We start from the raw sequence: 57,671 nt of genomic DNA on the forward strand, positions 1-57,671 counted from the left end.
GGAGAAAATTGTATTGAAAAATACACGCAAGTGTGAGGACTGTAGACAAAATTCTTACTTCCCCCTCTTCCCCCTCTTCCCCCTCTTCCCCCTCTTCCCCCTCTTCCCCCTCTTCCCCCTCTTCCCCACCTTCCTACAAGGGTTTCAGGAGTTCCTTATAAGGGATAGGTGTTTTAACCGGGGAATGAAAACAAGGGAGTCGTTTAGACTAGACAACTTTAGTTGTGCTGTGCTATTTTTTTTAACAAAAAGTAAGCAGAACGCTAGGCATTAGCCTTCGCCGACTGTGTAGGGGCACCGCGGAAATTGTCCCCAAAGAATATATCTTTGGTCAGCTAAGAATAGACGAAGCAACAAGGATTTATCGGTGTTGCGTAGTATCAACTTAGAATCCCCTCGGCTTCAGCCAGGGGAGTAGTCAACCAACGCCATATCTGCCAATAAAATAGAAGTTCTATATCATCAGAAAATTTCTTGGGGTTGGCCTTAATTAATTTCTGGACACGGAGAACTCCATCAGGATTAAGGTCTGGATGTTCTGGGTTTACCATAGCAATGACTTGATTTATGAATTTGCTACGGTTAAAAAATTGATGATGAAGTGGTACTTTCAAAAGTCGCAGTAAACCACGTCCCAATTTTACTTTGGCAACGGAAGACTGAAGTTTGTAGGCTGTATTAAAAAAATCATACCAGGGGGAAAATGCTTGAGGAGGTACTAATTTTCCCCCAGAAACAAATGGAACTGTGAGTAGTTCAGGAAAATGATTCTGGAATATTTGAAGATATAACCGATAGTTACCTTTTACTTCAAATGGAAGGGAGGCAACTATATTACAAAAATCTTTACTAAGTCCAGGTGTGAAATTAGGTAATACATTGGTATAAACTTGGAGAGGATTAGGCGCAATTCTGTGACGTATTCGATTACGCATGATAAATTCGGCTACACCATAGGTATTGTTTTCATAGAGGGATTTTTCATTTTCTAGAGTATCAATAAAATTATCGTATATATTTTGAGCCAGTCTTAGGGGAAAAATACGTTTAATGGCAAGCCATTTTGAGGACTCAGGAGGTTTGATCCAATTGTTTAGATATTCACTGAAACCACCTAATGGTTGACTACTTTTTAAGTTTGTTCCAAAATAACATCCCTCCCACACAGCACCCATACTAGGCTCCAAATGTTGCAATACCTGAGAAATAAATAAAAACAAACTGGGTGTCGCCACCTCATTCATCACCAGATAATCCAAATAAGCCTGAGATGAGAAAAAATCTGGGTCAGAAGACATCCTTTTTACCGACACCCCTACCTTCTTAGCCACCCACTCCCCATAAATACCATCAGCGCCAAAAAATTCATCCTCATGGGTCAGAATAACTGCCTGAGCATCAATACCCATTTTATAAAGCAAGGCCAACAATAACCTAGAATCAAATCCACCACTTAATAATATTGTTCCTGGTTGGTGATAAGCCAGATAACCTTTGATATTCTGTTCCAATAGCTCAATTATCTGTCCCGTATCTACATCGGCCAAACTTTTTTCAGGTTGAGGTTCGGGCCAATGCCAATAATGCTTTTCTTCCAGGCGATCGCTACGATGGTCATAAATCAAAATCGCACCGGGAGGTACACGCTTAACTTGATCAAGAGTAGTATCATTGCCCAAGGTATGACCAAAGGTTACAAAAGCACCCCAAGCACCAGGGTTCATTTCTAAATCTATTAATCCACTAGCAGCGATCGCTTTAATTTCACTGGCCACCAACAATTTGCCGGATACCCTGGCCATATACAGAGGCTGCATCCCCAGAATATCGGTAACGATCGCTAATTTATTTGCTTTTTGGTCCCAATATAAAGCTGCAAAAGCTCCATCAAATTCTGTTAATGCTTCAGCAGCGGTCAGATAATCTAATTCGACAATTTGATTTAATTTTTGTTCTAAATTCCCATTAGTAAAAATAGGTATTCCGGCAATAATTAACTGATTATTAGTAGTACCTGTTCGGTGTAGAGAGATATTACCAGTAGTTCCTGTAGCGGTGGTAATTTTTGCTAAAAAACCACCAGAAATTTTGAATATTTCTGACTTGTTTAACTGCGCTCTAATTTGAGCATTAGTCATTGATGTTATTGTCTGTTGCTGACAATTCTCTCCAAATATTCCTGCTAGTTTCATTGTTCAAATTTCCACTAAACTACGAGTATAAAGAAGCTTACCTTGGGGTGTTCTGGGTACTTCTTCTACTTGATGCCATTTTATCTCACATTTTTCACCCATAGCCTGTTTAATTTTATCGCAAATTTCTGCCATTTCATCCTCCACAGGTTGACCGATAGGCACATAATAAATATCTATTTTTTCAAATTCTGTTTGTAATACTTGAAATTCATCTATCCAATTTCTGAAATAAAATTGACGAGTAAAATATCCCCCATCTACTAGGGTTCCTTCTCTGGTAAGAAAATGGTCTTTGACTCTACCAGTAATTTTTTCTAAAGTCGGTAATTTACTACCACAATTACAAGGTTTACCTAAAATTCCTGTATCACCAATTTCATAACGAATTAAAGGCATAGAATAATTATGTAAAGTTGTGATTAAAATTCTGCCTTCTTCTCCAGGCTGTACGGGTTTATTATTTTTATCCACAACTTCTAAGTAATTATTAAAATTAAAAATGTGGATTTTTCCTTTTGCACATTCACCAGCGATCGCTCCTACTTCTCTAGAACCATAAAAGTCGTAAATTTTGCAGTTAAAAACATCTTCTATTAGTTCTCGCATGAATTGTCGTAAAGTTTCAGCAGAAGTATATATTTTTTTTGGGCTGTGAATTGATAAATTATTTTCTTTAACAAATTTGGCTAACTGATATAGAGAACCTGCATAAGATTTAATTAATTTTGGTTTTTTATGATTAATTACCTCTACATATCTATGCAAATCCTTATTTGTCATTTTGAAAGAATTTAAGAAGGTTTTCTGAGGCTGAATTATACTTAATAACTTTTGTCTATTTGTCAAATTCTTTTTCTTAGTTTGCTGCTGAATGTCTGTTTGAGAACCCCACAAAATAACTTGAGAAGTAGCCACTGGTTCAATATCTAAAAATTGGCGATAAAAAAATAATTCTGTAGCCTCTCGCCATTCTTCATATTCAGCATCTTGAATTACTTGTAATGGTTTTCCTGTGGAACCACCAGAACTATTAAAATAATAACCACGACTTGCCAAATCATCTGACTTGAGATTGTCAAAATTTTCCCGAATAATTGATTTAGTTAAAATCGGCAATTCAGAAAAGTTAGAACTATTGTAGCTGTGACTAGAGATTAAATTTTTGTAGTAGGGAATATGTGCTGTGGCATATTCTAGTAATGCAGATAAATAACTATTTGTTCTTGCTGGAGAATCATTAATTATTTGCTCATACAAAACCTCCCTTAAACCTAGCTTTTTAGAGGTTAATTTTCTATAAATTTTGCGTGCCGAAACATAGACTTGACTAGGAATATCCATCATAAAAAAAGAATATTTAAAAAACAGAAAAATTTCCGCAAAATATAGTGTTTCTCAAGTCAGAGATTGAATGTATTAGTCGAAGGAAAGGTTAAGACAGATCGACAGCTTAAAACTCAGACAACGTAAGATTTTTCCTTCTTCCTTCTTCCTTCTTTCTTCTTCCTTCTGCTATATAGCCTAAGTTAAGCCTAAAAATTCGAGATATTGTTGAGCAACATTTTCTACTTTAAATTGTTCCAGCCAAGCTGAATCGACTTGCCGAGAATTACCTGATAATATATCTAAAATTTCCTTTGCTATAGCCTCATAATCTCCCACTGGTACAAGGGAACCATATTTACCACCATCGAGAATTTCTTCAGGGCCACAAAGACAATTCGTAGAAATTACAGGAGTTCCTAAAGCTAATGCTTCTATCAATACATTTGGTAAGCCTTCCCAGAGAGAAGATAGTACAAATACTGCTGCTTTTTTGAGGTAGGGATAAGGGTTATCAGCAAATCCTGGTAAAGCTACATCATTTTCTATATCTAATTCCTTAATTAAGGCTTGAAGTTGTACTTTTTCACGCCCCTTACCCAAAATCATCAAGCGACATGGCTTTGTCTGACGCACTTTAGCAAAAGCTTTGATTAGAGTTGAAAAGTTTTTTTGTGGATCTAATCTCCCGACCCCAAGCACTACAGGTGGTTGTCCTAGCTGAAACCAAGGATGGTCTAAAGTTTGTTGCGATTTTTCAAATATGTCAGGAGTAATAGTGGGGTTGTAAATAACTTTGATGCGCTTTGGAGAAATACCAGTAATATTAGCTAAATCTTGAGCTACGCCGTTAGAATTTGCGAGAATGCCATCTGCCAGAGGGTATAAAAGTTTTGTACTAATAGTTGACCACTTCTCGCTACTGGGTTCATTTCCAGCGTGCATTGATAAAGCATTACGTTCTGAAACTATTACTCGCGTATTTACAAAGGCCAAAAGCTTTGCCAAAATAGCTATTTCATTAGGATAATGCAAAAAGGAAAGCAAAACTTTTGGGCGTTCCTGCCGTAGATAACGCACTAACTTGGGAAGACCTGCTAAAGTTTTCTTAGTCTTAAGGTCAATAATTCTAACTTCTGGTGGTACTTCTAATAAATATGGTCCTTCTGCCATATTCATCACTAAATCTACTTTTACCCCTTGTTGAATAAAAGCTGGCATTAAATTTACGAGTACACGCTCTGCACCACCACCATATAAGAAGCGGATATGTATAGCTAGATGGGTTTGAGTTGTGGACATACTTTAGCCTCTACTGCTGAGAGAACGATTTGTATTTTTTCATCATAACTTGCTTGCTTCCTGTCACCATTTTTTTTAAATAATAAAAAGGACTAAGCAAACTTCCCCATAAAAATTCAAATTTGAATGCTGCAATTAAGTTTTTTTTCACCTGAAACCTGTTCTTAATTAAAAGTAATAAAATTCGTTTAATATTTCCTAGTATAGTCTTCAGAAAAATCAAGGGTTTCTGCCAATTTTTAGCATTAATCATTAGTAGTTGAAAAGTTGCTAAACCTATACCTTTTGCTAAAGGAATTAGATATTCTTTTTCTAAGCGGTGCTTGGGAATTTTATGGTGAATACACATAGTTGGATTGTACCAAATTTTCCACCCTCCTTTATGTAAATAGAGTAAAGCCTCATAGTCTTCACCCGCAACGATTGAATTTCCAACTCTTCCCACCAAAGCTAACCGAGTAGGAACATTTTCAGACCATGCTTGCTTTCTAACTACTAATCCAGCACCAGGAGGAAGCCTTAATTTTTCTGGTTCAAATAAGCAGGTTTCAGAACCATGTTTTCTAATAGCTAAAAAAGCTTGAATCGTATCAAATTTTTCTGGAGGATCGGCTTCAAAATAGCCCATTATTTTACCACTATATGCACCTGCTGTTTGATGTTCTTGACCAAATTTAACAGCTTCAATCACCCAATCTGGTTCTGGTAAGTTATCATCGTCAAGAAAACCGATAAAATTACCATTAGCTTCTTCAATTGCTTTTTGTCTAGCAAATGCTAACCCTTGTTCTGCTTCAAAACAATATCTCAGTGGTATGTGATCTGGCCACTCATGTTGAAAACTATTAACAACTTGAGTAAGATTATCACTGCTATTATTGTCAACTACAATTACTTCCCAAGAAATATTCTCTGTATTAATTTGCGAACGTAGTTTCTCTAATACTATGGGTAATCTAGTAGCTCCATTATAGGTTGGTATCGCAACGGTGAAGTCTAACATTATTTTTCACTATGATATTTTTCTGTACAACCAAAATTAAAAACTCTATATAGTGTTTTCAAATGAGATGTAAATATAGATTGAGTTTTTTTCTAATAAAAAAACGCTGTTTTAAGTCCATTATATTCTTGTTTTTATTACTATTTAATGCTGTTTTACCCTCTTTAATATTCCCTATTCCCTTTTGCATAGCACTTGGTTTCCACATCCCATTCAGAAACGCTATATAATAGAGTAGTTTCATTCAATCAAAGTAAGCTGGCTCAAGTTTGAAAATCAAATGTTTCAAGATAACGTTTCTCCTGTCAATCTAATTTATATCCTGAGTTCTGGTCATAGTGGCAGTACCTTAACCGATCTGCTTCTAGGATCTCATAGTTGTGTTGAAAGTGTCGGGGAAATCTTCAAACTTTCTAGTTATCTTTCTGATAGTTCTAATATTCCTAATAAAAATAGGATTTGTACTTGTGGTACTTTAATCGACCATTGTCAGTATTGGCAGAGTGTAAAAACAAAACTAAGTCCATCAGTTATTAAAAAAATTAATGTTTTTGGAGATAACTTTACTAAACACAATTATCAGCTAATTAAAACAATCCTTGATATATCAGGAAAATCTATTTTTGTGGATAGTTCTAAAAGTATTCCTAGACTTGAAAATTTTCTTAGGTCTAACTTATTTGTAATTCAGATTATTCACTTAATTAGGGATGGTCGTGCAGTAGGTTTTAGTTCTAAGTCTAAATATCAAAGAATATTGTCTGAATTAGAAGAGGTTAATCAAAACCTATTCCTAAGAATCAAGTATAAACTTCTCGACCGAAAGTACAAAAAGTACAATTTTTATAGCACTATTCGAGATTGGAGTTATTTTAATCTTAAATGCCACAAGAAATTTGGTCATTTGCCAAATTATCATCTTTTAAGATATGAAGATTTGGTAAGTTCTCCTGAAAATACTATTAACGAAATCTTGCAAAAATGGAATCTAATTTTTGAACCAAGTCAGTTAGAATTTTATAAATTTAAGCATCATAACATCTCAGGAAATCGTATGCGAATGAAGCCAAACCAAACGATTAAGCAAGATATTAAATATCTTGAAAAACTGTCTTTTTGGGAATGGTGGATAGGTACAGTACTAGCAAAAAATGAATTAGAATATTTTGGTTATTCCCTCAAGCGCTATTAACAATCAAAGACAATTTTTCATAACTTTAGACTAATGCAAATAATACAAGGGTATTATATCGAATCCGGTAGCATTTGTATAATTAGGGTTTGCGCTTCACTAGTCTTTTAGTAGGAGGAGACAGGAGACAGGAGACAGGAGAAATGGCTTGGGAGCGAGGAGGTAGGAGTAAGAATTGTAAGAATGATTTTTCTGACCACAATCCGCTCCTAAATTGAACCATTACCACTTAAAACCTCGCACTTTTTGATACTCAAAAAGGCACTTACCTTTATCTATAAAGACTTTTAGATTTAATCAGCAAGCCCTAATTAGATAGTTAATTAGGAGTCACGAGTCAGGAGGTATTAGAGAATTTAGAAAGATTTGCGCTTTGGCCCTCAGATGAAACATTTTTTTATACCGAACCCGAGCAAATTTGATATTACCTAGTTTTTTTTCTTCTTGTTTTGAAAAATGGTATAATAGCTATACATTACAAAGTTTTAAATTGAGTGATTTATGGCTATTAACAAGTCACTAATAGAAGATCCTTTTTTGCTTGTGTACGATTCTAGATCCGGTTCCACTTTCCTATCAAATTTACTCGTTAAGTCTGCACCGATTGCTATAGCACCAGAAAGTGATTTTATCAGCGCTATTATTCAGAATTACCGTCAGAAAATAATTACAGATAAACAAGATTTAGAAAACATTTTAGAAATTACATTTAGCGATCAAAAATTTAGTGATTGGAATCTGGATTGTGATGAAATATATAAGTATATTCAGCTTAATTCTCCCACATCAATACGCGATTTTATTTTACTAATTTGTACCTTATATAAGGAGAAAAAATTTCCAGATTCCAAAGTATTTGGTATCAAAAAATCAACTTATTTAAAACTACATCGAACAATAAATAAACTCTTTCCCCAGTCTAAGTTTATTAGTATTGTTAGGGATGGTAGAGCTGTTTTTAACTCCAAAAAAAATAGTATTTACTCTGTAACTGGTAAACCTTTTGAAACCAACCCCTACTCAGCGGCATTAGAATGGTCGAAAATTCTCAAATTAATTCGAGAAGTCGATCAGAATTATCCTGGACGGATGGCTATTGTCCAATATGAGCAGATGATTCAGGAACCAGAAGCAACTGTAAAAACCTTATGTCAATTTCTAGGAATCAAAAGTTCTGAAACTAATAATCAATATTCTATTCCTGATCGCTATGGCAAAGATTTACATAAAAATATCCATAAAGAACCTTTGGTTGATCGTATTGAGGCATGGCAGCAGGATTTATCAGATAGAGAAATTTTGGCTTTTGAAGTAGTTTCTCATCAAGATTTACTTCTGGAAAGCTATGAGCTGCTCCATTCCAGAGTAGTTGTTACTATGTTAGGTTTGTTCTGGAAAATATTTCTATATGTAAAAGTTTGTCTCAAAGAGTTTTTAATTTGGACAGGCATTAAGCAATATTAATCATATTATACAACTTGGAGAAATTAATATGACTACCCTCGAGTCACTCATTTACATTTCTACAGGGAATTTACCCTCCTTGTGGGCACATACAGTACAGACAGCAAAAATGTCTCAAGCTTTTTCTCAAAAAATTAAGCATTTTGAACTGGTGACCAGTGGAGATATCTGTTCGGCTTTCAGAGGAATGGATAAAGATTTTAAAGCCTGGTATAGCTTGGAAAGACCTTATAATCTAGTCCGTCTGCCTATGCACATTCAAGTAAATTATCCTTTTTCTAAATCTTATAGAAACTACTCATATTTTAGACTTGCAGCTCTATATGCTTGTTGGAAGTTTCCCTCCTTGATTTATACTCGTAGCCCAGAGATTGTAGGCTTAATGACAAAATTTGGGATTCCTGTAATGTGGGAATGGCATGAACCAATACAGCCTAATTCTCCATTAGTACCACTCCTGACCTCTAACTATTTAATCGGCTTTGTCACCTTGTCACCCTATTTAATGGACTCTTTACTCCAGTCTAAAATAAATCCGAATAAAGTGTTTATTAGCCCTAGTGCTGCAGATATTAGCACTTTTTTACCTGCTCAAAGTAAGACAGCAGCTCGCCAGAAACTAGGCTTACCACAAGATGCAAAAATTGTTGTGTATTCTGGACATTTATACGATTATAAAGGAATTCCTACTATCCTAGAAATAGCTCAACTTTTACCCGAATGCCAGTTTCTTTTGGTGGGTGGCTGGCAAAAAGATGTTGAGAGAGTGCGTTTGTCTTGTCAACAGAGACATTTAACAAATATTCAATTAACAGGTCATGTCGCCCAATCTGAACTTGCAACATATTTATATGCCTCTGATATTTTTTTATTACCCACAAGTCAAACTTGGGCACTAGCTCAAACCACATCACCACTGAAGTTATTTGATTATATGGCCACAAACCGGCCAATTATTGCATCAGCTCTCCCAACGATTATGCAAACAGTAGAAGATCGAGAAACCGCACTTCTAGTTAAATCAGATGAACCCAAAGCCTGGAAAGAAGCGATCGCTCAATTGTTAAAAGATCGAACCTTGAGTAAACGTCTTGCTAAGAAGGCTTTTCAAAAGGTTCAAACTTTGACTTGGGACAGACGTGCCGATCAAATTTTAAAGTTTGCAACACATCAGTTACAAGGGATTGACTCGCAAAATTTACAACCTAGAATTAATCTGATTCGTCATACAATTAAGCTTGTATACGGGAAACTAACTACTAAGTTCAAAGTAAATCCTTAAATCTCTGGTATCATTGGCTCTCAAAGACACATACCATCTACCAGAGGTGTCAAGTTTAACTGTGATTGTAGTTGGTACAGAGCTTTCTGGTAGTTGCCTACTCCATCTAATAGGTAACGGTGATAAACATTTAGCGATCTGAGACTTGACCATCTTTCCACCCACTTAAATGCAGACTTTGTAAATTCAGAACTACCACCATTACGCTTTCTCTTAAAGTTGGGATATTTGGCACGTCCACTAAAAAAATTAGTAAAAGCTGTCTGTAGATGTCTGAGACCTTGCTGTAATGGTACACTGCTTACTTCAGTTAGGAAATCCAAATCATCTTGTTTTTTCCACAAGGTAAGCATAGTTGAGGTTTGTTTATAGCTCACTCTTTGCTTTTGTTCATACCAAGCTTGAGTTCTAGCAGCTAAAGCCTTGTTGTAGATTAGTCGTACACAGCCCAAAGTTCTCCGCAACAGATTTTCCTGTTCTGGAGTTGGGTAAAACCTAAATTTGTACGCTTTTTCAACCATCTACAACTTACTAAAAAATTTTTCTACTTTAACATATTGTGTGTGAAACCAGGAAAAGTTGACTCTGCTAATTCTTTACTTACTTGGCAATGACTAATACATCAATCCACCCGCTTGATGAAATCTGACTGAAACCGATTTGCCAACTTAGGATGCAAGAGGTTGTGAGGATATTGGTCGTGAATTGTCCAGATAACTTTTGTTCCTCTAGCTCTAACCCAGTCTATAGCAAGGAGCATATAAAGCCCGCAAACCTGCTACCACTAGGTTTGGATGACGGAGGATAGTTTCTGTAGGCCAGTGAAGGTGAAAAATATCATAGTATTGGTGTAGCAATTTGGTGACATACTCCCACACGCTCGCTGGCGGGCATTGTGTGGGCTTCTCGTTTCGCAGTCCTGCCATTGCATCGGACAAGCGCGTGCTTTAAGGACGTCTGGGCCTTGCCGACCTATTTTTGATATTTATCGCTGCATTTCCGTTTGTCATGCTACGCAAACAAGTCGCGGTCTATTACAATACCGCAGTGTGGGCAACAATGAGTTCGTATGTTTAATTCTTTATAATAATACAAGATAATAATACAAGTTTTTCAACTAGAGCGAAAGCTTCTGGTAGGATATTTGCAAATTTAATGGGCATCGAACCCATTCAATTGGCAGCCGATTCAGCTAAAAGAAAACTCTGTAACTGTTAGCCCTTGCTGCACCACCTGATAATATAACAGCCAGTTATAGGGTTTTTTATACTTAGTTTTAAACCCTGGCCAAGCAATAATTTTCATCAAAATTACCGACAATCAATCCCACCGAAACTTACTTGAGATTTTCCTACTGAAGTATAGTCTGTTTCAACTTTATTCAAATAGCCATTCTTCCACAAATAGAAAGGACTTTTCAAGCTATTGATATATAATTCCAATTCACAAGCTGCTACTACATCTGTTCGTAACTTTAGATTATATTTAAGTAAATGGCGGATAATTTTCCGAGTATCATTTGCCATATAAGCTAACAAAACCAATGGTTTTAACCATGGTTTTACATTTAACATTCGAGTTACATAGCGACTCAAACCAATACCACGGAAAAATTTAATTAGATAATCTTTTTGTGTTCGATATTGAGGAATTTTGTGAATTACTTCCATTGCAGGATTATACCAAATTTCCCAGCCTGCTTTTTGAATATAACTAATAGTTTCCGTATCTTCACCAGTCAACATTGAACCTGGTATTCTACCACTTAATATGCATTGTTCTGGAACACTTTCTAACCATGCTTCCCGACGAACTACTAATCCAGCGGAAGGAGGTATAACCTTAATTGCTGGTTGATATAATAATGGTTGCTCTCCTCTTTCAGTGATGGCAAAAAATGATTTAATTCGGTCAAAATTAGGTGGTAGTTCTCCGGCAAAATCTCCATGAATTTGACTAGCATAAGCTCCTGCTTTTGGATATTTTTGAGCAAATTCATAAGCTGCTGCCACCCAATTATGTGCAGGAATATTATCATCATCCAAGAAACCAATTAAAGGAGAATTTGCTAATTCTACTGCTTTTTTTCGGGCGAATCCTGCACCTTTTTTTGCTTCATAACAGTATCTTAATGTGATTTTTCGAGGCCAGTATTTTTGATATTCTCTAACAACTTTTTTCGTATTATCTGTGCTGTTATTGTCCACAACAATAATTTCCCAAGATAATCCTTCTACTCCAATTTGAGAACGTAGCTTGTTTAGAACTAATGGTAATCGTTCAGCTCCGTTATAAGTAGGAATTGCGATAGTAAAGTTAGTCATAATAATTTACTTTTTTTTCACCCTAGCTATATAAAATATACTCAATATTTTTGTCATTAGCCAACAGTATTTTTCCGTAACTTACTAATGTATTACCAAATTTTCCAGGAAAAAATAAGGATTTAGAGGTTGTTTATACAAATAAAGTAAACCAGTAAAAATTTCAGAGGCGTATAAGATAATAGACAAAGAAAAACTTCCCAAAACTATCCAGAAATTATATTTAGGGCTGCATCGCGAAAGTAAATTTTGATAGACTTGTATAGAAGCCATTTGGTATCTTTTGAAGAAAAGTTTAAAATTTCTGAGTAGTATCTTTGAACGTGGTATGTGCTTTTAGCGACTAGAGTCAGGAGAACCGAGTCATAACTCAAGAGATTCATTTAAACAATTAGGGAAAAAGGTAGATAAAGATGGGTAGTTCTCCTTGCGTAATGGTACAAAAGAACAAGGGATGCTTGGAATGGAAGCAAGATGGTCTAACTGCCATACGTCACAAAAATAATGACAATGCACGACTAATAAAAATACACCACCACTGAAAAATGCTCCGATCTAACCGACTCCCTATATTTTTATAGATCTCAAATGGGTTCTATAAACTTAATACTCTTGAAAGCTTTTTGCCAAGATCCAAAAATTGGAAATCCTGAGCAGTAATTACTCTTTAATTTTTTAGTTGACAAACAAACAATCATATAAATCCTATTTGAAAATTTTATGCTCAGACTCCTTAAATTCATAGGCTTAAACAAAGCTATTAAATTCAAGAATACAGCTCGATTAAAAAGAATCCGGAAAAAATCAGAAAAAAATAAATAAATAGCCCTATTCTACAGTTAATGAGAAGAGGGCTAAATAAGAGGAGTATAAAGAAAAATATATCAGCACTTATTCAAGTTAATGCCAGCGGCCTTAGCCATAGCTTGTATACCTTTGTTTTCTAAAGTTTTAATTGCTTTAGTCGATAGTCGTAGTTTGACCCAACGATTACCTTGAGGCCACCAAACTCTCTTCCATTGGAGATTTGCTTGCTGTAACTTGTGGGTGCGGATATGAGAGTGGGAAACTGCATAGCCATTATTAGCTTTCTTTCCAGTCAATTGACATTTACGACCCATGATTTGTCTACCTAGATTTTTTTTACCGAAAAATTGGGTTTAAAGCCTCGCCCTTGTAGGGCGATTTTTTATTTTAGCATACAAGTGAATTGAATATATGCTACGGTGTTATTAGTTGCCGGGGGGCACTCGGAAACTCGTGCGCGGATGTGGAGGGAAGCGTAACCCACCCCCATCCCCTCCCTGGAGGGGAGCAAGAGGGGTGGGTTCAGCACCCTGTGTTAGCGGATCTATGCCGAGCGCAAAGCGTCAACCTGCCGAGGAGCTACGGCTCAGTAGGAATCCCCGCGCCTAACAGCCGGGGAGGATGTCAAAACCTATTTATCTAATGTTGGCAGAAGACCCGCGCTCTCCCGAAGGGTATCATCGCATGGGAAAACCAATCAATAAGAGCGGTTCTTCCAAGGGTATACTATTCTAAATAGAATTAGGCTGCTGGGCTAGCAGTTTCAGTCTGTGGAGCGACTGTAAGACCAGAAAGAGGTTTGGCCTCGGAGGTAGGTGCGGAGCGAAGCAGAAAGTCCTAGGCCGCGAGGTTTAGGAATCCCGCGTTGTCGCGCCATGCGGAACGTCGGGAGGATGTCAATATATAGCTAAGTATCTGTACAAAATTAATTCAAATTTGAAACAGCTTATCCAAACCTAAAATCAGACATTTTTAGGTGAGGATAAGCTGTCAATTTTGTTAAAGCAAGGAATTAAGAAGGAATAAGGTAAAAAAAGTTAATCAACCTTCTTCCTTCAAGTTAATTCGATCAAATTACTTTTTCAGTTAACTGAGTCAAGACCTGATTAGACCTTTCGACAAATTCTTTCATACCCTCAGCATCAAAACCTTTTTGTGCCATTAAAGCTAAATCATAAACATGATGACAGATTTGTTTGGCCAATTCTGCCGATGGAGACTCCCCACTGCCTTGAATAATACTACCTTGACTGAGATTGGCCAGATTCTGAATCAGTGGGTGAGCTGTATTCACCACTAAAACATGGTCTTCTGGAAATTCTGATTTTTCCTGCTGCAACATAGCAGTCATATCCCTTAAGCGTCGCATAGCTTCTGGCAACAATACCATTGCTGGTGGGGTGGTTTTGGCATCTTCTGATTTTAATGCTTGAGCTTTAACGTTTATTTTGGGTTTATTCAGCGCTTTTTCAAATAGTTCTTTAATTTGTTCGCTGCGAGTTTTATTGGTAGCTGGATCGACTATTTCTGATTGATTTTCCTTGTCAATTAATGTTTCATCTAGATCGGAATCTACCCTAGAGAATTTAACATCTTGATATTCTCTTTCTAGAAAACTAATAAAGTGGGTATCGATAAAAGAGTCGAGAAATAAAACTTCTAAACCTTGATTTTTGTGCAGCTCTACATAAGTTGCTTGAGATGCAGGTTCAGTACAATAATAGACTCGGTTTTCATGGCGTTCTTTATTACGTTCTAAATATTCTTTGAGAGTGGTGTAATAAAAACCTTGTTCATCAGTGTTTTTAGCATCAGAAGTTTCTGGAGTTACTTCTTGCCAAACATCTTCTCCTTCTGCTTGTACTTCTACTGCTGGTTTTGCTTCAGTTTCAGTTGTTTCAGTTGGGTTAAGTTTGGCTGTAGTGCGGAAAATTATGATGTCTTCTACTTGCTTTTTAAACTTATCGTCATTCAATGCACCAAACTTAACAAATGTACCTACATCTTGCCAACAACTGATATATTTATCTTTTTCATCGCGATAAATTTCTTTCAGGCGATCGCCTACTTTTTTTGCTATATAATCAGCGATTCTTCTGACAGTTCGATTACTTAACAGGGAACTACGAGAGACGTTGAGAGGAATATCTGTACTATCAATTACTCCTCGTAAAGGCATTAAAAATTTAGGAATAATTTCTTCACAATGGTCGGTAACAAATACTTGATTACAGAATAGTTTGATATTACCTTGGGTAACATCTACATCTGGTTTTAATTTAGGAAAATAAAGAATTCCATTAACAATAAAAGGATAGTCAGTATTTAGATGCACCCATAATAGAGGTTCTTCCTGGAAAGGATAAAGATGACGATATAGTTCTAGGTAGTCTTCTTGAGTAACATTTTGAGTAGATTCTCGCCAGATTGCTTTGTGTTTATTAACTACTTCTTCTTCAAATTTTATTGCCACTGGCATAAAATCACAGTAGGTTTTAATCAACTGTTGAATTCGAGTAGTTTCAAGATATTCTTGTTCTTCATCTTGGAGAGTTAAGGTAATAGTTGTACCTCTTTCTGTACGGGGAGAATCTGATAATTCAAATTCTGGAGAACCGTCACAACTCCAATGAACAGCTTCAGCACCTTCTTGATAGGAAAGGGTATCAATTTCTACTTTTTTAGCAACCATGAAGGAGGAGTAAAAGCCCAAACCAAAATGACCAATAATTGCGTCCTCATCGCCACCTTTATACTTTTCTATAAACTCTTCTGCACTGGAGAAAGCAACTTGATTAATATATTTTTTGATTTCATCGGCGGTCATACCGATACCATTATCAGTAATCGAAAGAGTTTGATTTTCTTTGTCTATTTTAATTTCTATTTCTGGATTAGTAACATCACCACTATACTCTCCAGTTCGAGCCACCATTTTAAGTTTGGCAATAGCATCTACACCATTAGAAACTAATTCTCTTAAGAAAATTTCATGGTCAGTATAGAGAGATTTTTTAATAATTGGGAAGATATTTTCAGTATGGATACTGATCTTACCTTTTTCTAGGGTTGTACTCATAATGTTTATCTCTTTTATCTATGGGAATTAATTTTACTTGAGCATTAAGGTAGTTATTCAGGTTTGTGTTCTCTTGATAGATATAAAATCAGAGAAATATTCTGGCCATTTACCCCGAGACTTATTGCTCAATACTATTTAATGATTGTGATTTATTGAGTCTTTTTTTTAAACAGGGATTGCACCAAACATCTGATTCGGATTTCACTACCTAAGCAGTTGTAATATTAATATCAAGGGCGATCAAGGCATACCACAATAGTGAGGGTAAAGAAGGAAGAAAAATCAATAAATCAATAAATAATCAAGATAAACAATTTATATTAATTACATATATTATAAAAAGTAGGCCTATTCAATTGTATTCTGATTAATCCAAAAATTTTCCTATTTGATATCTAAATGTAGAATATATCCATAAACTAGAAATTGATTTTGCTAACCTATATTTACAATTTAATAGTTATGGTTTTCTGTATCAAAAACAAATTGTGATTATATTTGATTGAGTGGTTTATAGAGAGCAGATTCTTTCAATAGTTTTTGAATTAACTTACTATATCTATATATATTATTCATTGTTGAACTACCTCCGATACAGGTTCATAAGCAATAAATTTAACTTTTGAGGGGGTTTGGGGGAGCTATAAGTCCCGCGCTATATTCGCGCATAATTAGCGCCGGGATACATGGACTCCCCCAAGCTAATTTTATCCGGTCAAACCCGGTAAAATTAGCAGTTACTACAATCTGTTTTTTGTGGTAAGATTCTTTTCATGCTGAATCTAAACTACACCTATCGCATTTACCCCGATCAAAAACAAGTCGAGTTGCTCAACGAATGGCTCGAAACTTGTCGAGTAGCTTACAACTACGCGCTCAGGGAACTGAAAGACTGGATTGCTTCTAGAAAGTGTCCAGTAGATAGGTGTAGCTTGGAGTCAGAGTATATAATGATCGCCGATTATCCATTCCCTGGGTATCAGCAACAGCAAAACAAACTCCCCAAAGCTAAAAAAGAGTTTCCTAGTTTAGCAGCAGTTCCCTCTCAGGTTCTGCAAACAACCATCAGGAGATTGCACGATGCTTGGGACTTTTTCCAGAATAGAGGTTACGGATTTCCTAGGTACAAAAAGTATGGACAAATGAAGTCGATACTTTTCCCTCAGTTTTCCACCAACCCAATTACAGGGTGGCAAATCAAGTTACCCAAATTAGGGAAAGTACAAATCAACTTGCATCGACCAATCCCTGACGGGTTTGTTGTCAAACAAGTCAGAATTCTCAAAAAGGCAATGGGGTGGTTTGCTGTTATTGCCATTCAATCTGATATTTCTATACCAGAACCAGAGCCTCATGGTCATTTCGTGGGAATAGATATCGGATTGAACAGTTATCTGGCAACCAGTGACGGCTTTACAGAACCAGGACGCAAATTCTTTGCAACAGAGCATCGTCGGCTGAAAGTGCTACAACGCAGATTGTCGAAGAAGAAAAAACGTTCTGCTAACTATGAAAAAGCCAGGATTAAAGTAGAAAAGCAGCACAATCATATCGGTTTCAAGCGCAAAGACTATCAGTTCAAGTTAGCTCACAAATTGTGTGACATGGCCGGAACAATCTTCGTTGAGGATATTGATTTCCGAGTTATGGCAAAAGGATTTCTTGGCAAACACACGATTGATGCGGCTTTTGGGCAGTTTCGGAGTATTCTTTCTTATGTGGGAAAAAAGCGAGGGGTATATGTCGCCGAAGTAGACCACAAGGGGACATCTCAAACCTGCCCAAACTGCCGAATTGAAACTCCGAAAGAACTGTCTGATAGATGGCATAGCTGCCCAGAATGTAAGTATGAGGTCGATCGCGACATAGCCTCAGCTCAGGAAATCTGTAACCGAGGCTACGAAGCACTTAGTACCCAGGGACTCTGGGGGAAAGAAATTGGCTGTCAAGTCGGGCTGTCGGGGGCTTTTTGCCTAGACAAGTGGCGTCGGGCAGCAATATCTAACAGTGATGTTGGAAGCCCGCGCTTTATCTATTGATTCAGCGCCGGGAGGATGTCACTCGCCCTAATATTGGCATCAATCAAAGAGAGGAAAATACCAATCTTGATGTGGTTTCTGCAAAACGGGGCAGCAAGAATTTAGCTACAGGTCACGAAATTGAGATTCACGGTCCTTGTCTAATTGTTTATCGGCCGGAAAAACCTCACACTTGTGGTGCTACGGTTTGGATTGAGACTTTGGCAACAGCGACAGTGTTTGATTTTGATGGCAAAGTCTGTAGAGTTGATAGTAGGTGGATGTGGGAAGAAGAGGATATGTGGAAGATTAATAAGATTAATATTGATGAGTTATGTAGCAATTCTATTTAAATTACATCTTAAAACTTTACTCAAGATTTGAGTATTGTAAGTAGTCGTGCAAAATAAATTTCCTAATTGAGGAAAGTACTGATGCAATAGAGGATTGCCAGAATGTGTAATTAATTTTGCAAACCCTACTTATACCAAGCATGACAAACAGTTGATATCTAATCCGGCTATGATGTCTCACGTTTTTCATAACCTTGCTTTTTCCGTTTTTATTATTTTTGATAATAGTCCTCAGAATACTCACTTTTTAAAGATTCAATATCCAGCTTATGAAATTGAATCCATTCTTGAATCTTAGAATCACTAATTTCATCAAGTTGATAATCTTTAAACTCTTTAAAAAAAGACTTTACGTTATCTCTCAAATGTTTGAGTTTTCCTTTTCTCATAATCTCAACATGATGAGTAAAGTTTCCTTTATGGGATACATCTTTAGTAGGAATAATTAATATTCTTTTTACTTGGTCTGTTTTGTATTCTTTGTCAAACCAACCGCAGTGGTTATTCATCTGACCTGTTTCAGATTTATATATTTCGCTCCGTGAGTCTTCAACTTCACTTTTACACTCAAATATAAAATAATAATCTTTAGAAACACACCAGAGATTATCAGGGCCTGTTTTATACTTTTTCTCTGGTCTTTCACTCAAAAAACCTATAGCACTGCCTAAATCTTGAAGTGCTTTCTCAAACTTTGGTGCTTCTATACCAAAACTCAAATTTCCTAGAATATCGTCTACAGTCAACATAAGTTCTTCGTAGGTTTTCTGTTTAGATATCCAATCCTTAATTCTTTTAATCCTATTTTCATTTATATAGCTCAATTTTGTATAATTAATCCCTTCTTTTGGTTTAAGAAGCCCCTCGTTCTTTTTCCAAGCACTCTTTTGAGTTAAATTAGATTCTGCTTTACTAATTTTGTACTTATAACGAGCCATAATTTGTAAATACCAACCTTTTTCTGTCTCGTCATTTCTATAGTAATCATCAATTATTTTCTGTAAATAATTTATTGCCTTCTCAGGCTCGTTATAATAAAAACTTTCTTCTGCTTTTCTTTCTAACTCTAAAATTTCTAATATATTTTATAGTTACATATCCAATGCCAAATTTCTCTGCTTCTAGAGCTGTTTGCTCTACTAAATATTTATTAGGACAGACATATAAACACGAACCTTTATTCTGATTTAATCTTGATTGAAGTATCAATAAACCGATTAATGTTTTTCCCTGTCCGGTGTGTAACTTCAAAATTAAGTCTTGGTCTTCTTTTCTATTAGACCACCACTCTTGCAATATTTCTATTTGTACTGGGCGAAGCGGACCTGTTTCACTTTTTCTATCCAACTGATCGTAAATTTCAATTGGATTTACCTTTTTTTGTATAGATTTAACTCCAAGTTTCTTTTTAAAATCAACCATGCTTTTAATGCTTATAAAACTAATACTTAGAAAATAATCGCTTAAGTTAGCAACTTTGTTTACCTTGTAACGATAAATTATTATTAATTATTAATTGCTGAATGGAGAACTAGAAGCTCGCACTCTTATCAAATTACCTTTTCACAAATTCCAATTCCTCTTTTTTCCCAAACACCAAACCACCATCTAAACAATTAATTACCACAATATCCCCACCAACAAACTTATTCTCTAAAATCAAATTTGCCAGAGGATTTTCTCCAGTTGCCAAGTTGGTTTACCTCATATAAAAAATTATCATATTTTTCTTCATTAACACTTTTGCCTATTGACATCCTCCCGGCATCAAATCAGAGTAACGCAATGCGGGATTCCCATCCATCAAAACAACCGAAGTTGCTTAAACTCAGGGCGGGTTGACACATCGTTGGAATCTGCTGATTTAGAACCAGCCTTACGTCTCCTCCGCGTCCGATAAATAATCGACCGTTGACCCTCGGCGACTACAGCCTCCTGCGGAGGAGCTTCGCTAACAAAAATTGAGAGTTGTATAGGTGTTTCCAATACTTCAGCCTTAATAGTTTCAACTTTGGTTATCCGTTGAGTTACTGTTTCAATTATTGGAGTATTCAGAATATTTACAGCAGCATTGATATCACGGTCGTGGAATGTTCCACAATTAAGACAAGTCCACTCACGTTTGCGCAGCATTCCGCAGGAAACATTTAGTTCCTTCTTACCACCTTTAAACCCACAATGAGAACATTTTCTAGTAGTAGGTTCCCAACGATTAATTACTCTAAACTCTTTACCATATTTATCACATTTAGATTCAGTTAATGTTCTGAATTGTCTCCAACCTAGATCGTTAATAGCTTTAGCTAATTTATGATTACGTTTGCGAAGCATTCCGTAGGAAACCATGCCAGAAACATTCAAATCTTCTAACACAATAGTGTCGTATTTACTGACTAAATTAGTTGAGAGTTTATGAAGAAAATCAGTTCTAATTTCTTGGATTTTTGCATGAAGTTTAGCTACTCTAACCCGTGCCTTTTCTCGACGTTTACTACCTACTTCAGTACGAGCAAACTTACGTTGAAACTTAGCTAACTTTTTGAATTTTTTCTGGAGTGGTTTTGGTGCATTAATCTTGTCTCCATTGCTCAAAGTTGCAAATGTAGAAATGCCTAAATCAATGCCAATTGAATTATTAGTTTTAGGCAGAAATTCCGAATTAGTTTCCACTACAAAGCTAGCAAAATATCTATTAGCTGAATCTTTGATAATAGTTACAGAAGTAGGCTGACTAGCTAATGGCCTTGACCAAACTATTTTAATTTTACCTACTTTTGGTAGATAGATTTTATCTTGACAAACTTTGTAATTAGCCCCGACAAATCTTGCAGCTTGTCTAGATTTTCTAGATTTAAACTTAGGAGGCTTGGCCTTGATACTTTTACGTTTACCTTTACAACTATCAAAGAAATTCTTATATGCCTGGTCTAAATCTTTGAGAGACTGTTGTAGTGGAGTAGAAGCTACATCTTTTAACCAAATTAATTCTTTCTTGGCGCTTGTTATGAACTGTTTAGTTAGATCGGTATATGAAGGTTTTTTATCCCCTTTAGCGTACAATTGATTGCAGTGAGCTAATGACTGATTCCAAACATATCGGCAACACCCAAATAGTTGATTTAATTTGGTTGTTTGAATATGATTAGGGTAGATTCTGTATTTATATCTAGCTTTCAATGTTTTAGACTTATGACTAACACTAAACCAAGATCAATATTATTATAGCAGAGGTTGGCATTCATCCCGGCACCAAATTAAAATTATGGTGCGGGTCTTCTGCCAACATTAAGATAATTTTGACTGGCGAGCTAGAAGCTCGCACTCTGATAAAATTACCTTTTCACCAATTCCAATTCCTCTTTTTTCCCAAACACTAAACCACCATCTACACAATCAATTACTACAATATCTCCACCAATAAACTTATTCTCTAAAATCAAATTTGCTAGAGGATTTTCTAATTCTTTTTGAATTGCTCGTTTCAAAGGTCGCGCTCCATAAACCGGGTCATATCCCACTTCAGCAATGTGGTCTAAAGTCGCAGCAGTTAATTTCAAACTAATTTTTTGTTCGCCTAATAATCTTTCAATTCTCTTCACTTGAATCTCCACAATTTGCCGTAATTCATTCTTCCTTAAAGTGTGGAACAATATAATCTCATCCACCCTGTTTAAAAACTCCGGTCGGAAATGTTTTCGCAACCCCCCCATCACTCGTTTATACATCTCCTCATACTTAGAGTCATCCCCCGCCACATCCAAAATATACTCACCACCAATATTACTCGTCATTACAATTACAGTATTACTAAAATCTACCAGCCTTCCTTGAGAATCAGTAATCCTACCATCATCCAATACCTGCAACAATATATTAAATACATCCGGGTGAGCCTTCTCCACTTCATCAAACAGCAGCACAGAATAAGGATGTCGCCTCACTGCCTCCGATAACTGACCCCCTTGGTCATAACCAACATATCCAGGCGGTGCCCCTACTAACCGAGAAACCGCGTGTTTTTCCATATATTCCGACATATCAATCCGCACCAAAGCATCATCCCGGTCAAATAAAAACTGTGCCAAAGCTCGCGCCAATTCTGTTTTACCAACTCCAGTAGGACCGAGAAACATAAACGAACCAATAGGTCGCCCCGGGTCTTTCATCCCTGCCCTAGCACGTCTAATAGCTGCTGCCACAGCTTCCACCGCTTCCGACTGCCCAATTACCCGTTGATGTAAATGTTTTTCCAATTGTAGTAACTTCTGGCGTTCCGACTCCAATAAACGATTTACCGGAATACCCGTCCACTTAGCAACGATAGTGGCAATATCTGCATCCGTAACTTGTTCCCGGAGGAGAGACGAACCTTGAGCTTGAACCTTTAATAATTCTGCTTCCTTAGCTTCGCGATCGCGATGTACTGTTTCAAGTTGGCCATATTTTAATTGAGCTGCGGTATTCAGGTCATAAGCTCGTTCTGCTTGTTCTATTTGTACTTTTAATTTATCCTCTTCTGCTTTAAGGGAATTAATTGTATTTAATAATTCTTTTTCCCCCGACCATTTAGAAGAAAATCTTTCCTGCTTTTGCTTCAAGACATTAATTTCATTTGTAATGCTTTGCAATGCTGGAGAAACTTTCGCAGGTGGAGCAGGTTCAGAATTTTGATCTTTTTTGCTGCCTTGTAACTCTCCTTCTATAGAAAGTTTCTCCATTTCCAACTGCATAATGCGTCTGTCAATAGCTTCTAGTTCTTCAGGTTTAGAAGTAATTTCCATTTTGAGTTGAGCAGCAGCTTCATCTACCAAGTCGATCGCCTTATCTGGCAAAAAGCGGTCCGAAATATAACGGTTAGAAAGAGTTGCAGCAGCAACCAAAGCAGCATCAGTAATTTTTACACCGTGGTGAGTTTCGTAGCGGTCTTTCAACCCCCGTAAAATAGAAATAGTATCCTCTACACTTGGTTGACCAACCTCTACCTTTTGAAACCGACGTTCCAGGGCAGCATCTTTCTCTATATGTTTGCGATATTCATCAATAGTTGTCGCACCTATGCAACGCAATTCTCCACGAGCAAGCATTGGTTTGAGAAGGTTACCTGCATCTACACCAGAACCAGATCCGCCACTGGAACCTGCACCAACAACAGTATGTAGTTCGTCGATAAATAGAACAATTTGACCGTCAGAGTTGGTGACTTCTCGCAAAACCGATCTGAGCCTTTCCTCAAATTCCCCTCTAAATTTTGCTCCTGCGATGAGACTTCCCATGTCAAGACTAATGAGCTGTCGTTCTTTGAGAGACTCTGGAACGTCGCCGTTAACAATGCGTTGAGCTAAACCTTCAGCGATCGCTGTTTTTCCAACTCCTGGTTCTCCAATAAGTACGGGATTATTTTTTGTCCGACGGGATAAACAACTAACCACGCGCCGAATTTCTTCATCTCTACCAATAACAGGGTCAAGTTTGCCTGCTTTAGCTAACTCTGTCAGGTCGCGCCCATATTTTGCCAAAGCATCATAACTAGCTTCTGGGTTTTGGTCTTCGACTTTGGTACTACCACGAACTGCTTTAATTGCTACTTCTAGTTGTTCAAATTCAACTTTTGGAGTAGTTTGGGGGCGCTCAAAACCAGGACGAGTTGGTAGTTGGGGAGTACCTCCACCAAGGAGTTTATTACCAAGGCGTTTGTCTTGGTAAAAAGCTAGTAGAAGGTGTTCGACGGCAATAAATTTGTCTTCCCATTTTTCTTTTGCTTCATCAGCGAGGTCTAGAAAAACTTCTAGACTACGTCCTAGATAGAGATGTTCAATACTACCAACTTTAGGTTGGCGTTTGGTGAAAGAGTCTATTTGTTGGAGGAGATTTTCTGATTCTATACCAACGCGGTTTAAAATTTTGTTGGCTGTTCCCTGTTGTTCTAAAAGAGCAGTGATTAGGTGTTCTACTTCTAGTTGTTGGTTTTGGTAACGTCGGGCAACGTCCTGGGATTTGACTATGGCATCCCAGGCTTGTTCTGTAAATTTGCTTGGGTCAGTTGGCTGCATTTGGACTATTTTAAAATTTTTCCTATAAAACTATTTATAGGGTAGGTCGAACCTTGCTGTCTTTAAAATAAAAGAAGGAAGATAAATTTTGGGCTTAACTTCAAGCTGTTTTATCCGTTCTTAGAAACCTACGATTATCTATATAAATCTATGATTTTCTCTAAATAATCAGTTCTATTCTTGCTTCAATCTGGCAACGTCGGCGCCTGTCCAGTCCACAAGCTGTCACGGTCGTTCGCGTCAGCGGAGCGTAGCTCTCACTGACCGCCATAGCTAAATTCAACTTACTATTTATCTTTTCTGTAGCGGGTTTAATACCCCACCGTCATTTCACTTATCAGTTATCAGTACCTCTGGTTAAAGTCAGAGGCTTGAAATATTGAACTTGATTCTTTTTTCATCCCCTTGAAAGGGCAGGCTATTGACCTTATTTTTTGGTCACTTACAGTGCTGAAAATTGTTTAGGGTCATAAGGCCGATTGTTGACTATCCCCATACAATTTTCCCTTCTGCCTTCTGCTTTCTTCAATTATTGCTAGCTACAACTTCTTTTTCTGAATTGCTACTACGAGAGCTTAACTGAATTAGTTCTACTTTATAACCATTTGGGTCTTCAATGAAGGCAATAACTGTGGAGCCATGTTTCATTGGCCCTGGTTCCCTTGTCACTTTTCCTCCCTGTGCTTTTATTTGTTCGCAAGTGCCATAAATATCATCAACACCCAAAGCAATATGGCCATAAGCATCGCCCAAGTCGTATTGGTCTTTGCCCCAGTTATATGTTAATTCAATTACTGTGTGGTCTGACTCATCGCCATAACCAACAAAGGCTAGAGTAAATTCACCACCTGGATAGTCTTTTTGGCGTAATAGTTTCATACCGAGGACATCGCAGTAGAATTTGAGGGATTCTTCTAGATTGTTGACTCGCAGCATTGTGTGTAGTAGTCGCATGGTCTACTCCTTATTCCTTGACTATATGTACTTTTTATTTTGAAGCAATTTGGTCAATCTTGGGAGTCAATGTTGTCTTACTGGTAACTATTAGCACTCACAGGACTTACGCATTACTACCATATCTAGTAAGATATAACGGTCCTTAGCCCCTACAGATAGTGTACGATTTAATATTTTGCGTAAGTCCTGACTCAGTTATTAGTAGATTCCTCCCATAAGAATTACAGAGATTAACAACTTCTGACTTCTGACTTCCTTAACCTCTTGAGCTTAATTTTCTAGTTTGATCAAACAGGATTGGGTCGCGCAACCCCGCCTTTTAACGCGAAATGTTTTTGGAAGCTTGCTCAAATCCCCGTGACAAAAACAACTTCTGACTTCTGACTTTTGACTTCTGACTTCCTTGACCTCTTAAACTTAATTTTCTAGTTCTATTACTTCCATTTTATAGAATTTAATACTTGTGTGATCGCCATCTTACTTTGGTTACATTCACTCAAATAACAGTTAAGTCATACAACCAAATAAATACAATTTCTATATTACTAAAACTTGATAATAGTGAGATAGTAGTCAGTATTTAATCGTAGTTATTTTGACAAACTATGATAGACTACTTTTTCTAGTTTCGACTTTTCTTGAGTCAAAGCACGATCGATTTTCTTAACTCCTTCTAAAGATATTAATGACTTGCATTGCTTAACTAAATTTTCCCAACTATGTAATATTTGAATTGAATTAGATTTCTGAATTTTATCAACATAAAATTGTGCCCAAAATTTAGGGACATACTTTTGCTTTCTAGCCTTTATTCGCTTTCTCCACTTAGTAAAATCTGATTTTTTTGGTGGTTCTACCCCCAAAATTGGTGGCATATCGGCATAACTTACAAACCTACTTTTACCTTTTCCTACAACATGAATTACATACTTCCAACAGTTTATTTTGTAGATATTATCTGATTTAATTCCCAAATGAAATGCTAAGGCATCTCTAGTTACAAATCTACCCAATGGATGAGCAGAAGTAGATTGATTTTTGATGATTCTTTTCATAAAATCTACCTTAAGTTTATATATATTTTTTTGGGGGCCGTATTTGTTTATTTATGTGTCTGTAATTCTATATTAAATAATACTTGGCTATTTTGTCAACATATAATAGTAAGCTAATTTTTTACAAAAACAAATCAATTATAATTGCCCATTATTGGGATAAATTATGGACAATAATATTTTCAATATTAGATAATAGAAAAACTCAATAATAGAGCCTAATGAAGTATGTCTGGCAACCGTCAAATTCGCAACGTACAGTAGTCAGAATTCAAGAGGAATTTTGTCAGAAAAATTATTTTTTATACACCATTTGTTGCTATTTGTAAGTTATTTATGTCACTAACAAAATAGAGAACAGCGGTGCGACCCAGCGTCGGCGACAGACACAAGGGGTCGGAACCAGGCGTTTTGCGCACTGCAAAACATGATATTAGGTAAATTTTTGTCAAAAATTAGAATTTTTTTGAGGAAAATGTAAAAATAGATACAGAAATAAAAAAAAATTAACTGGGTCTGATGATATGAAACTAAATAATGACTATCAGCGTAATCGACAAGAGCTTCCTACTATTAATATGATGATGGGGGAAGCAGTGGAGGAATATAGTGGACAACATAGAGGCCAAGGATGGACTTATCCTTACGTTAAACATATTCCTATACCTCAGCATCTTTCTCAAAAGCTTTGTTGCGCTAGAGATGATGAGTTAGCTCAGGAAAAACAAACTATTAATGTTGCTCAAAGAGTAAAAAAGAAGCAGGTTGAACCAAAAAATATAGCTCAGGTATATAGAACAAATATATGCGATATATTACAGTGGCGACGTTCAATAGCTAAGGCCAAAGGAGATGAAAGGTTATTAAGTTTGTTAGAAGATGAGTGGCGAGATAAATCTTGTGGATAAAGTTATGATTTTTTATTTTTAGGATGTGCTTTTTGAAGAGAAATTAGTCGATTTTGAAAGCAGTGAGAATTATTTGAAAAGTGGAACTCAACATTAGGTATTTTCAACAATTAATAATTAATTATTAATTATTAATTATTACCTCTCCTTGAAAAGAAGAGGATTGACTAAAAGGAAAAATTGTTCTTCTCTTGGTCGATTGAATATGGCGAGGAGACCTCGCCATCCCACCCTTTTGCTAAGGAAAAGCCTGAAGACTACTGGATAATACCGAAATAGTAGCCCGCAACAACCAAGTTGATAGCCAATAATAATAAAGCCCAACTTGCACGAAAAGAATATTTCATCTAAATTTATTCTCCATATTTATAGTGACGTTCTCCTACATCAAATCAAAGATTATAATGTAGGCTTCCCAACCTTGCGGATAGGGCTTTCTGTTTTGCTGGCGCAACGCTGCGCGTTATATGTCGCGGAGCGAAACACAGGGAGTGCAACCACGCGAGCCCTCCGCAGACAGAGACGATAAGACCCACCGCCTTTTTTTGGGATCAAGAAAATCCTATCATAAAATTGATTCAATATCATACAAACATTTAAAGATTAGGAATTTATCTGTTCTATTTTCCCTTCTTGATTTAAACACTTTCTCCAGCATGATAAGAACTACGCACTAGAGGGCCAGAACGCACATGAGAAAAGCCCATTTGTTGAGCGATCGCTCCAAGCTCGTCAAATTCTTCTGGTGTCCAATATTTTTGTACGGGCAAATGGGCTAGAGAAGGACGCATATATTGGCCTAAAGTAATGCGATCGCATTCTACTTTTCTCAAATCTGCCATGGCCTCGACTATTTCAGTTTTCGTTTCTCCATGTCCCAACATTAGCCCTGACTTAGTAGGAATATTAGAGTTTAACTCCTTAACAATCCGTAATACATCAAGCGATCGCTCATATTTTGCTCCACGACGCACAGGGCCTTGTAATCGTCGTACTGTTTCAATATTATGGTTATAGCAAGCAGGTTCAGCATCTATAACTATCTTTATCCGTTGCTTTTGCCTTTCAGCTAGAGAAACAGATAACTTCTCAACCCCAAGTCCATCTTGACCACCCCAAAAATCAGCCGTTAATACCTCAATTTTCGTTTCTCGGTTCCGTTGTCTAATAGCTGTCATTGTTGCGACAAACCAACTAGCACCGCCATCTGACAAATCATCCCTAGCAACAGAAGTCAATACCACATACTCCAAACCCAACAATTCTACAGCTTCAGCTACTTTTTGTGGTTCCTCCGGGTCTAAAGGCATCGGAGCATGACCCTTATCCACTTGACAAAAAGCACAAGACCGTGTACAAGTAGGACCCATCAATAAAAAAGTAGCTGTCTTCTGGGCATAACATTCGCCTCGGTTAGGACAGCGGCCTTCCTCACAGATGGTATGGAGCTGACGCTGCTTTATAATTTTCTGTACAGTAGAAATATCACTAGCTTTTCCCAAAGAAGGACGCAGCCACTTTGGCATACTCTGAATTTGGGCTTTCATCTCAGCAGTATTTACCTGAGTTGATATTGATTGACCATTTTTTGTAGCCATAAAAAATTAAAAATAACAACTTCGTGCGCTTTTATATTAGCTGAATCGCCCTTGAGCCTCACGCCATAATCTTTCATTTGGCGGATGAATCGGCGGCCAATTGAATAGGTTCGATGCCCATTCAATTTGCAACCATCCCACCAGAAGCTTTCGCCCTAGTTGAAAAACTTGTATTATTATCTTGCTATCACCCCTGAAATTTTCCACCATGCGCACTGCCTACCAATATAAATTAAGGCCAAATAAAGAACAGTTAGCCACAATAGAATTGTGGTTGGAATTGTTGCGTCGGCAGTACAACTATAGGTTAGGCGAGCGGTTCTCGTGGTGGTCAGAAAACCGTTGTCCGGTTAACGCTTGCCCCTTGGTAATGCCAATTCCTCAACTAAGAGACCATCCAGATTATTACTCTCAAAAAAAAGATTTAGTCAATACCAAAGACAAATTTCCGGAATACAAGCTAATTCACTCTCAGATTTTACAGGATTGCATAAAACGAGTAAAACTTGCCTTCGATAGATGGTTGAAAACAGACAAAACTGGACAGAAATTAGGAAAACCAAGATTTAAAGGAAAAGGTCGTTATCGTAGTTTTACTTATCCTCAAATCAAGCAAGACTGCATAGAAGGAAACAAAATAAACTTGCCCAAAATTGGCAAAATCAAGTTGATTCAACATCGACCAATACCGGAAGGTTTTCAAATTAAAACAGTAACAATTAGTCGTAAAGCAGATGGTTATTATCTAACTTTATCCCTAGAAGACAAATCAGTTCCAGCTTTAACAACTCAAGTTGAACCAACATTAAAAAACACTCTGGGAATCGATATGGGGCTGAAAGAATTCTTAGTAACAAGTGAAGGAGAGTCTATCCCCATACCTCAATACTACCGAAAATCTCAGCAGCGATTAAAGACACTACAAAAACGTTTATCCCGTAAAAAGAAAGGAAGCAAAAGATGGTTAAAAGCTCTTTTAGCTGTTGCTAAACAACATAAAAAAGTAGCCGATCGACGTAAAGACTTTCATTTCAAAACAGCCAATGAATTGTTATCAAAAGCAGAAGTTATCGCCCATGAAAACTTAAACATTAAAGGGCTAACAAAGACCCGTTTGAGTAAATCAATTAACGATGCTGGATGGAGTCAATTTCTGTCTATTTTGACTGTCAAAGCTGGAAATGCTGGACAGAAAACTATAGGAGTGAACCCTAAAAATACCAGCCAAGATTGCTCAAATTGTGGGGAAAAAGTCCATAAAGAATTAAACATACGAACTCATTGTTGTCCGCATTGTGGTATTGTCATAGACCGCGACTGGAATGCAGCGATAAATATAAAAAATAGGGCGGTAGGACATTCCGTCCTTAAAGCTCGTGGAGCCCGACGGGATACCGGGGCTGCGAAACGAGAAGCCCACACAATGCGCGTCAGCGAGGGTGTGGGAGTATGTCACAACAAATAGATGTAGAAGCCTTGATTTAGCGATCTTTATGGCCGATCGCCAGAATATAGATAAGATTAATTTGAAAAAACTAACTGATAACTGGAGGAGCTAGTCGTGGCAGGACACAAAATTTTAGTTATTGATGATAGTAAAGTTATTAGGGTAAGAGTCAAAGAAATGCTTCCCCAAGGAAACTTTAATGTTATTGAGGCAAAGGACGGCCAAGAGGGACTGAAATTTATTAGTAAGGAACGCCCGAATTTAATTATGTTGGACTTTCTACTACCAAAAGTTACTGGTTGGGAAGTGTTCCAAAAAATTCAATCCCAGCCTCAACTAAAGAAGATTCCATTGGTATTAATGTCAGGCCGTAAAGAAGAGGTAACGGATAAAATTCCTGAACCTTTTGAGAAACATTTTTTTGCTTTTCTAGAAAAACCTTTTGAGAAAAAAGAACTAACTGCAGCCATTAAGTCTGCTTTTGATTTGGCCAAAAAACGCCCGAGCGAGCAAATCGAAGTTGCTGCTTCGGAGGGGAGTTCTGGTGATATTAAGGCGTTGCAAGCTCAAGTTAAGAAAATGCAAGCTGAAATTGCAGCATTGAAAAAACAAATGGCTCAACTTGTGACTATCATCAAACAAAAGTTGAAGTAGTGAAATCAGTGATTAAATAGGGTTTGCGCTTCACTAGTCTTATGGGTAAGGGTAGGAGACAGGAGACAGGAGACAGGAGACAGGAGACAGGAGACAGGAGAAATGGGAATTATAGAGCAGGTAGGAGGAAGAAGAATTAAGGAGTTATTCTGCGCAACTCTTACCTAAAATGCGCTCTTTTTTGAACCATTACAACCTAAGAGCTTGGACTTTTTTTAACTAAAAAATGCGCTAAACCTTTATATGTCAATACTTTTAGATTTAATCAGCAAGCCCTAAATAGGGTTTGCGTATGGAAAGTCTTTTTGCTGGGGTAGGAGACAGGAGACAGGAGGAACGGGGAATTATAGAGGAGGTAGGAGTAAGAATTGTCTCTCAATTTTTCTGCCATAATCATCCCAAAATACTAGCATACATGAGCTTTTTCCATTCCAAAGCTGGTACTTTTTTCAACTCTAAAATGCGCTCAACCTTTATATGTCAATATTTTTAGATTTAATCAGCAAGCCCTAAATATTAGAAATCTCTAGAAAAGAGGGAACAGGGAGAAATAATTGGCAATTTCTGGATCAGAATTGATTTGATTTTTAATTTCCGGAGATATCTATTGGTTATTGATTATGCGGTTACAAAAAAACTTTCTCCTTTTTCTCCTGCTCTTCTTTCTTCTCTCCTGACTCCTGACTCCTGAGGACTCCGTCGTTATTTATTTTATATAGCAATGAGCGCTGGTATATTTACAAATTGCAGGAGAGACCAAATAGCTAAAAGTCTTATATTATAGGCAATTTATTCCCCCTTCCGGAGCTGTTGCTTTCCGGAGCTGTTGCCTGCGCACAGCGCTATAACTGTTCAACCGGAGATGATATAACTCCTTGATTCAAAGAAAAACAAATTATGGTATTAAATTCAGAATTTCTTACTCAACTAAAAGCTGCTACACCTAGACTATTTGATTTACTTGCAGGTTTTTCTCAGGTTAAGGTTTTAGTAGTGGGAGATTTGACCCTGGATGAATTTATGACTGGTCAGGTGGAGCGCATTTCTCGTGAAGCACCTGTATTAATTCTGCGTCATGAAACTACGGAGCAAGTACCTGGTGGGGGAGCTAATGCGGTTTATAATTTTGCTAAGTTGGGCGCTCAAGTTAAGGTTGTAGGTTTGTTGGGAAAGGATGAGCAAGGTAAAGCACTGCGTCATATTTTTGAAACAGCTAGAGTTGATACTACTGGAATTTTGGTTGACTCAAACCGCCCGACGGTAACTAAGAGTAGAATTTCTGGTCATGCTCGTCAGTCTGTAACTCAACAAATTGTTAGGGTAGATCGAAAATCTGATGATCTGCCAGAAGTTGATTTGCAGTTACAATTGGCAGAGTATATTCAACGACGAGTTGCTACGGTGGATGCAGTAATTTGCTCGGACTATGGGGATGGTGTTTTGACTGCTCCTGTTATAGAGGCGGCTATATCTCATCCACAAAGAACTATAGTGGATACTCAGAAAAATTTACAACGTTACAAGGGTGCTACTCTGTTTACTCCTAATCTTCCTGAAGCGGAGAAAGCAGTGGGATATGCTATTACTAATTCTGAGACTCTATATCAGGCAGGGTTTGACCTCTTGAGGTTAACGGATGCAGAACAAATTTTGATTACTCGTGGTGAGGAGGGGATGAGTATGTTCGATCGCGTGAATAGTTCTAATTCTCCCTCACCTTCTTTTACTTTTTCTGGTACTGGCGATACTCCGATTTATTGTTGGCATATTCCAGCTTTTAACCGGACAGATGTTTTTGATGTTACTGGTGCTGGTGATACGGTTGTTGCTGCTTTGACTTTGGCTTTGAGTATGGGTGCTTCTAGTTGGGAGGCGGCTGTTTTAGGAAATTTGGCTGCTAGTCTGGTAGTGCGTATATTTGGTACTGCAACTACGACAGTGGAGGAACTGAGGGAGGCTTTGCAAGTATTGGTGAGTTAGTTAGGTTCAAGTGGGGGTAGGTTGATAAGATACAGCAGATTCCACTTATATAAACATTTTTATCAAGGCATAAACGTTTGATTTTAGACATTATTTTACTTTTAGGACTTACGCATGAGCGCTATTGGTAGGGTGTGTTAGCGGTAGCGTAACTGAGCAAGACCCCTTATGTAGTACCTTTGCGTAAGTCTTGATTTTATCTTTTTCCTGAAGCATTTCTAATTTAACTTTCTTGATTAGGTAGAGTATCTTTTCCTGAGAATCATATCCTTTTGCTTTTGCTATTTCCCGCATAATCTCAAATTCATCTGGCTCATTTTTGGCAACCCGAATAATGTCTATTTCGCCATTACTAAATTCTGGAGAAACAGTAATTTTTACTTCTCCATTTTTCACTGTTCCTGTTGTTTGTATAATTCTAATTTCATACCTCTTTTTGATTACTGATAATATTTTATCGTTACATATAGACATCCTATTTTATTCCTGTACAAAATCTTGCTACTTTTTGGGAATAGGGACTTAGGGGAGTAGAGGAGTGGGGAAGGGGTAAAAGTATCAGAATTTTTTGTAAGTTGGGTTGAATTAAGAAAGTTCTGTTGTTATGGCTTTTGTGGTGGTGAAAAATCTGGCACTCAAAACTATAACGTCTTAGTTTTTCTGTTGTGGCAGTGAAAAATCTGGCACTCAAAACTATAACGTCTTAGTTTTTCTGTTGTGGCAGTGAAAAATCTGGCACTCAAAACTATAACGTCTTAGTTTTTCTGTTGTGGCAGTGAAAAATCTGGCGCTAAAAACTATAACGTCTTAGTTTTTCTGTTGTGGCAGTGAAAAATCTGGCGCTAAAAACTATAACGTCTTAGTTTTTCTATTGTGGTGGTGAAAAATCTGGCACTGAAAACTATAACGTCTTAGTTTTTCTGTTGTGGTGGTGGAAAATCTGGCACTGAAAACTATAACGTCTTAGTTTTTCTGTTGTGGTGGTGGAAAATCTGGCACTGAAAACTATAACGTCTTAGTTTTTGAATTTAGTGGCATGAAACGCCTAAAATGTTGCAATAGCAATATTAGGGACGGGTTCTACTGGACGCTCCACAGCTAAAACTGTGCGGAGCAATTATTGGTGTCTCTAGAAATCAGGCACTGAAAACTACAACGTCTTAGTTTTTGAATATATTTACTATTATATGATTTTTACTAAAATGGTATTTTAGCACACTACTGAAATACTGAGAAAATTTCTAGCTAAAGGATGGGGTGGTTATCTATGAGAATTTTTTGTGGGTTGGGTTGAAGTAAGAAAGTTTTGATGGTTGCGGAGAATCAATTTTTGTCTTTGTAGGTATTATGGTGATTATAAAAATTATTTTATTGAGCTATGACTTCTCCTAAAACAAATAAGCAGAATCAGATACCACGACGTTTTCGAGAAAGAATACAAGCTGCTAAAGACAACAAACTTAAGGAATTAAACTCAAGTAATGATTATTGGAGAGAAGATGATGAAAAATTAACTGAAATTCCTACTGAAGTTTGGGAGTTAGAGCAGTTAGAAGTATTAAATTTAAGTGGTAATCAATTAACAAATCTGCCGGAATCTATCTCTCAACTTACCAATTTAACTCGGCTTAATTTAAGTGATAATCAATTAACAAATCTGCCGGAATCTATCTCTCAACTTACCAATTTAACTCGGCTTAATTTAAGTGATAATCAATTAACAAATCTGCCGGAATCTATCTCTCAACTTACCAATTTAACTCAGCTTGATTTAAGTGATAATCAATTAACAAATCTGCCAGAATCTATCTCTAAACTTATCAACTTAACTCAGCTTTATTTATATAGTAATCAATTAAAAAATCTGCCGGAATCTATCTCTAAACTTATCAACTTAACTCAGCTTTATTTATATAGTAATCAATTAAAAAATCTGCCGGAATCTATCTCTAAACTTATCAACTTAACTCATCTTAATTTAAGTGATAATCAATTAACAAATCTGCCGGAATCCATCTCTCAACTGACCCAATTAACTCAGCTTTATTTATATAGTAATCAATTAAAAAATCTGCCGGAATCTATCTCTCGACTTATCAACTTAACTCAGCTTAATTTAAGTGATAATCAATTAAAAAATCTGCCGGAATCCATCTCTCAACTGACCAAATTAACTCATCTTAATTTAAGTGATAATCCCCTGGAAACTCCACCAATAGAAATTGCTGGAAAAGGGATAGAAGCAATTAGAAGATTTTTCCGACAGGGAAAAGCAGAAGGAACAGATTATCTCTATGAAGCAAAATTACTAATTATTGGAGAAGGTGGCGCTGGTAAGACGACTCTAGCTAAGAAAATTAAAAACTCAAACTATAAACTAAAAGAAGAAGATTCAACTAAAGGAATTGAAGTTTATCAGTGTAAATTTAAAATAACAAATCAACATAATTTTCAGATTAATATTTGGGATTTTGGCGGACAAGAAATTTATCATGCTACTCACCAATTTTTTCTGACCAAACGCTCCCTATATATTCTTGTGGCTGATACTCGTAAAGAAGATACAGACTTTTATTATTGGCTGAATGTAGTCGAATTGTTGAGTGGTAATAGTCCTGTATTAATTATCAAAAATGAGAAACAAGAACGGAAGCGGGAAATTAATCAGAAAGCATTACAAGGTCAATTTTCTAATATCAAAGGAATCTTAGCAACTAATCTGGCTACTAACCGAGGATTAAAAAAAATTAGAGCATATATAAAACATTACATCAGTAATTTACCTCATATTGGTACTTCCCTTCCGAAGACTTGGAAAAAAGTCCGTGAAATATTAGAAACAGATAGCCACAACTATATTAGTCTAGAAGAATATTTATCCATTTGTGAAGAGAATGGCTTTAAGAAACGAGAGGATAAATTACAATTAAGTGGTTACTTACATGACTTAGGAGTTTGTCTGCATTTTCAAGATGACCCCTTGTTAAATAAAACAGTTATTCTCAAACCAGAATGGGGAACAGCAGCAGTTTATAAAGCTCTAGATAATCCGCAAGTTTATGATAATTTTGGCAAATTTACCAAAGATGATTTGACCAATATTTGGCATGAAGATAAATATGCTAATATGCACGACGAGTTACTGCAATTAATGATTAAATTTAAACTATGCTATAAAATTCCTGGTACTTCTCAAACCTATATTGCGCCTCAACTTCTAACAGAAAATCAACCAGAATATGATTGGGATGAAAATAATAATCTGATTTTACGTTACACCTATGAATTTATGCCCAAGGGAATAATTACTCAGTTTATTGTAGCGATGCACGAGGATATTGAGGAACAAAAATATGTATGGAAAAGTGGAGTTATTCTCAAGAAAAATCGAGCCAGAGCAGAAGTAATTGAATATTACAGTAAGAGAGAAATAAAAATTAGAATTTCTGGGCAGCAAAAACGGGATTTAATGACTATTGTGACTCACGAATTAGATAAAATTCATAGTTCCTATAATAATCGACTCAAATATGATAAATTAATTCCTTGTAATTGCAAGGATTGTAAAGAAAATAGCCAGAATCCTCACTTCTATAAATTTGATGACTTGCAACGCCGGATTAATAATGGTATATTCAAGACTCAATGCGAGTTGTACTATAATGAAGTTAATGTATTAAGTTTAATTAATGATGTAATAGAAAGAGAACCGAGTAGTAGTTTTTTACAACCTAAAGATTCTACAAACCCTATCACAAATCATTATTATGGCTCAGTAATAAATATGAAAAATAATGATTTTATTGGCAGTCAAACTATAGCTGAAAAAATTGTCAATGACCAAAGTCGTAAAATTGAAAATAAAGATGGAAATGTTGTGAGGAATATATTCGGAGATGAGAGTAATATCCGAGATAAAGTAACAGTAAGTTATCCTCAGCAAAAAATGGAGGAACCGAAAAAATTTAGATTTTTAGATTTCGTGACTTGGATGCAGAATGGGCAAATTCTTTTCATCTTAACTTCTTCTATTATTGGCATTCTTTTGCTGATTATTTATCCTCAGTTATATCCAGACGGATTACCAGAATGGATGCCATTTCAAGATATTATTCCAGTTCCACAAACAGAAAATGAATCTAATAGTTCAAAAGAAATGTAACCCATATTCCGCACTTCAAGAGCGTAACATGAAAATTAGTATAAAATCTGTAGCTTGCTTAAGCATTTATACTATATAAATCATCTTCATTTACCGTCGATCGGGAGTCAAATTATCAGTTAAATATTAAGCATAAATACTTGCTGAATTGTTGATTTTGATTGACCACTATAATTTTCTTCTTACTTCTTACCGAAGAATTAATAATTAAATAATTAAATAATTAAGTAATTCAGGTATAAAGCCTCCCCTTTCAAGGGGAAAAAATAAATTTTTTCCTTTTATTCAATCCTCTCCCTAAAAGGGAGAGGTAATTATCAATTATCCATTATCAATTATCAATTATTGAATTATTACTTCTTATTTCTTACTTTTGACTTTTGACTTATATTTTTATGCTACGTTTTGTTATGGGGAATGTAGGATTTGACATACTCCCCGACCTAAAGGTACGGGGATTCTCCTGAAACCAGGATTCTTGGTTTGCTGACGCAAGGCTACGCCAACAATGAGTCCACTTAAACTAAACACCTTACGGCATCTAGTCCAGAGATGGTTCTCTCCCCAAGCGTTCGCTCTATTGCCTCTTTCAGAGGAGCTGCGCTATCAAGAGCCTGTTGCCGTATGCCCTACGGTACAGTTTAAACCTTAAAAAAAACTTTGGTTCTCTGATACTTGTTGCTTAGAGCTTTTCCATACACAAGCATTCCTGTGCAAAACCCCTTAACTCTAGTTTTCAAGGTGCTAGGAAGGCTACGATTAGTAGCTAGGTTTTTAGAGCGGTTGAATACCTTTGCCGCTTTTATAAGTATAACATAAAGTTGCCCTAAAAGTGCAAGGCTTTAAACCCAATTTTTCGGTAAGCACTCCAAAGGAAATGCTTACAAAAAAGGAAGAAGTTAGGAACGAAGTTGGAAGAAGGTATAAGTATAATTAAAAACTTTAGTTGTGGGTATAAAGCCCACTAAAAATAAATATTTATTTCAAGGCACGTAGTGCGATGAAATAATACGTCCTTATTTCAATCCCATGTTTTTCAACCTGGGTTTTTCTTCCTTCTTCCCTCTTCCTTCTTCCCTCTTCCTTCTTCCTTCTTCCTTCGTGAATTGATAACTAACTTGTTATCTAGGAATAACTGAAGTTATTAGCCCATATAGTCTATGCCTGAAAAAATTTTTCCCTACATTTTTCTCTACATATGTAGGTTTTATAGGTGGCTTCATTACTTGTAATAATGAATTTAAAGCATAATCTTCAGATGAGTTGACTTGCCGATCAAAAAGAGCAATATTCATCGCTAAAGGAAGAGCGATCGCTGCTACATCTGGCTCTAATTCTTCAACTAATAGATCGATAGACTGAGGTACTCTAATAGCAGAGCGAATTCCGTCTAACATATTTTCATCTAATCCCAATTGTTGTAAATTAGGACATATTTCTTCCCATTTAATTTTCTGATTTGGTTCCCCCGCTTGAATAACATAAGCTATCAACCTTTGCAGCTTTCCTTGTTGCTTGGTTGTCATTATTTGGATCGGTTCGGTTGCTGTTATTTCTTGGGAACTATTTTGAGATGTTTCTATATTAATACCATCGACAATTTTTTGCCAATCTTGGCGATCGCAAGATTCTGGTTTTTCTACAGTTAAGGAAATAGTTATTTTTTTGTCTAGACTAGCATTAAGTTCGGTTACTTCTGCTTTTACTCCCAAAAAACCTAGCCATTTAGCAATTGTATGAATTAACGTTAGACGGGTTGAGTGACAGTTTGCTAATAACCGAACCTGGGTCCGAACCATGGGACGAACTATTTGTGTCAGCATTATGATTAACGTACTGTCTTCGTTATAAGTTTACTTTTTTATAAGATAACTAATTTTTCTAGTATGAATAGCAATTTTAGCTACAGATTTTTTTTTGTCTTGCAGTATTCTGAATTAAATCTCAAAATTGCTACCAAATTTGATATAATAGACATCTCCAAAAATCAAAAATAAAATCAATTATCGTACAGTAATTATCAGTTCTTTCTCCCTATCCCCTATTCCCTCTTATCTGGATATGTCTAATACCAAATATTTATCAATTTGGCATCACCCCTAACACCTTCTTCATGGCATTCTGGCAAAATTTTCTAATAATAATCAAGGTTTAATCTATTTAGAGCTTGCTAATTAAATCTAAAAGCATTTACAGATAAAGGTTTTAGCTTTTAAGGAGCGAAAAAAAGTGCAATTTTTTGAGCTTTAGCGACCAAAAAGTTAGGATAAAAGGCAGAATAATTGCAGAAAAATCAAGGAATAAAATATCCGACTAACTCCTCTAAATTCCCCATTATACATCTCCAAAAATCAAAAATAAAATCAATTATTATCCATAAATTATCAATTATTCCCCTCCTGGGAGGGGTGAGGGGTGGTTGCCTGTTGTTTGTTGCCAGATGAGCTGTTGCCTCTTTTCTGGAGATGTCTATTCCTCCTGACTCTTAACTCCTGACTTCTACCTCATACCAAAAGACTTATTCAGCAAACCCTATTTAGGCTTTGATTTTTAGTATTCTATCTTTTATGAATCTTAATTCCTGATTTGATAATTTAGTATTTTCCTCTAACTCCTAACCCCTAAAACCTAACCCCTAAAACCTAAAACCTTCTTCATGGCATTCTGGCAAAATGTTCTAATAATAATCGATGAATAAAAATGTAGCCACCTCCTACTTTTTGTAAAAAAATTAACTGGGTTGCATAATCAAGAAAACGAGCATAATTCCAAGGAATGTAATTATTAATATACAAAATTATTCGTAAAATAAAATGTTTTACACAAGCTTCCCCACCTCCCACAGCTAATCCAAAAATCAACCCATACTTACCCCAAACTATGAAGTACCAGTCTAATAATTTAGCAGCTAAAATCATCACTATAGCTGCAATTAAACCAAATATCAAAGCATTTTTAGTTGACAGCAAAATACCTTGGTTGGGAACCGTTACTTCTTCTACTCCCGGACCTGTCATACCACGGACTATTCCTAGAATTAGCCCTAAACTTAATCCAGCTATTGCTCCTCTAATCATGCCATAACTAATCTGATTAGGAATTGCAAAATTATACCTGAAAATAACTTCTGTAGATTTAAATAATAGACCAGAAATTAGTCCGACAGTTATGCCAATAATTATTCGGTTGATAGTATATTTTCCTAACCATCTTAAACTTGAGACTGTTTGAATAGTTTTAAATCCAAAGAAACGCCAAAAGTATAAGAAACCAAAAACTATCAAAATTAACAGTTCATGACTTAGTAAAACTTGATTGAATAGATGCCAAAATAATAGTGGAATTATTAGAAAAATAATAATTATATAAGCAATACTATAAATTTTACTTTGTAGCCAATAAGGCTGTATTCGTTCAATTAAAAAAACGGTTTCTGATTCTCTAACCATTTGCTTTGCTAACCAACTAAGCCATTTTTTTACTTCCTCCTGAGAATAGGGAATATTAGCAGAACGACGCTTAAACATTCGGTCAATATAGGCATCAAATAAATGTTCTCTCAGTTCAGTATTACTGCGACTAGGTAATTCTTCAATAGATATTCCTTGATAAGCCAAACTCATAATACTTAAAATTAGAGGAGACCGGGCAAATTCTTGTAATTTCACATCATATTCTAATGCCTTACTTACTGCTGCTAATTCTGAACCTGCATTTTTTAAATACTCTTGAATTTGCTCTAAACTTAAAGGCTGTAAATAGATAGCTGCTTGAAATATCAAGTTACTTGAAAGAGCTTCATAGTCACGAATACGACTACAAACTACTATTTCTGTTTGCCCATATTCTTGACAAAAATAATTCAAAGCATTCACACAATCTTCTCGTTTTTCCCTACTCACTTCATCCAAACCATCAAGTAGTAAAATCAATCTTTGTTCTTGTATCCAAGTTTTGCCAATCTGTTGAGAAACTTGATATTTAGTATGTAATTCCAGAACTAACCAATCAGCGATCGCTTGTTTTTTTCCCTCCCAAGAAGATAGGTTAAAAACAACAGGTATTGATTGAGTTATATCTGCTTCAGTTCTATTAATTAAGTCTTGCGCTAATTCTAATAAAGTTGTAGTTTTTCCCGAACCTGGTTCACCCAAAATTAATAAGGTTCTCCCTACACCTAACTCGTCAAATTTATCAATAATTCTAGTACCTGGCGGTAATTCTTGTTGCGGACTTTCTAAATCTTGCCAAACTAAACCCCAAGGACGATTTACCGCATTTTTTCGTTCTTCTAATCCTAGTTCAATTAATACTTTGCCGTGCAAAGAAGTCTCTAAAACACCTTTCACCCAATAATTTTTTACCTTGTTCAAAAATATTTTGCAATTCCGATATTCCTGCCGATTCATTGATAAATTTTTATCGAAATTTAGAGAATAATTACCATCTTTTACTATTCCTACTTCTGCCAAAACATTATCAATCCAATTTCGATTAAAGATTGCTTCATAAATACAGTTATAAACTTTTAATTTGCCTTTTTTTTGCACAATTAATCCAGTCAATCTTAATTCTAATTGTTCTGAATTATGATTAACCTTTACTCCTTTTGTCAGAAAAATTTTTTGGTATAGTAATAATAACTTCTGGCGTTGATTACTTAATAAAAGGCGGTCACGAATCGTCCGTAAATGTTGTGGTTCATCCTGACTTTCCCAGTTATCTATTATCGTGGTTCGGACAAAATCTTCTACCCATTCTTTTTCCTTGTTATTCGGAATAGAAGAATCAGATTTTACGGTAAGTTGACACAACTTTTGAGTCAGAAAAGGTTGCCCTCCAGTCCAATTTAATATCGCTTGTAATGTTGCTTGAGGATTAGTAGATTTTGTAGTTAATCCTGTTACTAAAGGTTGAGCTTCTTTGAAACTAAAACCAGTTAATTCTATTCCACGACCAATATTAAATGGACTCCGCACTTTATCTTGAATTAAATCAGCAGGAGTAGCAACACCGAAAAAAGAAAAAGTTAACCGTTTATATTCTTTATTTTGTCCCCTTTTATCGTAACAAGAACGAATAACCGTAAAAAAATCATCTACTCGAAATTTTAAACTGAGAATACTGTCAATTTCATCGATAAAAATTATAATATTTTGAGGAATTAACTTGAGAATAATCAATTGAATAAATTTACTAAAACGTTGCCCATAAGATAAATTATTATGCTCAAACCACCAACTTGTTAAATCGAAGCGATCATATAAATCTAAACTACTAATAATACTATCAATTACACTTGCATACCACTGTTCGGGAGTAATGTCTAAATTACCAATTGCACTTAGATCGATACCAGCACAAATAATTCCTTCCATTTGTAAAATTTCCATAGTTTGTATTCGCAAACTAGACTTACCCATCTGTCGAGAATTAAGAACATAACAAAAATCTCCTGCTTTTAATCCACGATATAATTCTAAATCTGCTTGACGTTTAATATAGGTGGGAGAATCAATTGGTAAACATCCACCGACTTGATATTGATAATTTGTCATAGCTTATTTTGGCGGAAAATAAAAAATAAAAAGTTGTAATTTATAGATTTTAGCAATTATAGCAACTTTAATTTGTATGATAATTTTTTTTTTGGTAACTAGATTAGTTTTATCGAATAATTAATAATTAATAATTAGGGTTTGCTGAAAAAGTCTTATGGGTGAGGGTAGGAGTCAGGAGTCAGGAGTTAGGAGAAATGGGAATTATAGAGGAGGTAAGAGCAAGAATAGTCCCTTGATTTTTCTGCGCAACTATGCGCCTAAAATGCTAACTTTTTGGTAAGCATTTCCTGCGGAATGCTGCGCAAACAACAGTCAGCTATCAGCTATTCCTAGGTCATGCTGCGCAAACAGCTTTATTACCTTTAAAGGAGAAAAAAGCAATTTTATCAAAGCTGCAGAGTACGAATATCTGGTTGAGAATGTAGCAGAAATTGAATGAATGCTTGCTTGATTCATTAGACATCTCCAATCATAAAAAATCAAATCAATTATCCCACAGCAATTATCAATTCTTTTCCCCCTACTCCTTATTCCCTACTCCCTACTTCCTACTCCATAACCATGGAGGAGATGTCTATTAAAAAGCTGATAGCTGAATACTTACATTTTTTGAACCATTACGACCTAAAAGGCTAGACTTTTTTCAACTAAAAAATGCTAACCCCAATATCAGTCAATACTTTGAGAATTAATCAGCAAGCCCTAATTAATAATTAAATAATTCTGGTTTAAAGCCGACCCTTTTAAGGGGAACAAACGTGCTAGGATATTTCCTTATATTCAATTCCGTAACGGTTTTAACCAGAGGTAATTATCAATTATCCATTATCAATTATCAATTAATGAACGACCTAATTTATCTCCATTTTGTACAAATTATTGATGGTTTGAAATAGATAAAAATATTGTTAGATAATGATAGATAAAGTTAGCGATCGCCGGATAGCATGATTAAAGTCAATAGGAAAATTCAGTATTTCAAGCTTCTTACTGAAGATATGCTCCTCGAATAGCTTCTAATAAATAGACATCTCCGGAAATTAAAAATAAAATCAATTATTATCCATAAATTGTCAATTATTATTCATAAATTGTCAATTATTATTTTTTTCCTGTTTTCTGGAGATGTTTAATGATGATGGTAATGTTGGTATAAAAATGTGGCGTTGGTGAATCAAACTATGAATTAAGATATTTGGGCGAACCGTAATCAAGGAACGAAGTTCATTGTGTTTTTAAAGATTGGGCTATTATCGGGCGATCGCCAACTTGTGGTTTTTGGATTGATGATGATTCTGATAAAATCAGTAAATTACACCCTGTTATTTCTTATAATTTAAAGACTAATGAATATTGGATTGAGGATAGAAAATCCGTTAATGGTACATATGTTGACGGCAAAAAGATTAACGATAAAACTCAACTTTTTTTAGGGGCAATAGTTCAGTTAGGTTCTTCTTTTTCTTTTTTATTTGAGCACAATAAAAACGATTCATTATCTCCAGCGGTACTTATTCAACATGACTCTAATGGAGAAGAAGTAAGGAGATATATAATCGCGCCCAAAGGAAAAGTTAACCTTGGTACAAATACTAATGAAGTTGTCAGATTTTCAAAATTTAGAGAAGGAAAAACTCTAGGAAGTTTAATCAGAAAACCAGATGGTTTTTATTTTATCAATTTCAATTATGAAGAATTGTTACTCAAGCATAATAGTGAATTAACTCTTGATTGTTTGCCAATTGGAATCACTATATTAAACATAGTCTCAAAAACTAATTTGGATCAGACATATACTATTAATGATGATGTAAAAAGTAAATCAGGTCTAAAAAAAGAAATAGAAATAGAGAAACCACCTGAAAATGCTGTTCCTCCCTATTTCTGGAAATTAAATATCTTTTTGGGTATTGTTGTTTTATTAGTTACTGCCATTTTTCATTTTACTTTATTCAATCCCAATCCTAATAAAGTTCTCACTCAATGGGTAAATCAGTCTCTTCTTGACTTTCAAGATAAAAACAATAGATATTGGCGACAAAAATCTGAAATTTAACCCAGTTCAGTGAAAGTTATCTTGACACGACAATCATTAGAAAAAGAACAAATTATTAGGGGTTTCATTGAGAATTCAGGATTATCAAAAAAAGTAGATAAAACTATCTATTTTGATTATGGATAATTTGATGAAAAGCGTAATTTCAAAAGACAAAATTTCAATTATTTCTGGATAGCAATTGAAAACTACAATTCATCAGGATGGTTGTCATTAAAAGTAACTTATTGGTCTCCTGATTTAAGAATTGAAGTATTTGAATGGGAAAGAAATGAATTTTTATATTTGCCTTCAACCTTGATTTTATTTTTAATGATTTTTATCTCTGGATTTATTCAATATGGAATAATTACAAACTACAGAAATAGACTTCAAAAAGAGTACGATGATTTTCAAGCAAAACGTACAAAAAAAATATACGAGGCAAAATTGTCCTTAGACGAAGCACGTCAACTTGCTCAACGAGGGGAATTAGCAAAAGCTCTAACGATTACAAATGGATTACTAAAATCAATTTCCAAGTCAATACCTGTATACAAAGAAACTGTTGAATTACGGAAAATTATACAGACACAAATAAATTCTGGAGGTGGTTCGATAAGAGTAGAATCACTTCCTGGAATGAATAACAATGAGCTAACTTCAACAAATTTATTATACCTCCGAATTTTAGGAACTCCTTATGCGTATCAAGCACCTTATGGGCTAAAAACTATTACAATTGGTAGACAAAGACGCAAACAAGGATTATCTCCCAGTGAAAGTAATGATGTAATTATCAGAGTTCCTGGCTCAGATCAAAAAAGTCTTCAAATTAGTCGTAGGCATTTAGAAATACAGCAAATTGATACAGAGTATTTTGTTTTTGATAAAAGCGGAGGACATACTAAATTAAATGGAAAAGTTATTTCAGAAAATCAGCCTTATAGTTTACAAGCAAGAGACAGAATTACAATTGCTAATGTAATTGTTTTAGAAGTTTTGATTAGGAAAAATGTAGGAGGATTGAAAACAGATAATGTAATTAGAATTGATCATCCAGATCGAGATGCTCTTTTTATTGAAGCTTCAATTGGAGATATGGTAACGGAGTTTTTTGATGAATAATAATCACAATAGAAGAATATCAACCATGAATATTCCTTTAAATCAATATGTTCTTTTAGAGGAAATTGGACGAGGTGCTCATGGCATTGTTTATCAAGGTTATCATAAAGAAAAACCTGATGAAATTGTTGCTGTCAAAATAATTGATAATACTGGAAATCTTGATTCCTTATTAGTTGAACCTGACTTATTGTCTAGGTTAAATCATCCAAATATTATCGGTCTTAAAGATTACTTTATACATGAAGGAAAACTTATTTTAGTTACAGAGTATATTTACGGTAATACTCTTCAGTCATATTTAGAAGAAAGGGGAAAACTTTCAACAAAAGAAGTAATAACTTTTCTTACTCAAATAGCAGATGCTTTAGTTCATGCTCATGCTAATAATATTATTCACCGAGACATAAAATTGAGTAATATTTTAGTTACGGGTGACAAACAAAATCGAAGGTTTGTATTAGTAGATTTTGGTATTAGTCGTATGACAGAAGGAATTCAAACTATTAAGCGTGTAGCTGGTACATATCATTATATGGCACCCGAACAATTGAGAGGGCGACCTTGCGAACAATCAGATTTGTGGGCCTTGGGTGTTTGTACTTACAGTTTACTGACAGGTATCAAGCCATTTGAAGGAGATACAGAACAAGATTTATCAAAAAAAATATTACTTAGTATTCCGCAACCTCCTAGTGAAGTATTAGAAGAAATCAATCCTGATTTTGAGTATATTCTTTTTCATCTATTAGAAAAAAATTTGGTTAATCGTACTTTGTCTGCAAATGCTTTTTTAGATGAGTTAAAAAAATGGTCGAATTCGACTATTACAAAATATACCCCTGGTAAAGATTTTCAGTCAAAAACTTCTCTTCCTAGTTGGGAAAAAAAAGAAAAAGCAGAAATTAAAAAACATTGGAAACATTTCTGGATATACTTTGCTTTATATAGTTTATTATATGCGATTGTCCAAGATGTAATGTTATTAGGGGGATTAATTGTTTTTTATTTAGGTCAAGCAAAACAGAATAATTTAAAAACTTTTATTGGAATTTTTCTCATGTTTGCTGGTCTTATCGTGTCTTTTATAACTTTAGGTACACTATATTTAGTAATACTAAATATATCTGGAGGTAATGAAGCATCTGCTGATAGTTTTTTTGAGGTATTTTCTCAAGTGAAGTTTTTTGCTTGGTTTATTTTACTTTCTATTGCAATAGATTATTTAACTAAAATTATAAATTTAAGAGAAAGTTTACTTCTTCATAAGACACTAAGAGAAGCATCACAAGATATCAGCAAAATAATTCAGCTTCTTAAAAACTTTGTTGATAGAAATTGGGGCAACATGAATCTACGCCAAAAATATATTGAGTTACTTCTATTCAATGGACAAATTGAAGAAGCAATTGTGGAAGCTAAACTTGCTCTTGAAGTTGACTCTTATAATTTTGGTGTAACTCTTCTCTTAGCCAATAGTTATTTTGATGTAGGTCTATATGAAGAATCTAAACAGGTCTGTGATTATTACCTCGCTATATCTAGTTATAGCTTTGAATTTTCCGATCTTAAAGAAAGAACTCAACTAAATATGGAGCAGTAATCATGCAGTTTAATGTTAGATATGTGCCATATCAAATACAATTTTATGGAAAGGGTTCAGTCTTTTTCAATGATACTGCTTTAATATTTGAAGGAAGTATTACTAAATTTCCTCTTCCCTTGATACAGTTTTTCTATCAAAATGTTATCCTTGTAAAAACAATAAAGACAGTTCCTTACTCTACAATTTTCAATTACAAAAAAATATCACTAAACTGCTGTCAAATTGGTTACCGTTTACCTGATGTAAAAAAGACAGGTATGCAGTTTTTTATTGAACAAAAAAAAACAAAGGTTTTTCTAAATAAGCTAGAAGAATATATGACTACGGTAAAAAATTTATAATGAGGCTATTCGCAAATAGAAGTTAATATGCAAAGCTATGAAACATCTAACTTATACTGATATATTTTCTGTGATTTTACTGAGCATTTTCGTCGGTATCAATGCTAGAAAAATAGAATATTCTGGTATATTATGGTTTCTGGTTTCAGTCATTTATTCCCCTTTAGCCTCTTTGTATCTACTAGCTTCATTACCTAATAAAAATCTAGAAAAAAGACGGAAACAAGAAATGCTTTTACTTCAAAAACAGCTTGCACAGAGAAGATATGCACCAACAGGTAGTTCTTCCGAGATATCACGTCAAACAATTAGTGACGATCCAACAATACGATCTTGACAGAGAAAATATTGCAGCCTATTATCAACAGCAATAGCTATCAAATGTCTATTGAGAGGAGGTTTCCTCATGTTAGCGACTGAAATTTTCTGCTGAAATTCAAGAAAATTTATTCATATAAAATTGCCGAAACCTTTGCCTGTTCTAGCACAAATCGACCCGTCTCCGCGTCCCTGTGTCCCCATGTCCTACCCCCACCAATTTTTTCAGCAGACCCTAACTCAATGTTGTAACTGATCCTAGTGCAGGATGGCGGAAATAACTGGTTACAAAATCCTAGAACAATTACAAATCAATGCTTTTGACCTTTGTACGGGCGTTAGCGGAGCTTGGCGTTAGCCAATGCCATTCGCCCCTACGACTTTTAACTTCCGCATAGCAGCACTAACTCATGGAGAAACCCGATCTGGAGACAAAGGAGGTAAGTCCTCTATTTGAGCTAAAGTTTCTTGAATACGCGGAGTTGCCAAAAACCTTTTCGCATCCTCCAGCAAACGTTCTCCCCACAAATTTTGGTCAAGATAATCAATATCTGCATATCTGCTATCTAGTCGTAGAGCTTCTTCTCCCATAGCAAAACCTTGTTGTTTATCCCCCTTAGTATAGAGAGCTACTGATAGCGCCAGAAGTGGTTCTGCTGCCTTACTATCTAAAGAGATAGCTTCACGCCACTTTGCGATCGCATCATCCACATCTCCCATCTCGTACTCAACTAAACCAATATTATTAATTGCAGGCCATAGATTTTTTTCTAACTCATAAGCTTCTTCATATCGATCGATCGCTCTTTTAAACTTACCACGTTTGTAATAAGCATTACCTAGATCGAACAAAGCACCAGGACTATCTGGTTTCAACTTCAAACCTGCTCTTAAGTGGTCGATCGCTTCTCCATAATCAGCTTTTTGAAAGTAAGCTCTACCAAGAACAAATCGAATATCAGCATTACTTGGATCGATTTCTTGAGCTTGTTCTAAAGCAATAATACCTTCTTCTAACTCTTCAGCTTGAATATATAGACTACCTAATAGTGCCCAGGTCTGTTGACTATTCGGGGCTAATTCAGTGGCCAATTCAGCTCTTGACAAAGCTAGCTCAAATTGTTGAAATCTTGCTAACTGTACAGCTTCCTCAGCTAACCTTAAACCCGTTTGCTCCAATTGAGCTGAGTTCAGCTGTATGATGTGAGGAACTAATGCTTGGCCCAGCATCGGTTTTGCTGTAGTGCCCCATAGGCCAAGGGTAATGAATAAACAAACTAAGAAATTTCGATTTGGCACGGTCATTTCAGTTATCAGTTATCAGTTATTAGTTAGCCTCCTCTGGAAGAACTGCGTTAACAGTATCTCTGCAATAAGGAGGCAAGAAAATACGGAATTCTCTTTTCTCTTGGTCTCATGGGTATGGCGGGTCTCCTCGCCATCCCACCCTACGGGAAGCTCCGAAGACCGCTTTTTATCACCTTAAAAGGGGAGGTTTTAGACCACAATTTCTTGGTAAAGAGTATTTATGATTAAGAAGTTCAGTTGAAAGTATAAAGTATAATATAGTATGATAGGATATCCTAAAAAATTTTATAATTTGTAGTATACTTCTATATATATCTGAAAAAGAATCTGTAATCCTGATTATGTATAGATAAAAATCTAATTCATGGAGAGATTTATGGTAAATAACATAAGTATAAATAATACGTCTATCTTTCCGCTTCAGGCTTTTCAGCAATTCTCTTGAGCAACATCCTCTGGTCTTTTTTTTCACTCAAGAGTGTCTGATTTATATTTTTTCTTTTCTAGAGATGTTAACAGTATTCAATTAAACTATTGGTATCATAATTTCAAATTCAGTACCCTTGCCTGGCAAAGAATTTAGTTTAAGCTTTCCACCATGTTTTTCAGTAATAATTTGGTAACAAATAGCTAAACCCATACCTGTCCCTTTGCCTACAGGTTTAGTGGTAAAAAAGTTTTCAAAGATTCGATCTTGTATTTCTAGAGGAATACCAAGCCCATTATCAGCTATTCTCACAGTCAACCAATCAGACTCTTTCCTAACTATAACTTCTGTGCTAATTTCAATTTGAGGTTGCCAATCACACAAGTCCAACTCAGCTAATTTTTCATTAAGTGCATCAATACTATTACTAATTAGATTCATAAATACTTGACTAAGTTGACCAGAATAGCAACTAATCATTGGTAAATTTGTACAATAATTCTTAATAACTTTGATTCCCTTTTTAAGGCGATTATTTAAAATAAGTAAGCTACTATCTATACATTCATGAATATATGCTTGTTTCTTTTTAGACTCATCCATGTGAGAAAAATTGCGAAGACTATTCACAATTTTCAGAAGTTGTTCCGAACCCAATTTAATACCTTGAGTCGTCTCAGCTAATTCTTCCTGTAAAGAATCATAATCTATTTGTTCTTTAATTCGATTGATAATTGGAGATGAATCTGATATTTCATCATAAGCAGATAACAGCTTAGTAATTTCTTCTAAATAAGAAGTTAGAAATATTAAATTATTCCAAATACAATTAACAGGATTTCTAATTTCATGGGCAACCCCGGCAACCATTCTTCCCAAACTTGCCATTTTCTCAGTTTGAATAGCTTTTGCCTGAGTTTGCTTTTTTAGTAGATCACTCGTAAGTTCGTGAATCTTTGACTGAGCAACTAATAATTGATGTACATCCAGAAGTCTATACACATTAGCTTCTATTTCTACAACTATTGGTTCGTATAATAGCTCAGGCTGTCTCTGCAAAGATTTTTGTGCTGCTTCTACTATCAATGTATTACCAGGAAGAATAGATATATCTGTTTTGGAAACACGATATAAAGCTTCTATAGGCCGCTTGTAAAACATCTCTATACCATAGCGACTTCCCATTTTTTCAAAAAATAATCTTCGGGAAATCATACCAACTAATTTATCTTGCCGATCTCTCAAAATCACACCAGGCAGCAAAGGGTTGGCTTCAAACACAGGTGCAATATCTTTCCCAAGGTAGCTAGATGCAATTTGAAAGTCTTGCAGAGGTAGTTCCTGTATAGTTGACTCTAAAGATAAAAATTGACTTTTAACCTCTAAATTAGGCACAATAAATGAATCTGAATATGACTCATACAAAGCAAACATATTAAGGGAATTCCTAGGATTTTTGTATCAATAGATACGATTTATCAAAATATTCCTGATAGTTTGCTTGCACATCTGGAATATATTATCATGGCTATCTTTAACCTTTCTAGCACAATACTCAGAAAATCATCAGAGTTTATAAGAATTGCTTAATTTTACCTATTAATATATTTGTTTCTTCTATATAAAATGTATAGATGTATAGATTATCTGGCCTATATCTTGGTAACAAATAAAAAAAGATTTAATTATGTCCGGTAACAGAACATACGTCGCCGTATCTCCCTCCCCTAAGAACTGGACTTGACACTCCTGGCATCATCTGGCTCAAGTCTCTGCTTTCACAGAACGTCTAACACTTTGTATTGTCTTGTGGCCAATTTTGTGTAAGTATAGAAGATTGTCAATATCCTCTGTACCAGCTTTTGCCAAGGGTATGATGTGGTGAATTTCTAGAGCTTCGACCTTATGTAGTTTGTCCCCACAAATTTGGCATTTCCAGTTCTGGTTTTGGGCGATTTTGTCATATATCGAGTTACGGGTGGGAAAATTCCCAATGGAATCTAGCCCACATTCCGTACCACAAAATGTAGCATATAATCAGAACTCAGAATTTAGGAGAAAATCATAGCTGTCGTGATTGAGTAAATAATCAGGCAAGTATTTATGCTTAATTGTTTACTCGGAATTTTCGGTGCCTAGTGGTCATTGTTTACCATTGGCTTTTGGAATATAAACCCATTTGGTAGGTTTGACTTTCCAAAAAGTGTATTGTCCCATTTCTCGGATGAGTTTGACCCGTTGTTCTGGTGTTAATGCCACCTCCCTGTCTATACCAGGAGTTCGTTTTCCTTGATTAAGTTGGGCTACTTTTCCCACAGACCAGAGTAGATTGTTATAGCTCCTGAACATCAGTTTTTCAGGCTTGTTACCTGATTCCACTGACGATTCTATGTGGCACAATCAATCCGCTTGCTCAGATTCCTAAGGTTCTTCATTACTGGTTTCCAGTTAATCTGTTACCAGTCTTGAAGATGTCCTTTGTTTGCGATCGACTTTATGATTTCCATCTTTTAACTCAGTTGGGTTTCTTTGAAGTGTGTCGATCGTTTAAGACCTGTCAGAATTCGGCTGCCATTTTCAGACGATGTGATGTTGGGATAATTTTTTCTCTCAACCCTTATCCTCTGCATTACACAGAGAGAGGCATTCGCTTTCTGTGACTTCCTTGCTCAACAGCGAAACTTTCAACAACCTTGCTACTTACCATTTTGCTTAAGGTGTTTGAGCCTGATTTCACCTTTTGGAGTATCACATTTTTTGATACAATCATTAAAGACGGCTGCTAGATCAAATCCTCTTAATTAGCTATAAATACTGTCCTTATCCTTAAACTTAATAACAGCAAAATTAGTGTAGGGCAAAAATATTTTAGTAATGAGTTTGGAAGTCTGCTGTATAGATGGTCGGGTAAATATCAGTTAGGATTTGACTTATTTTATATTAAAATTAAACTATTTTGTTATCTAATATGGATTATGGATTCAACATTAACTGCGTTACAAGAACTAATAGAAATAGTAGCAAAATTACGTTCTCCAGATGGTGGTTGTCCCTGGGATTTAGCTCAAACTTCAGAAACTTTAACTCCTTACATTATTGAAGAAGCTTATGAAGCAGTTGATGCAATAAAAAGTGGAGATAAAGAAGCAGTAGTTGATGAATTAGGAGATTTATTATTACAGGTGGTTTTGCAAGCACAAATAGCTAGTGAAGCCAATGATTTTACTTTAGCTGAAGTGGCTCAAAATATTAATAGAAAAATGATTAGAAGACATCCTCATGTATTTGGAGATGTGAAAGTAAATAGTACGGAAGAAGTTAAGCAAAATTGGGAAAAAATCAAAGCAGCAGAAAAAGGAGAAACTAATGATTTATTTAGTACAAAACTAAGTCGATACGCTCGACAGTTACCTCCACTTATGGCAGCAATGAAAATTTCTAAAAAAGCTGCTGATCTTGGTTTTGAATGGGAAAATATTGAAGGAGTTTGGGGAAAATTCCACGAAGAAGTTGGGGAGTTTGAAGAAGCTTTAAAATCTGAAGATAAGGAACATCAACAAGCAGAAATGGGAGATATTTTATTTGTTTTAGTGCAATTGGCAAGGTGGTATGATTTAAATCCAGAAGAAGCTTTACAAGGAACTAATCATCGATTTTTGAAACGGTTTGCTTTAGTAGAAACAATGTGTAACCGCCCTCTTTCTGAGTATACTTTGGCGGAGTTTGAACAAATGTGGCAAAATGCAAAAGCACAGTTAGCAAGGGAAAAAAATAAGCAGTTAAAAACTGGATGAGGTACAAAGTTCTAGGTTTTTAGGCAATAAGGAATAGAAGTTAAGCTTAGAGCTGATTCATAACAGCGGTTTTCATTTGGGTAGACCACAGTAGGGACGTTCCATGGAACGTCCCTACAGGGTTGTGATTGTGAAGATGTGGTTCATCAAGATGAAAAGCGCTGAAGTAGGGTTTGCGTATGGAAAGTCTTTTTGCTCTTTCTAGGAGACAACCCACCCGCGGGCCCCGACCGTGGAGGGGAAGACAACCCACCCCTAACCCCTCCCAGGAGGGGAGAAATGGGAATTGTAGAGGAGGTAGTCGGAAAAATTGTCCCAAGATTGTTCTGCCATAATCGCCCCAAAATACTAGCATGCATGAGCTTGAGCGACCGAAAAACTTGCACTTTTTCAAGGCAAAAAAAGTCAGCAAACCAATATCAGTCAATGCTTTGATATTTAATCAGCAAGCCCTATTTATCAATACGCACAAGAATTAATCAGCAAGCCCTAATTAATCAGTAAGCCCTAAGTATTAACTCACAGTTTATAGATGATACCAAATCTGGTTATCGTGCATTACCATTTTCAAATTCCGTTCTAACCCTTCTGCCTTCTGCTCTCAGCTCCCGCTACCTTACTTTTATATAATCAAGGTTCTGTCGATCGCCGGATTTAGTATGATTGTATCTATCAGATTTTAGGTAATATTATGTCCTTGACATCCTCTCTGGCCTAAAGGCACAGAGATTCCTACCGAGCCGTAGCTCTTCAGCGAGTTGACGTCTCACAGGCTGCTGCACCCACCCCTCTTGCTCCCCTCCCGGGAGGGGATGGGGGTGGGTTACGCTTGCCTCCACGTCCGCGCACAAGTCTCGGAATGCCCTCCCGCGACAAGAGCAAAAATTCTTATGGGTATAAATTTTGTGCTTTCAAGGAGCGAACTGCTCATTGACCTGAAAGCTTCCCAAGTTCAGCTCTCAACTGAAGGAGTTTCGACAAACATCTTCTTTTAATCAGTATTTATGAGACAAGGCGGGTTTATCAACCAATTTTAATATAACATAAAAAGTCATAATATGAAAAGTCGCCCGCTTATGGGCGAGGCTTTAAACCCAATTTTATGGTAAATTATTCTGGAATCAAACTTAATTCCTACTATTGATTTTGTTCCACCAAATTAGCAAACTCAATCATCACTTTTTCATACCTTTCACCCGCCACTTCTAATAAATCAATATGACCAGCACCATCAACCCAAAAGGAAAGTTTGGGTTCATTAGCTGTGGTAAAAAGTTGTTTGCCATGGGAAAAAGGAATCACTCGGTCAGCATTTCCGTGGATTACCAAAACTGGGCAGTTAACATCTTTTATCTTATCAATACTGCGAAACTTGTCAAAGGGATAAATAGGGATGCGCGTCACCACCCGAAACGCAGTTGTAAATGAACTTTCAATTATTAAACCAGCCACAGGTTCCCGGGATGCCAAATCTACTGAAGGCCCTCCACCAACTGAACGTCCATAAACAATAATTTGGTTTGCAGGTATACCCAAATGCTGGGTCAGGTATTCATAAGCCGCATTAATATCTTGGTAGGCATTTTTAACTGAAGGGTTTCCCTGACTTGTTCCATAACCTTGATAGTCATAGGAAAATATACTGAACCCAATATCTCGCAAATCTTGCAACCTGGGCAAAATTTCTCCTAGGTCTTCAGCATTACCATGACTGTAGAGAATTGTATATTTTGTTTTAGGTAATGGTAAATAAATTCCTGTAATTTGGACTTTATCGCTAGACTCAAGCTTGACAAAATCCTGGTTTTCCTGATAGCTAGATGGACCAGGTAAAAAAATTAACCGATCTGAGAAAAAGAAAGCCCACAAACCTATAAGGATATAAACAATTACGGTAGACCTAATTAATCTCAGAATAGAAAATTTTCCTACCAGCGATCTTATAATATTTTTCTTGTCCATAAGAACTGGGTATTTACCTTATATTATTCTTTACGTAATAATTTTTAATGCAAGTCTAGTCTTGTTTTGACTGACATAATTTGTACTATTTTTAGTGAGGAATTAAATGACACTAGAATTTCCAGACGACCTCAAATATCTCGACAGCCACGAGTATGTAAGAATGGATGGCGAAATTGCCACTGTTGGTATTAGTGCCTATGCTATTGAGCAGTTGGGAGATATTGTATTTCTGGAACTTCCAGATGAGGGAGACCAAATAGAAAAAGAAGTCTCCTGTGGCAGTATTGAGTCTGTGAAGGCAGTTGAAGACCTGAAAGCTCCTATTACTGGTACGGTTGTAGAGCGTAATGAGGAAATATTAGAAAGTCCAGAACGTTTATCAGATGAAGACCCATACATAGAGGGTTGGCTTCTGAAGGTGCGTGTTAAAGACCCTGATGAACTAGAAGGAGATGATATTTATTCTGCTGAGGAGTATCGCGAATTGGTAGAAGGAGAGTAGGTAGTAACCAAAAATCTTCTCAAGTCTACAATAATAGCTTGACTAAGTTCATTATACACCTCCGAAAAAGAATGTAGAGATGTTCTATGGAATGTCTCTACAAGAATTGCTAGAAAAAGAATATTTATATTTCTACCAAATGTCGATTGAACATCAGCTTTAGGCAATAACTAACTAAATGATACTGATAAAATACTCAAAATTCCTAAGTCAGCAGCAATAAATTTTCTTTTCATACTCAAAAAAATACTATTACAGCAATAGTATAAACTTTCACCGAAAAACTGGGTTTGAAGCCTCCCCTTTTAATACCAATTCCCAAAAATAATCTTATAGTTAGGTAACACTTCAGTTATTAAGTAGGGTTTGCTGAAAAAGTCTTGTTGCTGAGGTAGGAGACAGGAGAAACGGGAATGAGCGAAGAGGTAGGATTCATTAATTGATAATTGATAATGGATAATTGATAATTACCTCGGGTTTTAACCGTTACGGAATTGAATATAAGGAAATATTATTTCTTCTCTTGGTCGATTGGATATGGCGAAAAGACCTCGCCATCCCACCCTACGGGAAGCTCCGCTAACGACCGCTTTTTTCCCCTTAAAAGGGGAGGCTTCAAAGCGCGAATTATTTAATTATTAATTATTAATTATTAATTATTCGGTAAGAATTGTAAGAATGATTTTTCTGCCATAATCGTCCCAAAATACTATCTTTATGCAGCTCTTTGAGCTGAAAAGCTGGCACTTTTTTATACCAAAAAATGCTACAACCAATATCAGTCAATGCTTTGATATTTAATCAGCAAGCCCTAAGTAATTAATACAGGCCAAATCACCTTTTTGCTAATTAGCAGCCCAGTTAATGTTAATTATTCTTATGTTTACTATGACCTACGGACGTTCCATGCAAAGTCCTGTAGGGGCGAACGGCTGTTTGCTGGCGCATAACTATCGTTAACGCTCCTACCTCGGCTCAAGAAAATATAGAAAAGTTTTTGAGAAATGCTATAAGGCGCTATAAGGGGATAAAAAAAGAAAACTTTGCATCTTCTCGCCTCCCTATTCTAGGAGGTACAGATAACTGATAACTGAATTTACAATTCCAAAACTTGGCCTCTAAACTAAAAAAATTATTTTATCTCCCATGAAGTTATGAATTTTTGTTAAAACTTAATCAGAAGTTAACCCCAAGGAATATATAAAGTGGTAGCCATACACAAATCTAATACAAAGTCAACCCCTCAACCACAATACCAGAATAACGGCCAGAAATCTACTAACTTTTGCCCAAGGCATATTGGCCCAGCTTCTGACGCAATTCAAAAAATGTTGGCAGTATTAAGTGTTTCTTCCCTAGATGACCTAATTGACAAAACAGTTCCACAAGTAATTCGATACGAAAAACCCCTAAATCTACCAAACTCTCTGAGTGAAAGTGCTGCTCTTGCTAAAATCAAAGAAATAGCCTCCAAAAACCAGGTATTTCGTTCCTTCATTGGAATGGGTTATTACGACTGTATTACTCCAC

General features: G+C 35.9%; 44 protein-coding genes and 2 pseudogenes (1 of these 46 running past the window's edge). 20 read left to right on the forward strand and 26 right to left on the reverse strand.

Going from position 1 to position 57,671, the window contains the following annotated elements:
* The coding region (locus tag F6K15_RS15140) for a hypothetical protein (protein WP_293062032.1) at positions 1–274 on the forward strand (274 nt) is incomplete at its 5' end.
* Between the two features lie 106 nt (positions 275–380).
* On the opposite strand, the gene F6K15_RS15145 is transcribed toward F6K15_RS15140, so the two are convergent.
* From F6K15_RS15145 to hpsE (F6K15_RS15160), 4 genes are all read right to left on the reverse strand, one after another.
* Entirely contained in the window at positions 381–2,192 is a 1,812-nt protein-coding gene (locus F6K15_RS15145; protein WP_293062034.1) for a hypothetical protein, read from the reverse strand.
* A gap of 3 nt (positions 2,193–2,195) precedes the next feature.
* The gene (locus F6K15_RS15150) at positions 2,196–3,539 is read right to left on the reverse strand and encodes a phenylacetate--CoA ligase family protein (protein ID WP_293062035.1); all 1,344 of its coding nucleotides are present in this window, start codon (positions 3,537–3,539) and stop codon (positions 2,196–2,198) included.
* Between the two features lie 177 nt (positions 3,540–3,716).
* A complete protein-coding gene (locus F6K15_RS15155; protein ID WP_293062037.1) occupies positions 3,717–4,820 on the reverse strand; it encodes a glycosyltransferase in 1,104 nt (367 codons plus the stop codon).
* Between the two features lie 10 nt (positions 4,821–4,830).
* The gene (hpsE, locus tag F6K15_RS15160) at positions 4,831–5,823 is read right to left on the reverse strand and encodes a hormogonium polysaccharide biosynthesis glycosyltransferase HpsE (RefSeq protein WP_363268015.1); all 993 of its coding nucleotides are present in this window, start codon (positions 5,821–5,823) and stop codon (positions 4,831–4,833) included.
* Between the two features lie 280 nt (positions 5,824–6,103).
* On the opposite strand from hpsE (F6K15_RS15160), the gene F6K15_RS15165 reads away from it, so the two are divergent.
* From F6K15_RS15165 to F6K15_RS38365, 3 genes are all read left to right on the forward strand, one after another.
* Positions 6,104–7,015, forward strand: a complete 912-nt coding sequence (locus tag F6K15_RS15165) for a sulfotransferase (RefSeq protein ID WP_293062038.1) — start codon at positions 6,104–6,106, stop codon at positions 7,013–7,015.
* A gap of 501 nt (positions 7,016–7,516) precedes the next feature.
* Entirely contained in the window at positions 7,517–8,479 is a 963-nt protein-coding gene (locus F6K15_RS15170; protein ID WP_293062040.1) for a sulfotransferase, read from the forward strand.
* A gap of 28 nt (positions 8,480–8,507) precedes the next feature.
* Positions 8,508–9,761, forward strand: coding sequence for a glycosyltransferase (locus F6K15_RS38365; RefSeq protein WP_363268017.1), 1,254 nt, complete (start codon positions 8,508–8,510; stop codon positions 9,759–9,761).
* A gap of 9 nt (positions 9,762–9,770) precedes the next feature.
* Here F6K15_RS38365 and F6K15_RS15180 read toward each other — a convergent pair.
* The 5 genes and pseudogenes from F6K15_RS15180 to htpG all read right to left on the reverse strand — a co-directional run.
* Positions 9,771–10,282, reverse strand: a pseudogene (locus F6K15_RS15180) (RNA-guided endonuclease InsQ/TnpB family protein); the annotation flags it as partial.
* Positions 10,283–10,383: 101 nt separating this feature from the next.
* The gene (locus F6K15_RS15185) at positions 10,384–10,521 is read right to left on the reverse strand and encodes a hypothetical protein (RefSeq protein ID WP_293062041.1); all 138 of its coding nucleotides are present in this window, start codon (positions 10,519–10,521) and stop codon (positions 10,384–10,386) included.
* Positions 10,522–11,071: 550 nt separating this feature from the next.
* Positions 11,072–12,085 (reverse strand): hormogonium polysaccharide biosynthesis glycosyltransferase HpsE, encoded by a 1,014-nt coding sequence (gene hpsE, locus F6K15_RS15190; RefSeq protein WP_293062043.1) that lies wholly within the window; start codon positions 12,083–12,085, stop codon positions 11,072–11,074.
* A gap of 884 nt (positions 12,086–12,969) precedes the next feature.
* Positions 12,970–13,206: a 50S ribosomal protein L28 gene (rpmB, locus tag F6K15_RS15195; RefSeq protein ID WP_124144621.1), complete on the reverse strand. Its 237-nt coding sequence runs from the start codon at positions 13,204–13,206 to the stop codon at positions 12,970–12,972.
* 755 nt (positions 13,207–13,961) lie between these two features.
* Positions 13,962–15,971 (reverse strand): molecular chaperone HtpG, encoded by a 2,010-nt coding sequence (gene htpG / locus F6K15_RS15200; protein ID WP_293062047.1) that lies wholly within the window; start codon positions 15,969–15,971, stop codon positions 13,962–13,964.
* A gap of 776 nt (positions 15,972–16,747) precedes the next feature.
* Here htpG and F6K15_RS15205 point away from each other — a divergent pair.
* Both F6K15_RS15205 and F6K15_RS15210 read left to right on the forward strand, forming a co-directional pair.
* Positions 16,748–18,013, forward strand: coding sequence for a transposase (locus F6K15_RS15205; RefSeq protein WP_293062049.1), 1,266 nt, complete (start codon positions 16,748–16,750; stop codon positions 18,011–18,013).
* Entirely contained in the window at positions 18,010–18,345 is a 336-nt protein-coding gene (locus tag F6K15_RS15210; protein ID WP_293062050.1) for a hypothetical protein, read from the forward strand. Before F6K15_RS15205 ends, F6K15_RS15210 begins: the two co-directional genes overlap by 4 nt.
* Positions 18,346–18,557: 212 nt before the next feature.
* Here F6K15_RS15210 and F6K15_RS15215 read toward each other — a convergent pair whose 3' ends face one another.
* The 7 genes from F6K15_RS15215 to F6K15_RS15245 form a co-directional block, all read right to left on the reverse strand.
* Positions 18,558–19,283 carry a hypothetical protein gene (locus F6K15_RS15215; RefSeq protein WP_293062051.1) on the reverse strand — a complete coding sequence of 242 codons (726 nt, stop codon included), beginning with the start codon at positions 19,281–19,283 and terminating at the stop codon, positions 18,558–18,560.
* 91 nt (positions 19,284–19,374) lie between these two features.
* Positions 19,375–19,767, reverse strand: a complete 393-nt coding sequence (locus F6K15_RS15220; RefSeq protein ID WP_293062052.1) for a DEAD/DEAH box helicase family protein — start codon at positions 19,765–19,767, stop codon at positions 19,375–19,377.
* A gap of 133 nt (positions 19,768–19,900) precedes the next feature.
* Entirely contained in the window at positions 19,901–20,038 is a 138-nt protein-coding gene (locus tag F6K15_RS15225; protein WP_293062053.1) for a hypothetical protein, read from the reverse strand.
* A gap of 110 nt (positions 20,039–20,148) precedes the next feature.
* Positions 20,149–21,522, reverse strand: a complete 1,374-nt coding sequence (locus F6K15_RS15230) for an RNA-guided endonuclease TnpB family protein (protein ID WP_293062054.1) — start codon at positions 21,520–21,522, stop codon at positions 20,149–20,151.
* Between the two features lie 155 nt (positions 21,523–21,677).
* Positions 21,678–24,395, reverse strand: a complete 2,718-nt coding sequence (gene clpB, locus F6K15_RS15235) for an ATP-dependent chaperone ClpB (RefSeq protein WP_293062056.1) — start codon at positions 24,393–24,395, stop codon at positions 21,678–21,680.
* Between the two features lie 525 nt (positions 24,396–24,920).
* Positions 24,921–25,349, reverse strand: a complete 429-nt coding sequence (gloA, locus tag F6K15_RS15240) for a lactoylglutathione lyase (protein WP_293062058.1) — start codon at positions 25,347–25,349, stop codon at positions 24,921–24,923.
* A 593-nt stretch (positions 25,350–25,942) separates the two neighbouring features.
* A complete protein-coding gene (locus F6K15_RS15245; RefSeq protein ID WP_293062060.1) occupies positions 25,943–26,407 on the reverse strand; it encodes a hypothetical protein in 465 nt (154 codons plus the stop codon).
* Positions 26,408–26,931: 524 nt separating this feature from the next.
* Here F6K15_RS15245 and F6K15_RS15250 point away from each other — a divergent pair.
* Positions 26,932–27,315 (forward strand): hypothetical protein, encoded by a 384-nt coding sequence (locus F6K15_RS15250; protein WP_293062062.1) that lies wholly within the window; start codon positions 26,932–26,934, stop codon positions 27,313–27,315.
* A 257-nt stretch (positions 27,316–27,572) separates the two neighbouring features.
* Here F6K15_RS15250 and psaX read toward each other — a convergent pair whose 3' ends face one another.
* Both psaX and lipA read right to left on the reverse strand, forming a co-directional pair.
* The gene (gene psaX / locus F6K15_RS15255; RefSeq protein WP_202222484.1) at positions 27,573–27,662 is read right to left on the reverse strand and encodes a photosystem I protein PsaX; all 90 of its coding nucleotides are present in this window, start codon (positions 27,660–27,662) and stop codon (positions 27,573–27,575) included.
* Between the two features lie 291 nt (positions 27,663–27,953).
* A complete protein-coding gene (gene lipA / locus F6K15_RS15260) occupies positions 27,954–28,913 on the reverse strand; it encodes a lipoyl synthase (RefSeq protein WP_293062064.1) in 960 nt (319 codons plus the stop codon).
* A 208-nt stretch (positions 28,914–29,121) separates the two neighbouring features.
* Here lipA and F6K15_RS15265 point away from each other — a divergent pair, with 208 nt between their 5' ends.
* The 3 genes from F6K15_RS15265 to F6K15_RS15275 all read left to right on the forward strand — a co-directional run bounded on the left by F6K15_RS15265 (position 29,122) and on the right by F6K15_RS15275 (position 32,994).
* Positions 29,122–30,378 (forward strand): transposase, encoded by a 1,257-nt coding sequence (locus F6K15_RS15265; RefSeq protein ID WP_293062066.1) that lies wholly within the window; start codon positions 29,122–29,124, stop codon positions 30,376–30,378.
* A gap of 96 nt (positions 30,379–30,474) precedes the next feature.
* Entirely contained in the window at positions 30,475–31,014 is a 540-nt protein-coding gene (locus F6K15_RS15270; protein WP_293062068.1) for a PleD family two-component system response regulator, read from the forward strand.
* Between the two features lie 897 nt (positions 31,015–31,911).
* Entirely contained in the window at positions 31,912–32,994 is a 1,083-nt protein-coding gene (locus F6K15_RS15275) for a bifunctional heptose 7-phosphate kinase/heptose 1-phosphate adenyltransferase (RefSeq protein WP_293062070.1), read from the forward strand.
* Between the two features lie 108 nt (positions 32,995–33,102).
* On the opposite strand, the gene F6K15_RS15280 is transcribed toward F6K15_RS15275, so the two are convergent.
* Positions 33,103–33,468, reverse strand: coding sequence for a hypothetical protein (locus tag F6K15_RS15280; RefSeq protein ID WP_293062071.1), 366 nt, complete (start codon positions 33,466–33,468; stop codon positions 33,103–33,105).
* Positions 33,469–34,372: 904 nt separating this feature from the next.
* Here F6K15_RS15280 and F6K15_RS15285 point away from each other — a divergent pair.
* Positions 34,373–37,156 carry a COR domain-containing protein gene (locus F6K15_RS15285; RefSeq protein WP_293062073.1) on the forward strand — a complete coding sequence of 928 codons (2,784 nt, stop codon included), beginning with the start codon at positions 34,373–34,375 and terminating at the stop codon, positions 37,154–37,156.
* A 1,121-nt stretch (positions 37,157–38,277) separates the two neighbouring features.
* Here F6K15_RS15285 and F6K15_RS15290 read toward each other — a convergent pair.
* Complete coding sequence (locus F6K15_RS15290; protein ID WP_293062075.1) at positions 38,278–38,979, reverse strand: hypothetical protein; 702 nt, start codon at positions 38,977–38,979, stop codon at positions 38,278–38,280.
* Positions 38,980–39,810: 831 nt separating this feature from the next.
* Positions 39,811–42,714, reverse strand: coding sequence for an AAA-like domain-containing protein (locus tag F6K15_RS15295; protein ID WP_293062077.1), 2,904 nt, complete (start codon positions 42,712–42,714; stop codon positions 39,811–39,813).
* A 1,255-nt stretch (positions 42,715–43,969) separates the two neighbouring features.
* Between F6K15_RS15295 and F6K15_RS38370 the strand changes: the two are divergent.
* The 6 genes and pseudogenes from F6K15_RS38370 to F6K15_RS15320 all read left to right on the forward strand — a co-directional run.
* A pseudogene (locus tag F6K15_RS38370) lies at positions 43,970–44,158 on the forward strand (FHA domain-containing protein); the annotation flags it as partial.
* Positions 44,159–44,497: 339 nt separating this feature from the next.
* Entirely contained in the window at positions 44,498–44,773 is a 276-nt protein-coding gene (locus F6K15_RS15300; RefSeq protein ID WP_293062079.1) for a hypothetical protein, read from the forward strand.
* 207 nt (positions 44,774–44,980) lie between these two features.
* Positions 44,981–45,880: an FHA domain-containing protein gene (locus F6K15_RS15305; protein ID WP_293062081.1), complete on the forward strand. Its 900-nt coding sequence runs from the start codon at positions 44,981–44,983 to the stop codon at positions 45,878–45,880.
* Positions 45,873–47,483, forward strand: a complete 1,611-nt coding sequence (locus tag F6K15_RS15310; protein WP_293062083.1) for a serine/threonine-protein kinase — start codon at positions 45,873–45,875, stop codon at positions 47,481–47,483. Before F6K15_RS15305 ends, F6K15_RS15310 begins: the two co-directional genes overlap by 8 nt.
* Positions 47,484–47,485: 2 nt before the next feature.
* Positions 47,486–47,827, forward strand: a complete 342-nt coding sequence (locus F6K15_RS15315) for a hypothetical protein (RefSeq protein WP_293062085.1) — start codon at positions 47,486–47,488, stop codon at positions 47,825–47,827.
* A 70-nt stretch (positions 47,828–47,897) separates the two neighbouring features.
* A complete protein-coding gene (locus F6K15_RS15320; protein ID WP_293062087.1) occupies positions 47,898–48,164 on the forward strand; it encodes a hypothetical protein in 267 nt (88 codons plus the stop codon).
* 389 nt (positions 48,165–48,553) lie between these two features.
* Here F6K15_RS15320 and F6K15_RS15325 read toward each other — a convergent pair whose 3' ends face one another.
* The 4 genes from F6K15_RS15325 to F6K15_RS15335 all read right to left on the reverse strand — a co-directional run bounded on the left by F6K15_RS15325 (position 48,554) and on the right by F6K15_RS15335 (position 52,229).
* On the reverse strand, positions 48,554–49,450 hold the full coding sequence (locus F6K15_RS15325) for a tetratricopeptide repeat protein (protein ID WP_363268026.1): 897 nt from the start codon (positions 49,448–49,450) through the stop codon (positions 48,554–48,556).
* A gap of 529 nt (positions 49,451–49,979) precedes the next feature.
* The gene (locus F6K15_RS15330) at positions 49,980–51,314 is read right to left on the reverse strand and encodes an ATP-binding protein (RefSeq protein WP_293062088.1); all 1,335 of its coding nucleotides are present in this window, start codon (positions 51,312–51,314) and stop codon (positions 49,980–49,982) included.
* A 330-nt stretch (positions 51,315–51,644) separates the two neighbouring features.
* On the reverse strand, positions 51,645–51,875 hold the full coding sequence (locus F6K15_RS38375; RefSeq protein ID WP_363268042.1) for an HNH endonuclease signature motif containing protein: 231 nt from the start codon (positions 51,873–51,875) through the stop codon (positions 51,645–51,647).
* A gap of 147 nt (positions 51,876–52,022) precedes the next feature.
* On the reverse strand, positions 52,023–52,229 hold the full coding sequence (locus F6K15_RS15335) for a reverse transcriptase N-terminal domain-containing protein (RefSeq protein ID WP_293062090.1): 207 nt from the start codon (positions 52,227–52,229) through the stop codon (positions 52,023–52,025).
* Between the two features lie 626 nt (positions 52,230–52,855).
* Here F6K15_RS15335 and mazG point away from each other — a divergent pair.
* The gene (mazG, locus tag F6K15_RS15340) at positions 52,856–53,674 is read left to right on the forward strand and encodes a nucleoside triphosphate pyrophosphohydrolase (RefSeq protein ID WP_293062092.1); all 819 of its coding nucleotides are present in this window, start codon (positions 52,856–52,858) and stop codon (positions 53,672–53,674) included.
* Positions 53,675–54,811: 1,137 nt separating this feature from the next.
* On the opposite strand, the gene F6K15_RS15345 is transcribed toward mazG, so the two are convergent.
* The gene (locus F6K15_RS15345) at positions 54,812–55,636 is read right to left on the reverse strand and encodes an alpha/beta hydrolase (protein WP_293062094.1); all 825 of its coding nucleotides are present in this window, start codon (positions 55,634–55,636) and stop codon (positions 54,812–54,814) included.
* A gap of 106 nt (positions 55,637–55,742) precedes the next feature.
* On the opposite strand from F6K15_RS15345, the gene gcvH reads away from it, so the two are divergent.
* Both gcvH and gcvP read left to right on the forward strand, forming a co-directional pair.
* Positions 55,743–56,141 carry a glycine cleavage system protein GcvH gene (gcvH, locus tag F6K15_RS15350; RefSeq protein WP_293062096.1) on the forward strand — a complete coding sequence of 133 codons (399 nt, stop codon included), beginning with the start codon at positions 55,743–55,745 and terminating at the stop codon, positions 56,139–56,141.
* Between the two features lie 1,205 nt (positions 56,142–57,346).
* Positions 57,347–57,671, forward strand: partial view of an aminomethyl-transferring glycine dehydrogenase gene (gene gcvP, locus F6K15_RS15355; protein ID WP_293062098.1) — the beginning only. 2,588 nt of this gene lie beyond the right edge of the window; 325 of the gene's 2,913 nt are visible here — the first part of the coding sequence; it begins with the start codon at positions 57,347–57,349; its stop codon lies beyond the right edge, outside the window.

Source organism: Okeania sp. SIO2B3, assembly GCF_010672525.1.
Classification (GTDB): Bacteria; Cyanobacteriota; Cyanobacteriia; order Cyanobacteriales; family Microcoleaceae; genus Okeania.

What these genes read in the sequence shown, in the direction of transcription:
- F6K15_RS15145 (WP_293062034.1), bottom strand. Translation starts at nt 2,192, where the DNA reads ATGAAACTAGCAGGAATATTTGGAGAGAATTGTCAGCAACAGACAATA.
- F6K15_RS15150 (WP_293062035.1), bottom strand. Translation starts at nt 3,539, where the DNA reads ATGATGGATATTCCTAGTCAAGTCTATGTTTCGGCACGCAAAATTTAT.
- F6K15_RS15155 (WP_293062037.1), bottom strand. Translation starts at nt 4,820, where the DNA reads ATGTCCACAACTCAAACCCATCTAGCTATACATATCCGCTTCTTATAT.
- hpsE (WP_363268015.1), bottom strand. Translation starts at nt 5,823, where the DNA reads ATGTTAGACTTCACCGTTGCGATACCAACCTATAATGGAGCTACTAGA.
- F6K15_RS15165 (WP_293062038.1), top strand. Translation starts at nt 6,104, where the DNA reads ATGTTTCAAGATAACGTTTCTCCTGTCAATCTAATTTATATCCTGAGT.
- F6K15_RS15170 (WP_293062040.1), top strand. Translation starts at nt 7,517, where the DNA reads ATGGCTATTAACAAGTCACTAATAGAAGATCCTTTTTTGCTTGTGTAC.
- F6K15_RS38365 (WP_363268017.1), top strand. Translation starts at nt 8,508, where the DNA reads ATGACTACCCTCGAGTCACTCATTTACATTTCTACAGGGAATTTACCC.
- F6K15_RS15185 (WP_293062041.1), bottom strand. Translation starts at nt 10,521, where the DNA reads ATGCTCCTTGCTATAGACTGGGTTAGAGCTAGAGGAACAAAAGTTATC.
- hpsE (WP_293062043.1), bottom strand. Translation starts at nt 12,085, where the DNA reads ATGACTAACTTTACTATCGCAATTCCTACTTATAACGGAGCTGAACGA.
- rpmB (WP_124144621.1), bottom strand. Translation starts at nt 13,206, where the DNA reads ATGGGTCGTAAATGTCAATTGACTGGAAAGAAAGCTAATAATGGCTAT.
- htpG (WP_293062047.1), bottom strand. Translation starts at nt 15,971, where the DNA reads ATGAGTACAACCCTAGAAAAAGGTAAGATCAGTATCCATACTGAAAAT.
- F6K15_RS15205 (WP_293062049.1), top strand. Translation starts at nt 16,748, where the DNA reads ATGCTGAATCTAAACTACACCTATCGCATTTACCCCGATCAAAAACAA.
- F6K15_RS15215 (WP_293062051.1), bottom strand. Translation starts at nt 19,283, where the DNA reads ATGGCTCGTTATAAGTACAAAATTAGTAAAGCAGAATCTAATTTAACT.
- F6K15_RS15220 (WP_293062052.1), bottom strand. Translation starts at nt 19,767, where the DNA reads ATGGTTGATTTTAAAAAGAAACTTGGAGTTAAATCTATACAAAAAAAG.
- clpB (WP_293062056.1), bottom strand. Translation starts at nt 24,395, where the DNA reads ATGCAGCCAACTGACCCAAGCAAATTTACAGAACAAGCCTGGGATGCC.
- gloA (WP_293062058.1), bottom strand. Translation starts at nt 25,349, where the DNA reads ATGCGACTACTACACACAATGCTGCGAGTCAACAATCTAGAAGAATCC.
- F6K15_RS15245 (WP_293062060.1), bottom strand. Translation starts at nt 26,407, where the DNA reads ATGAAAAGAATCATCAAAAATCAATCTACTTCTGCTCATCCATTGGGT.
- F6K15_RS15250 (WP_293062062.1), top strand. Translation starts at nt 26,932, where the DNA reads ATGAAACTAAATAATGACTATCAGCGTAATCGACAAGAGCTTCCTACT.
- psaX (WP_202222484.1), bottom strand. Translation starts at nt 27,662, where the DNA reads ATGAAATATTCTTTTCGTGCAAGTTGGGCTTTATTATTATTGGCTATC.
- lipA (WP_293062064.1), bottom strand. Translation starts at nt 28,913, where the DNA reads ATGGCTACAAAAAATGGTCAATCAATATCAACTCAGGTAAATACTGCT.
- F6K15_RS15265 (WP_293062066.1), top strand. Translation starts at nt 29,122, where the DNA reads ATGCGCACTGCCTACCAATATAAATTAAGGCCAAATAAAGAACAGTTA.
- F6K15_RS15275 (WP_293062070.1), top strand. Translation starts at nt 31,912, where the DNA reads ATGGTATTAAATTCAGAATTTCTTACTCAACTAAAAGCTGCTACACCT.
- F6K15_RS15280 (WP_293062071.1), bottom strand. Translation starts at nt 33,468, where the DNA reads ATGTCTATATGTAACGATAAAATATTATCAGTAATCAAAAAGAGGTAT.
- F6K15_RS15285 (WP_293062073.1), top strand. Translation starts at nt 34,373, where the DNA reads ATGACTTCTCCTAAAACAAATAAGCAGAATCAGATACCACGACGTTTT.
- F6K15_RS15290 (WP_293062075.1), bottom strand. Translation starts at nt 38,979, where the DNA reads ATGCTGACACAAATAGTTCGTCCCATGGTTCGGACCCAGGTTCGGTTA.
- F6K15_RS15295 (WP_293062077.1), bottom strand. Translation starts at nt 42,714, where the DNA reads ATGACAAATTATCAATATCAAGTCGGTGGATGTTTACCAATTGATTCT.
- F6K15_RS15310 (WP_293062083.1), top strand. Translation starts at nt 45,873, where the DNA reads ATGAATAATAATCACAATAGAAGAATATCAACCATGAATATTCCTTTA.
- F6K15_RS15315 (WP_293062085.1), top strand. Translation starts at nt 47,486, where the DNA reads ATGCAGTTTAATGTTAGATATGTGCCATATCAAATACAATTTTATGGA.
- F6K15_RS15325 (WP_363268026.1), bottom strand. Translation starts at nt 49,450, where the DNA reads ATGACCGTGCCAAATCGAAATTTCTTAGTTTGTTTATTCATTACCCTT.
- F6K15_RS15330 (WP_293062088.1), bottom strand. Translation starts at nt 51,314, where the DNA reads ATGTTTGCTTTGTATGAGTCATATTCAGATTCATTTATTGTGCCTAAT.
- F6K15_RS15335 (WP_293062090.1), bottom strand. Translation starts at nt 52,229, where the DNA reads ATGTTCAGGAGCTATAACAATCTACTCTGGTCTGTGGGAAAAGTAGCC.
- mazG (WP_293062092.1), top strand. Translation starts at nt 52,856, where the DNA reads ATGGATTCAACATTAACTGCGTTACAAGAACTAATAGAAATAGTAGCA.
- F6K15_RS15345 (WP_293062094.1), bottom strand. Translation starts at nt 55,636, where the DNA reads ATGGACAAGAAAAATATTATAAGATCGCTGGTAGGAAAATTTTCTATT.
- gcvH (WP_293062096.1), top strand. Translation starts at nt 55,743, where the DNA reads ATGACACTAGAATTTCCAGACGACCTCAAATATCTCGACAGCCACGAG.